The organism is uncultured Methanobrevibacter sp. (assembly GCF_900314695.1).
Lineage (GTDB): Archaea > Methanobacteriota > Methanobacteria > Methanobacteriales > Methanobacteriaceae > Methanocatella.
On the sequence record NZ_OMWD01000003.1, the window covers coordinates 57,672 to 115,342 of the forward strand.

The window sequence follows — 57,671 nt, forward strand, 5'->3', positions numbered from 1 at the left end:
CATTCTGGTTGAAATATTTGAAAAACTTGATTATCAATTTGTCGATGAGCTTTTGGCGAAAAAAGAGTTCAAGAGTTTGATTTAATAACTGATTTTCTAAAATGCTTATTCAAATGTCTTGAATTCATACTTTTTTTTTTAAAAAATTAATCCTTTTATAAAGCAATATTTCATCTTAAAAACAACATAATTGATTTCTCCTTTAAATTGTGGGAATCTTCAAATATTACGATGATTGTTTTATAATGGCCTATTGGCTATATTTGAGTTTGTTTATTGTGGGAAAAATAGTCTTGGAGTGTAAATTCAAAAATGTTGTCATTAGCTTTGATTTAGGGGAAGATAGTTCGGTGAAAATTATCCTTATGGAATTTAAATAAGGAAGTAAAAAAAATAGAGAAATGAGTCAAAAAATTATTTAAAAAGAAATTTTTGCTAAAAAAATAAATTTAAAAAAGATTAAGCTTCTTTTCTTAATCTTTTTACAACAAAGTCCTTATCCAAGCTTAATAAAAATGAGGCAGCTCTTGGACCTTGTTTTTGACCGAGAATCATTTTATAAATTGCCTGGAAACCTTTTTGAGGTTTTAATCCTTGACCTTCAAGGATTTCATACATCGCATCGTGCAATTCGGCTGCATCACTGAATTCAGTATTTTCCATCAAATCAGCCAGTTCAGCCAGGAATTTGTCCTGTTCTTCGGTCAATGGCAATTTAGGCACGCTTTTTTCCTGAACCTGGAATTTCACGAATTTAGGTGCGTAATTGTCCAGCCAGTATATTACATTGTCGACCCTTTCCCTGTACTGGGCCATTTCTGTTTCGGTCAAATCACCAAATTCCTTATCTTCAAAGCTTTTGGTCAGTTGGGAGTTCCTTTTAAGGATCTCAAATATCTTTTCAAGGTTATCTCCTGCAATCTGATAAGCGTTAACAAGGAATCTGAACGGCGGTCTGAAAGGCAAAGGCGCATCAGGATTCATCTGAACTATTTCATAGATTTCCTTGAATTTTCTTTCCTCTTTTTCGGATGGAGCTTCCACTTCATCGTAGAACACTTTTTCAACTGTATCGAAACTGTCAATGAAGTCTAAAAACGGCATTTTAGGTGAGAAATCCTTTGCTTTCATAGGTTTTGACCTGAAGAGATAATAGTGAAGACTTTCTGCAGGTCCTATTTTCAGCCATTCCTCAGGTGCAAAGAAAACACCGTGTGATTTACTCATAGCTTCTCCGTCAAGGGTAATCCATTCGTATGGCACTGGATATGGTGCAGGATAGTCGAAAATTTCTTCTGAAATGACGCTGCTTACATCATATGACCCTCCGCTTGCGGCATGGTCTTTTCCAAAGGGCTCGCAGGTAACTCCCAATATTTTCCATCTTGCAGCCCATTCGACTCTCCATGTTAACTTTCCGTTTCCGGATTTGATGTCCATTTCACCGTCATGGCCGCATTCACATCTGTATTTTACAATGTCTCCATCAAAATCATAAGCTTCTGTGGTATTGACCCTTCCGCACTCTTCACAGATTGGATTATAAGGAAGCCAGTCATCAGCTAAAGGTTCCCTTCTGTATTCGTTGAATATCTCCTTGATTCTTTCCACATTTTCAAAGGCGGTTCTTATATAATCGTTATAGACTCCTGACTGATACATTTCAAAACCTGATTTCGCTTCCATTTCTATTCCATAATCATCTATTACTGAAAGCAAAGGTTTTTCGAAGTGCTCTACAAAGTTTGCACAGCATCCGTCAGGACATGGAATGGTTGAGTATGGCATTCCAAGGTATTTGTCATAATCTTCAGGCAATGGATAAGGGACTTTTCTGAGCGGATCGTGGTCATCAGCAATCCAGATGGTTTTAGCTTTCTTTCCTTTTTCCCTTAATTTTTTTCCAATTCCGTTAGCTATAAAAATGTCGCAAGAGTTTCCAATATGTATTGAACCTGAAATTGAGGTTCCACTTGCAATTACATGTTCTTCTACGTCTCTTTTAGCCAGTTCATCGGCTATGTTTTCAATCCAATGTGTCATATATTCACCGTAAATAAAAAAATTATCATTAAAATAAGTATACTAATAAGTCTTTGTTATTATTAATATAAAAAGATTAGTTTAATAAACCTTACCTAATAACATGTTAGGTAATTTTGATGAAGCATTGCCTTACCTTGATAAGGCAGCACAGATAGATGGAATAATTTGAGTTTAAAAAAAATAAAATCCTTAATAGAAGATGAACGGATGATTAGGATTATAAAAAAATGTTATTTAATGTCTTATTGTAGAAATAAATCCCTACAATATTCTCGCAGACATTAAATTCATTATATCCCTAGAGGTTTACTTGAAAGTAACTCTCTTGTTTTAATAATTTATGGAATGTCATATATAAATTTAATCTTATTTGAAAATGGCAATTAAACAGTGGTCATCTAAGGGAAAAACCTTCAAGAAAACAATAACATGTTTTCAAAAGACTATCATCGATAATTTTGATAATATTTAATTGCCTAAAGTAGAGGTGAAATGTGAGTCATTATCTTCAATCAACATTGAAAACATTAATATCTTTAATTATTGAAAAAATATTAAAACTATATGTTCCAATCATGAAAATAATTATCTCCATTAGTTTCACCTCCTTGGGATATAATGGGGGAACACCATAACAGATGCGAGAAAAAACTGTTACAATAAGAAAATAAATATTTGTTAATAATCATTAACATCATACTTATCTACCTCCCTAACATTAATTGAAGGCTTTTTAACTAGATATATATTGTTAAATAAATAATTTAAATCTTGTTGAACTCATTTAGTAAAATTGCAGTGATTATAACAATATATATGAAGTTTTCGGCAATATAAATCAAAATAATATTTGAAAATCAATATGATGAGGCCATTTAACAAAATTGTTCTAAATGTGAGAAATTGCTTGATGGTTAAAAAAATAAAAAAAGAAGTAAAATAGATATGATTATCTATTTAATGAGGTCGGAATCGGATTGGTCCAACCATTCGTTAACGATTTTTACTGCACAGAAGTTACCGCACATGGTACAGGTGTCTTCTTCTTCAGGAGGTCTTTGATCTCTTTTTGCACGTGCAGCTTCAGGGAACATTGCACAAGCATATTGTGCTTCCCAATCGAGAGTTTTTCTCGCTTCAGCCATTGCTAAATCCTGTGAACCGTCGATTTGGCCGGTTGCTAAGTCTCCAGCGTAAGCTCCGATTTTGGTAGCTATTACACCTTCCCTTACGTCATCTGGGTTAGGAAGAGCAAGGTGTTCTGCAGGAGTTACGTAACAGATGAAGTCTGCTCCGGCTTTTGCGGAAGATGCTGCACCGATTGCAGATACGATGTGGTCGTAACCTGGTGCTACATCACATACGATAGGACCTAACATGTAGAAAGGAGCGTTGGAACACATTTTCTTTTGAATCATTACATTTGTTGGAATTTCATTGATTGGAATGTGTCCTGGTCCTTCAATCATACATTGTACTCCGGCTTCACGGGATCTGTCGATTAATTCTCCTAAAATGATCAATTCTTGGATTTGAGCCCTGTCTGTTGAATCAGCAATGGATCCTGCTCTCATACCGTTAGCGAGTGAAAGAACAACGTCATGTTCTTTTGCGATTTCTAAAACGTAATCGAAGTTTTCGTATAATGGGTTTTCTTTTTCATTTTCAACAATCCATCCGGACATGAATGATCCTCCACGGGATACGAGTCCGGTTACACGGCCTTGCCTTTTGAGTCTGGTCAAGGTTTCAATATTGATACTACTGTGGATTGCCATAAAGTCAATACCATCTTTTGCTTGCTTTTCGATGGTGTTGAACAAATCATCTTCAGTCATGTAAACTACTGAGCCATCTCTTCTGATGCTTTCGATAGCTGCCTGATAAACCGGTACGGATCCTACAGGTAATGGGGACATGTCCAATACTCTGTTTCTTATTACATCCAAGTCTCCGCCGATACTTAATTCCATTAAACAGTCTGCACCGTTGTCGATTGCAATTTGTGCCTTTTCAACTTCTTCATCAAAGTTAACGATATCGGTTGAAGTACCTACGGTTGCATTTACTTTTGTTCTGAGTCCTGCACCGATACCTGCTGCATCTATATCTCTGTTTACGTTTCCTGGAATTACAATGGTTCCGTTAGCAACGGACCTTAAAATAAAATCTTCTGAAACACCTTCAATTTTTGCTACATGTTTCATTTCATCGGTTAATATACCTTTCTTTGCGTCACTGATTTGTGTCATTTAATCATCCCTCAATTAAGATTTATAACAGTCAAATTTAATTTAAAATATTCTCATACTAAGTTGATAGTCACTATTTTTAATTTAATACTATTTAAATTAATAGGATAATTCCTTAATTCTATTTGATTTGACTAATATAAAGTTTTTTTTAAAAAATAAGTTAAGTTTATTTTCTATACTGAAATTAAAGAATTATTGATAATAATAAAGTTCACTTTAAAAAAAGTAAAAGAATAGATTCAGTAAAATCCATTCATTCTTTCAAATGCATCATCGAAGCTAGGCATGTTGGTTTGACATCCTTGTTGCTCTACAATAAATGATGATACGGAAGATGCAAATTTGGCTGATTCTTCGAGTGATTCTCCATTCAAGAATCTTGATAAGAATCCTGCCCTATAGGAATCTCCAGCTCCAGTTGGGTCGACTGCTTCTCTGGTTATTGCATCAACTTTGATTTTATCTTCATTGGAGTAAATTTCACTGCCATTTGCTCCGCAGGTTTTAACGACGATTTTTGGACCTAATTGTCTGAGTCCATCGAGATCGGTTTCAAGAGCTTCCAAAATCCTTTCGATTTCATGATGATTTCCGAAAAGGATGGTGGTATTTTCAATTACATCTTTTAGTTTTTTGGTATCGTACATTCCCAAATCCTGTCCGGGGTCAAATGAAACAAGCAAATCTTCATTTTTTGCTTCTTCAGAACATTTCCAGTTGAAATCAGGGTCGCCTGTTGCAAGGTGTACTGCTTCAGCATTTTTTATTGCGGCAGTTGGTGCTTTGCTTTCTGCGAATTCACGTGCAGCCCCCCAATAGAAATAACTGATTTGATCTTCATTGTCGTCTGTTAGGACAAATGCGGTTGGGGTCGCTTCGCCAGGCACTATGATTAATGATTCTGTATCAATATCAAGGTTTTGCATATGCTCATAGTATTCGGTTTTTTTAAAGTCTCCGCCAACTGCAGATACTAATGATGTTTTTAATCCTAAGTTTGCTCCAACGCAAGCCACATTAGCAGCAGCCCCACCATTAAATGTTTTCATATTTGTTATGGGTGCTGAAAAGTTTGCTTTTGGAAATTCAGGTACTCTAATTATATAATCATGAGCAGAGTGACCAATTGCTAGTAAATCTCTGTTTTTCGCCATAATATCGCCTTTTAAATTTTCAATTTAATATTGGTTTTTATCATTATTTAATGTTTTGAAATATCACATATGCACATACATGATATTTCATAGGGTCATATGAGTGTACAATATTCTTTATTATAATATTATTATATTAGTTGTCTGTGAGCATGTGAAAAGTAATAATCATATTAATGTGAAACCCTGATTTTCAATGGCCTCTTGACCGTCATTAAGTATATATTCAATATATTCGTCTACTTCAGGTTTATCTTCGTTAACTTTGATTAAACTAATTACATGTCTTGTATCAAACTTCAAAATGTCATTTCCTTTGAAATAACTTGCATTTAAAAAGCTGTGAAGATTTTCGGAATTTCTAACCAATTTGAATGCATCAAACTGTGAATTGACAGTAGTTTTCAAATCATAGTCTATGTCATAATGCTCCAGACTGTTCCATGCAAGCCTCTGGGCTGAACCTTCCACGTTGATGAATTCAAGGCCTTCAAGATCGTTTATGCTTTTAATTTCCTTGGAATTCGGGCTTGAAATCAAAACAAGGTAATCATAGGCTATTGGTGTAAAATCAATATTCAGTTCATAGGCAAGAAGCGGATCATCAAGTGTCAATATGTCGACAGCACCTCTTTTTGCAAGTTCAAATGCATCTTTGTCGCTGCTGCTGTAGACATTTATATTAAATGGATGTTTGATACTCTCCAAAAGCCCGGAACTGATATGTCCTCCGGCAATGTTGATGTTTGATGTTTTTTCTATTTGGATTTGATATTTTCTGAATTCATTAAGCAGATCGGTTCCTGCTTCGCTCAGCAGTGTGCCGTTTCCAACCTTTTGTGTAATCTTCACACCTAATTTTTCTTCGGCTTTAAGAAGTCGTCTATTGAAGACGGTATGTGATATTTTCAATTCTTTTGCAGATTTTCTCTGGGATTTTGTTCTATTAAGTGATTCTAAACTTTTAAATAGTTTATAATCATATATTTTCCCATCAATTTCAAGATTTATCAATCCTTTGCTTTCAAATTTCATGCAACCCATTCAAATAATTTATAATAATAACTATTATAACATTAATTATTTATAAAATTGTATTCATATAATATAATATAGTTTAACATATTTGGGATTAGATAAAATGGAAATAATGAAAGATTCTATTAAGGCCATATTGGAGAATATTGATTCTGCTCAACAATTTTTAGATGAAGAATCTGTCGATGAATTTGAAAATATAATTATAAATGCCAATAACATTTTTGTTACTGGAGCAGGTAGGTCTGGACTTGCCGCAAAAGCGTTTGCCATGAGATTGATGCATTTGGGTTTAAGTTCATTTGTAGTGGGTGAGACAATATCTCCTGCCATCAATGCTGACGACTGTATAATTGCAATTTCCGGATCCGGTGAAACCAATACTATCGTTTCTGCTGCAAAGATTGCTAAAAATAGAGGTTCAAAAGTATTGGCAGTTACTTCTTATCCTGAATCCACTTTAGGACAATTGGCCGATGGTTATCTTTTCGTTAAAGGAAGAACCAAAAAGGAAGTTGACGATGAAAACTATATGAAACGTCAAATTCATGGAAACTATACTTCCTTGACTCCTTTGGGAACTGCCTTTGAACTGACCACTTTGGTATTTCTTGATGCTGTCGTATCCGAATTGATGGAAAAAATGGAACAGACAGAAAGTGATTTGAAAGCCAGACATACAGTATTGGAATAATTAGAAAATTATTCTATTTTGATTATTATAGACATTGCATCTTTGGCCTCTTAAAAAGCCAACTAATGTAATGTTTCCTTTTTTTGCAATATTATATCCTGAATTTGCAGGTGCTGCATTTGATGCCAGTATGGGAACTCCTGCCCTTGTCATTTTTATTACCATATCTGCAGGCATTCTTCCGCTGTATATAACATATGAGTTGGACAAATCAAAGTCATGCAACAATCCGTAACCGATTACCTTATCAACAGCTACATGGCGGCTTACATCTTCTTTTACAATAAACTGGCCATCATAAACGATTCCTGCAACATGTGTTCCTCCGGTGGCCTGCCAAATTTCGGCATTGTCTTTCAGCTCTTCAATTCTTGAAATCAATTCGCTGGCATTGACTTGAAAATCGGATTCAACAGGATTCACGGTTTTGATTTTGCTTCTCCATCCTCCTGCAGAGTCGGAACAGAGTACGGTTTCATTGGTTTTAAGTAGGGTATCGTCAATTTCAGCATGAATCTGTGTCCCGTCGACATTGATTTTTTTGATTGCATCCATTGAATTTACCATATTCTCATTGAACAGGTATCCTACAGCAAATTCCTTCAGTGAATCTTCGATTGCTGACAGACTGCGGCTTATAGTTCCATTGATTGTTAAAGTGATTGTTTCATCCTTTACAACCTTTTCTTTGGCATTTTTTGCTTTTCCATTCTTGTAGTTTATTGCATCAATTTCTTCAATTTTCATGTTTAAAACCCCTATAATAATATTATATTATGATAAGATATATCTTTCATCAGGTCATTTTTTTGATATTGAAAAAGTGTTGTTATCGTTGCGGTGATGAATTTTCAAAATCAGAATATTTCAATACTGGCAAGGTTATAAAGTTGAATGTTATATTGCATCGAATTTTGTTCGTTTTTCATCGAATTAATTATTTTTGACTGTGTTGTTTTATGTTTGATTAGTTATTTTTGAGTATCTATTTTGGTGTATTTTTACCAACGAATTTTCATTATATATAAATATATGTTATGTAAGATAGTTTAGTTCGTATTTCAAAAAGTTTTATTTCATTTATTTTTATTAAATTATTATTGATTAGATATTATTTTGATTATAATAAATTGATTTAAAGTATTATTTTCATGTAAAAATTAATTAAAAATAGTTTTTTTAAAAAAAAATAATTATTATCGATGTGATATTAATCTATAATGATTTATCATTACAATTTAATATAAATTGATTATACTATTTAAATATTTCTTTTCGATGCAGATAACAAATCCTTTTTATATATTAAGATATATAAATAATATTCATAATACTTTGAACTTTTTAGTGTGATTCATTAGTATTATAAAAAATTATAAAAAAAGGGATAAAGAGGTTGATAATATGAGTTCATCTTTTAAAAGCCCAGTAGAAACAGCAAAGGCAATTTCTGCAACTGCTGGTGCAAAAAACTCTGCAAATATTGTTAATGTGATTTTGCTTTCTTTTTTAGCAGGAGCATACATCGCATTCGGAGGTTTATTAGCTGAAGTCGCTAATGCTGGTATGGTCGCTGCAGGACTACCAATTGGTTTATCCAAATTTGTATTCGGTGCAGTGTTCCCTGTAGGTTTGATTATTGTTGTACTCGCTGGTTCTGAATTATTTACCGGTAACGTAATGTTCATGACCATCGGTGTATTAGATGGTACCGCTTCTGTAGGCGGTCTCGCTAAAAATTGGGTATTAAGTTGGTTATTCAACTTCGTAGGTGCATTATTCGTTGCATACGTTCTTGCATTTATGGGTGGAATCATCACTTCTGATCCAGCTATCCAAGCAGGAGCAATTAAGGTAGCTACTGGTAAAGTTGGAATGTCATTTGACGTTGCATTTATTAAAGCTATTGGTTGTAACTGGCTTGTATGTCTAGCTGTATGGTTAGCTAACGCATCCGATGATATCATTGGTAAAATCTTTGGTATTTGGTTCCCAATTATGGCTTTCGTAACCATCGGATTTGAGCACAGTGTTGCAAACATGTTCTTCATACCATTAGGTATGTTCTTAGGTGCTGAAGGTGTAACCTGGAGTACTATTATTGTAAATAACTTAATTCCTGTAACTCTCGGTAACATCGTTGGAGGAGCAATATTCGTCGCTTGTATCTACTGGTTCACATACCTTAAAGAATAAGCTAGTAAATTTCAAATTTGAAGAAGCTTTAAAAGCTTCTTTTTTTTTAATTATTTTAAATAAAAAATAATATATTTTGGAGATTATAAAATGGTTGAAATAAAATATGTTCCAACAATCTGTCCTTACTGTGGTACTGGTTGTGGACTCAACTTCGTTGTAAAAGACGAAAAAATTGTTGGTGTAGAACCTTTAAAAAGACACCCTGTAAACGAGGGTAAAGTATGTCCAAAAGGTAACTTTGGATATCAGTTTATTAATAGGGAAGACAGATTAACTACTCCTTTAATAAAAGAAAATGGTGAATTTAGAGAAGCTTCTTGGGATGAAGCATTAGATTTAGTTGCTAACAAACTCAAAGAAGTATCTGACGAAGATCCAAACAAAGTTGGATTCTACGCATGTGCTCGTTCACCTAACGAAAACATTTACATTACTCAAAAATTAGCAAGAGTAGCTTGTGGTACTCAAAACGTAGACCACTGTGCACGTATTTGTCACGGTCCTACTGTAGCAGGTTTAGCTAACACTTTCGGATCAGGTGCTATGACCAACGGATTCGACAGTATTAAAGAAGCTGACTACATCTTCTGTATTGGATCAAACAACATGGAAGCACACCCATTGTTTGGACGTAAATTAATCCAAGCTAAACAAAACGGTGCTAAATTAGTTGTATTAGACCCAAGATTTACTCCTACTGCTAAAATCGCAGATGAATATGTACAATTTGAAACCGGTACTGACGTAGCTTTAATGAACGCAATGATTAAAGTCATCATTGACAGAGGCTTACAAGATGAAGAATTCATCCACTACAGAACCAAAGGTTTCGAAGAAATGAAAGAAGTTGTTCAAAAATACGACTTAGATATGGCTTCCGAAATTACCGGAATCAAACCTGAAGTAATTGAACACTTAGCTATTGAATACGCATCTGCTGACAAAGCAGCTATCGTATACTCATTAGGTATTACCGAACACTCCCACGGTGCTGACAACGTAATGTCCACTGCAAACCTTGCAATGTTAACTGGTAACATTGGTAGACAAGGTACTGGTGTAAACCCATTAAGAGGACAAAACAACGTACAAGGTGCTTGTGATATGGGTGCATTACCTTCCGATTACGTAGGTTACAGAAAAGTTAAAGACCCAGAAACTACTGCATGGTTCAACGACTACTACAGTGGAGAAGGTTATGAAGTAAACTTACCAACCACTCCTGGATTAACCTTAGTAGAAATGATGAACGCTGCTCACGCTGGTGACTTAAAAGTATTATACATCCACGGGGAAGACCCAGTTCTCTCTGATGCTGACGTACAACACACCAAAGAAGCACTTGAAAACTTAGAAATGTTAATTGTTCAAGAATGTTTCTTAACCGATACCGCACAATGTGCTGACGTTGTATTACCTGCAGCAGGTTGGGGTGAACAAGAAGGTACCTTCACCAGTGGTGAAAGAAGAGTACAATGCTTACACAAAGCACAAGAACCTCCTGAAGGCGCTTGGGTAGACTGGAAAATTATGGAAGAAATCGCAGTCAGAATGGGCGTACCAAGAGCATTATTCCACTACGAATCTGCTGAAGAAATCTTTGATGAAATCAGAGAATGTGCTCCTATCATGGCTGGTATGAACCGTGAAAGATTAGACACTCCTGAAGCACTTCACTGGCCTTGTCCTTCCGAAGACGACCCATGTCAACCATTAATGCACAAAGTAAAATTCGCACACCCTGACGGTTTAGGAATTTTCCAAGCATTAGAACACAAAGGTCCTGTTGAAACCGTAGATGATGAATACCCATTATTATTAACTACTACAAGAATCTTGTTCCACTATCACGCTGCAATGACCAGAAGATGTGAAACATTATCCAACGAAGTTAAAACCGGATTCATCGAAATCAACACTAAAGATGCTGAAGCAAGAGGAATCATTAACGGTGAAGTAGTAAAAGCATTCTCTAGAAGAGGAGAAATCGCAATTCCTGCTCGTGTAACTGACGACATCAAAGAAGGTATTGTAAACATTCCAATGCACTTTGTAGAATGTGCTGCAAATGTATTGACCAACTCCGATTCTTTCGACCCTAAATCCAAAATGGTTGAATTGAAAGCTTGTGCTATTGAAGTAGAAAAACTCGATGATGTTGTCGAAATGAAAGGTGAAGTATACAAAGATGGTACTGACACCGAAATTAAAGCTGAAAACATGGCAACTACCACCGTAAAAGTAGGTAAATAATTGAGGAGTAGATTTAAATGAGCGCAAAAATTAACGATATGTATTACGCATACTCTGCTATCGAAGACATCAAACAAAAAGGTGAATACGGTGGAGTAGTTACTACCATCATGAAATACTTATTAGAAGAAGGTATCGTTGACGGTGTTGTTGGAGTAACCCAAGGTCACGATATTTATGATGGTGTACCAACCCTTATCACTGACCCTGCTGATGTAATCAAAACTGCAGGTTCCATTCACTGTGGTACCTTAAACATTGCTAAATTCGTATCCAAATACTTAGATGGTGCAAGATACATGAAACTCGCTGTTGCATGTAAACCTTGTGATGCAATGACCATCCGTGAATTAATGAAAAAAGGTAAAATCATCGAAGAAAACGTTATTATGATCGGTGTAAACTGTGGTGGAACAATGTCACCTGTTCCAACCATGAACATGATTAGAGATGTATACGATTTAGATCCTAAAGACGTTGTCAAAGAAGAAATCGCTAAAGGTAAACTCATTATGGAAACTGCTGACGGCGAAAAAGCTTTCAAAATCGATGAATTAGAAGAACAAGGTATGGGTAGAAGAGAAAACTGTCAAAGATGTAATCTCAAAATCCCTTCCAACGCTGACTTAGCTTTAGGTAACTGGGGAGTTATCGGTCCTTTAGCTGGAAAAGCTACTTTTGTTGAAGTATTCTCCGAAACTGGTGCAGATGTTTTAGGTAAAGTAATTGACGCAGGTTTAATTGCTACCGAAGAACCAAATCCAAAAGGTGTCAAAATCAGAGAAAACGTTAACAACTTCATGCTAAAAGAATCTCAAGCTAAAAAAGAAATCGATTACGCAGGTACTACCGGAGACATCATCGACGTATTCTATCAATACGAAGACGAATTCTCCAAATGTATGAAATGTTACGGCTGTCGTGAAGCATGTCCATTATGTTTCTGTGAAGACTGCTGTCTTGAAGCTGAAGGTCCTGAATGGGTACCTGGTGGATACACTCCTGCTGCTCCATTCTTCCACTTAACACGTTTAGTACACATGGTTGACGCATGTACCAACTGTGGTCAATGTTCCGAAGTATGTCCATGTGAAATCCCTGTTGCTAAAGTATGGAGTACTGTAAACAACAAAGTAAGAGAAGTCTACGGATACATCCCAGGTATGGGTAGTGATGACCCACTTCCATTCACTGATCACGTATCCAAAGCTAAAAAATTATAATATTGGTCATCTGACCTTTATTATTTTTTCTTTTTTTTAGGGTGGCTGCCAAAATTAAATTTTGGTTGACTTGTTGATTTTTTTTAAATATTGTCACATCGAGTTTTAATTGGTTTTTAATGGATGTGCTTTTGCAGAAATCTTTTAAATTTGTTTTGTAATTATTGTAGATTCTTTTTATTTTATCTGGTTTTCTGGATTTTTGTGTGATTAACATATTTTGCAAAAAAGTTCATATTCTGATTTTCTAGGCATTTAAATGAAGTTTCCTTTCTTTCCTTTCATAAATCTTGCTTCAATATCATTTATTGGTATTTTTTTATTTTCTGTTTTGGGGCTTTTTTAGGTCATGAATTTTTGTTCAGTATACTTTTTTTATGGATTTTGATAATTGCTTTGAGTTCGTTATTCGAATACTTTTCAAATGCTATCTCTTATTTTTTATATAGGAGTAATTATAAATGAGATATTATTCAATTAAATGTGATTTTAATTGTTGTTTTAAAAAAGAGTAAATGTTTTTTCATTTGGGTAACCAACAGTAAAGGCGTAGCAACATGGTATGTCAAAAAATCCATGGTCAAAAAGCTCAAAGCCGGCAAAAAATACAAATACACAGTAACTACGGAAAAAACAAAGTGACCAAAAAATTAACCATTAAAAAATAGGGATTTCCCAATCTCTATTTTCCTTTTTTCTTTTTTTGAAGGCAGAAACTTGTCTTTTTTTTAACATTTGGGTGTTGCTCATAATTATCTGATTTTTTAATATTTTCCAACTTTAAATCTTGCTTGTACTCCAAGTGCATTAAGGATAATCGTGTTGTCACTGTATTTTATGTTATTAGCCACTTTTTTTAAAACAATATATGTCTTAAATTAATTACAAATCCTATTTTCCAGCTATCTTGTAATATAATTGACATTACGTCTAATTATTTTAGATGCCTTGCCAACAGATGCATTCTAATGATTCATATATTTAAAAATAAGTATGGGAAATTGCTACCTGATTTTAATTTTGATGCTTTTTGAAATGGATTTGTAGTAGCTGTTCCCAACAAAGTTAACTTTAGCTTTATATGTTCCTTTTTTGGTTAATTTTGTGATTTTAAAAATTGCCTTACCTTTGGAATTGGTTTTAGCTTTATATGTTTTGCCTTTAACTTTCAATGTTAATTTGACATTTTTAATGGCTTTTCCTTTGCTGTTTTTTAGGATTGTAGCCAATTTCTTTGTTTTGATTGATTTTTTGAATGCTTTTGATTTGGCAGAAAGTTTTGTCTTTTCTCTAGTGATTGTTATTTTAACGGTTTTTTTGGTTAGTTTGTAATCGGAATCACTGAATTTTATTATCAAATTCCTTTTGCCGTATTTTGCAGCTTTCAGGACTTTTGGTGTTAATGTAAATGTTGCAATGCCCTTGCTTTTGGTGGTGGCTGATCCGATGTATTTTCCATTCAATGTAAATGTTACTTTTTTTCCAGCAAGGGGGGTTCCGCTTATATCCTTGAGTGTAATGCTGTATTTTCCACCATAATTGATGATGTATGATGCACTTTTAGATATTATTTGTGCATTTTTCATTAAATCAATGCTTTTCATGCTTGAATTATAGTTATATGGGCTTGTAAATATTAATGATAATGTTTTGTTTTGAAGAGTAATCCTTGTCATTTTATCAATATCGAATCCGAAATATTTTAAAAATGATTTCATCATGTTGAATGAGATTTCAGGACTTCCATATTCAATGGTCTTATGGTTGCATAAAACTTCATATGTATTTGCTGGGATTCCATTTAGATTGCATGTGTCTTCAATCGCTCCGGCGTATGGTATTCCTGCGGTTTCATATATTTTGATGTCGTATCCTGTTTCATTTGAAACAGCCATTGCAATATCGTAACTTTCTAAGGTTGGAATATATGTGCACATTATGCATGTTATTCCAACATCGCTGTCGCTATGCCTTGTACAGTGAAAATCTCCAAGTCCTGAAGCATTTATCGAGATTGCAAAGTTTACTAAATTGTTTGATACTGTTCCATTGATGTTTGACACTGTGTTCAGATTTGTATAATTGACCATACGTTCATTAATGGCAGTGGATTCTGGAAAAATGAATGGAAATACATATATTGCCCCGTTTATTTCATCGCCGAAGGTGGCAAGCAAATTTATCAGTTTCAATCCAGCTACTTGTGATGCAAGCTCGCATCCGTGGGTTCCAACATTAACAACAATAGTTTTACCGTTTCCGTTTCCAAATTTGATGTATGGACTTCCCTGATTGCATAAGTCAATCAGATTGTCTGTTAGTTCGGTGTGTTCAATCCCGTTCATTAGGGGAATGTTTGCTCTGATGTCTGCTTTTGATCCCCAATCCATCACGCCAATTTCATAGTTGACTTCATTTTGTGTCTGATTGGTAATGTAAAATTCAAATTTGCCGTTTGTATCTACTGGGATTTTGTATTGGTTATTTAACGTTAGTGTTCCTCCAATGACATTTGCTCCTGTATTGTCTTTAACGCTTCCGTTGATTAGGATCTCATTTCCAACGGTGGTGATTTGTGATGTTATTTCTGTATTTTTTGCACCCGTAAATGTGAATGTTTTAGAAAAATTTGAAGGATTGAAGTGTTTTTTGTTGTTTGTGAAAAAGGCAGCAAAGTTAACTGGCTGACCAATAAGATTTCTTGTCGTATTCCATATATACAAAAAGTTCCCGTTTGCATCTACTTTGCACATTCCCATATTTTCACCATCGATATATATGGTCAGGTTTCCTTCGGTCACCTCTTCAAAGTCTTGAAACTCTTCGTATTCCCTATAGTCTGAAACGACATTTCCTGTAAAATACACACAATTGTCATATTTTGTTGCAACAATGTTGTGGCAGGTTGTATTTGCAACAGGAACATATAAAGTCAAGGTTGTTGTTGCATTATTGTATTTGCCTGTTCCGGTATATTTGCATGTAATATTAAAAGTCCCGGTTTCTTTACAAAAAATATAGCGGCCTCCAATACCATTTTCGAGATGTATGGTATGGTCTTCACCAAACACGTCGATTAATGTCACGGTTCCTTCAGTTACACTTTCATTGTTTTCATCATATGCATAAACCAGTATTGGTGTTTCATTATTTCCGTATATTCCTGTAAATTTGTCAGGTTTTATATAAACATCAAGTTTTTCGTTGTCACTAGCTGGGGATTCTCCAGATGTAATGATGGTATTTTGAGTATTATTCTCATCTGCAGCAGATAGCGGTGTAATGAGTAGAAATATGCTTATTATTCCTATCAGAATCAAATATTTTTTAATGATATCACCTAATCTTTATGTGTTAAACGGTTCTCGTTTGTCTATGCCTCTTATAAAAATTTCTTCCAGTTTTTCTTCGCTTTCTCCATTTCTTATATGTGAAATCAATTCAACAAGATTATCGTTTCTAAGCAAACACGGTTTGATTTTACCGTCAGGTGTGATTCTTAACCTGGAGCAATTTGCACAAAATTTGGAGTTATCGACAGGTCTTACTATTTCAATTTCACCATCGTTAATGTAATATTTTTTACGGCCCTGCATAAATTTTCGTTCTCTTACGTCATCAGCCATATCAGATAGCTTATTTTCAATGCTGTCTAATGGATAGTGGTATTCAGCATTGAATTTATCCTCATCACAGTTCTCGCTTTCAATAAGTTCAATCAGTTGAAGCACCATATTATTTTCCCTGCAGAATTCAAACATGTCCTTTACTTCATTTTGATTGATGTCCTTCATTATGACCATGTTGATTTTAACAGGGTATAATCCAACTTCAACGGCATTTAATATACCTGTTTTTGCTTCATTTAAATAATCCATTTTTGTAACGAATTTATAGGTATCCGGATTCAATGTGTCCAGACTTACATTTATTCTGTCAAGTCCTGCATCTTTCAGGTCCTTGGCATATTTTTCAAGCAGCACTCCATTGGTTGTAAGGGAGATGTCTTTGAAATCCAGACTGGCAATCTTTTCAACGATTTCGACAATATCTTTTCTGACCAGTGGATCTCCGCCTGAAAGCCTGATTTTTCGAACTCCAATTTTTTTGGCTATTTTGCAGATTTTATATATTTCATCAGGAGTCATTTCGTCCTTGGAGGAAACCATTCCGTCATGATGGCAGTAAATGCAGTTTTCGTTACATCTGTTTGTAATTGTGATTCTTAGTGAAAGAATTGGTCTTTCATATTTGTCCTTTACAACGTCATCCAGCATATTATCGTTCTTCCACTTCAATTTTTATATCTTTAATTTCTGTGTCAATTTTGAGAGTATTGATGATTGCAAATATTGTTTCTTTTAGAATGCCTTGGGTAAAGTCATTTATTTCAACATCATGATTGTTTGTCTTAAGTGTAATATCTGCAGTTCTCAAATCATTGCTGTTGATATTTTTGATTTCAACATATATTAGCTTTACATCTTCTTCAGTTTTAATGGCATTTACCATTCCCTTAATCGAATTTGAAACGATGTTTTTGGTAAATCCGTTTATTTCAAGATTATCGTTATTTATCAGAATGCTGCATTCGCAGTCAATCGCATTTTTAGCTGCACTTTCATTTGGAATTACAAGCTCAATTTTACCTATATCCTCAACATCGTATTCATCAAGGTTTAATGTATTGATTATGCCGGTGATGCTTTGCTTGAAATAATCGCTAACGAATCTATTCAGTCCGACAACTTTTCCGTCAATTGATAGGTATGAATGTATTTTATCCAAATCGTCAACACTTAAGTTTCCCTGGCGAATTTCACGGGCAATAACCTCTCCATTGTTGAATCCACAGTTGTTGGCAAATAATGTATCAATAATATCGTGGCCTCTCTCTTCGATGAGGTCTGCAAGTTGGCTGACACCCTCTTCATCTATTGTAAATGAATCGACTTCCTTGATTGTATAGTCATCTTTAACGTCAGGGGATGTAATGATTTTAGGGTAGTTGTATCTTTTATATCCTTCAATAACTACAAAGTCGAAGTCGTCAAAATGTTTCAGCATATATAGTATTCTATTAAGATCATGCTCTTTTTTAACATTGAAAAATGTAGTTGAACCAACACCCACAACCAAGTTGGCACCGGCCTGCTTATGTTTCCAAGTGTCTGTATTTTCCTTGTCCATTTCTATTGAATGGTGTGAGTGCTTTATGGATGCAACATTATAGCCTCTTTTGGTCAGCTCTTCAATAACTTTCACGGTTAGTGATGTTTTTCCGGTATTTTTTTTACCTACAATAGATACTATCTTCATTATTTTTTCCCCTTAATAATATATTATATGTTATTCTTCGTATTAATTAAAAATTTCTAAATGATTATATGTGTAGTAACTACACATTTTAGGCAAACCTAAACTTTTTTACATATTTTCGCCATTTTTATAATACTTTTTACATATATTAGTATTACAAATTTTGACTGATTTTTATAGTTTTTCATAGGTTAAAGAATAACAAATTATTATTTGGTGTTAAATTGAATTATTTGAAGTATTTGACTTAAAATAATATATTTTAAAGGTTTTTGTTTGATTTAAAGTATTTTGAAAAATTTTTAAAAAAATTTTTGTGTACTATTACCACAGTAATATTTAAAGCTTTCTACTTTAATCTAGTAGGCAACTATATTTATATAAGAAAACATATGTGTTATCATTACACATGGTGGTTCAAATGCCAAAGCATATTGCATCTGGTCTAAAATATTTGGCTGCGGTCAAGTTGAAGGATGCTGGTGAAAGTCACCAGGCAATTGCTGAGGAGTTGGGTGTCGATAGATCTACTATTTCCCATTATTTGAATGGTCGAAATTTATCCTGGAACTCAATTGATGTTGCAAGGACTATTGTGGACTTATCTCCCAGGGATTTCTTGAAAATGACTGAGGCTATATTTGATGAACCAGAACAGAGTCGAAAAATTGTGAATATTTGCCGAGAAAGAAATTTCGAGGTGAGTATAGGAGATTCGTGTATTGGTTGCGGCTTATGTGTAAATGCATGTACAATGAAAGCTATTGAGTTAGAATCATTAAAGGCACATGCAGACTCCATACAATGTTGTGGTTGTCAGCTATGTAGCGATGAATGCCCAACTAATTCTATAAAAATTTTGGAGATTTAATATGATTAGAAATTTAAAAGAGGTTAAAGACAACAACTTTGACATCACAAGATCTGCTGAAGAAGTTAGAAACTTGTCTTTCAACGACCATGTATGTTTAGGTTGTGGGATTTGTGAATCTACTTGTCCTGTCGAAGCAATTACATTAAATGCAATTGCTGTTGACGCACGTCACAGAATCTCAAACGACGTTTATTTCAGTGGTCATGAAAAGATTGCTCAAAACTTCAAAGACGAATTTGATGTTCAAAGAGTAAGCATTGACGAAAGTAAATGTGTATTATGTGGTATGTGCAGCGGATTATGTCCTGTTGATGCATTAGTATTAACTATTGATGGCGTACCAATCAAAGAAATTGAAGCATATCCTCATTATAACGCTTTCTCAGAAATTGATGATGATGAATGTATTTACTGTAAAAGATGTGAAATCGCATGTCCTCGTGATGCAATTGTCATTGAAAGAGTTTTACCAGACCGTGCTGACTTAGTAACTGGTGAAATTGATGTAGATGATGAAGAATGTATCTACTGTGGTGTATGTGAAGAATTATGTCCTGCAGAAGCAATCGTCGTTGATAAAGAAACTGGAAGAGAATCTATTGTCATTGACAAAGATAAATGTGTATACTGTTTAGTATGTAAAAAATCCTGTCCTACCAATGCTATTAAAGCAATCTGTAGAGCATGTAACTACGGTGAATATGATTTAGACCCTGCAAAAGCTGCTGTTAAAGGAAACTCAGTCATTGACTCAGAACTCTGTGTATTCTGCGGATGGTGTGAAGGAGTATGTCCAACCGATGCTGCTAAACACAAAAAACCATTCGAAGGTTCTATTGAAATTGATGATGATAAATGTCAAGCTTGTGGAGCTTGTGTAGATATTTGCGGATGTAACGCATTAGCATTCCCAGTATCCTCAGGTCCTGGTTCTAGAATGGAACATGTAATTGCTAACAATGATTACTGTGTAAAATGTAAAGCATGTGCAAAAGCATGTCCTAACGGTGCAATTACTGTAAAAAGAACTGAAATTGACCACACACCTATTAGCTCAACTACTTGGAAAGATGCTTTAGATGCAATTAAAGACTAGGTGATTATATGGAACTTAAAGTAGAACAAGATAATTGTTTAGGATGTGGGATTTGTGTAATCGCTTGTCCTGTAAATGCTGCTATCAGCCCAGAAAACGCTGGTGGTAATGGTGCTAAGACTGAAGAAGTTATTATGATGGTAGAAAACGGATTCATCAAACTCTTTAGTCCTGAAAAATGTGAAAAGTGTGGAACATGTCAAATGTTTTGCCCAGTAAATGCTATATGGTTAGAATAGGGGGATTATTATATGCATTATGCTAATACTTATTTAGAAAAACCTGTAGTACCTGATGTAAAAATTACTGGTGAAGGAACAACTGATGTTTTAAAATGTATGTTAAACACCGGTTCTGACATCTACCAAGGTGCTTGTAAAAAAAGAGGATCCACCTTAAAAGAAGAATACAAAAACGCTTCCGGTACCTGTTACATGGATCCTAGAGATATGGCAAAATTAGGTGTAAACAACTGGGATACTGTACTTGTTAAAACCGATTTCGGTGAAGTAGTTGTAAACTGTGCAGTTTCAAGAGATGCACCTCACGAAGGAACTGTATTCATTTGTAAAGGACCATGGGCTAACACTATTGTAAGTCACGACACTTACTGCTGTTCTGACCCAACTTACAAAGGAATCAGATGTACTGTCGAAAAAACCGACAGAAAAGTATTACTCATGGCAGACTTAATGAGATGGGTATACAAAAAATACGTTGATGAAGAAGATGACGATGTTGTAGAAAACATGGACTCTTTAGGTGAATTACCTGTTTATCACGGACGTAAATGGGAGGAGTTGATTGACCATGACTTATGAACCACCTGTAACTGATTATGATCACATTGTTGAAAATTGTACTTGTGCATTCTGTGGTTGTAACTGTGACGACCTCGACTACTTAGTCAAAGACGGTCACGTAGTTGCTGTAAGACACGCATGCAGATTAGGAGCAAGTAAAATTATGGAAGATATGGATCAAAGATTACTTGTTCCAATGATTAGGGATGAAAACGGAGAACTCAAAGAAGTAGATTGGGATACTGCTTTAGACAAAGCTGCTGAATACATTGCTAATTCCATCAGACCAGTATTTTACGGTTGGTCTGAAACTTCTACTGAATGTATGAAAGAAGGAGTAGCATTAGGTGAATACATCGGTGCTGTATTAGATAACCAAGCTACTATCTGTCACGGTCCTTCTCTCCAAGCTGTACAAAATGCAGGTTACCCTATTCAAACTTTAGGAGAAGTTCAAAACAGAGCAGATATGATTGCTTACTCTGGAAGTAACGCAATGAACTCTCACCCAAGACACATGGCAAGATATGCTGTGTTCTGTAGAGGATACTTCAGACAAAGAGGAAGATTCGACAGAACTGTTGTTACCATGGATCCAAAATTCTCCGATACTGCAAAATGTTCAGACAAATGGATTGGATTCGAACAAAACGGAGATTACGGTTTCTACAATGCTATTAGAGCAGTTCTCAGAGGAAAAGAATTATACCAAGACGTAATTTCTGGAATTCCTAAAGAAGACATTTACGAATTAGCAGAAGAAATGAAAAACGCTGAATTCGGTGTTCTCTTCTTCGGTTTAGGTTTAACCCACACTTTATCAAAACAAAGAAACATTGATATTGCAATTAAAATGGTACAAGACTTAAACAAATACAGTAAATGGGGTCTTACTCCAATGAGAGGTCACTTTAACGTAAACGGATTCAACATTTTCATGGCATTCGAATGTGGATTTGCTTTCGGTGTTGACTACTGTAGAGGTTACCCAAGATATATGATGGGTGAAACCAACACTATCGATTTATTAGTAAGAAAAGAACCAGATTGTTTCATGGTTATTGCAGCTGACCCAGGTGCTCACTTCCCTAATGGAGCAAACCAACACTTAGCTAACATTCCTGTTATTCAAATCGATATTCACTGGGGTCCATCAACTGAACTCGCTGATGTAGTATTGCCAGGTTCATTCATTGCTGTAGAATGTGCTGGTACCAGTTATCGTATGGATGGAGTTCCTATCTACATGAAGAAAGCTATCGACAAACCAGAAACCTGTCGTGATGACGAATGGATTGTCCGTGAATTGAAAGAAAGAGTAATGAAACTCAGAGAAGAGCCAAACGTAGCTCCAAAATATGTGCCAAATCCAAACGCACTATAAAGGTGATATAATGGAATATATTCTTAAAAATGGTATTGTCTATGACCCTGCTAATGAAGTAAATGGGGAAAAGATGGACGTTATGTTCAAAGATGGTGTTATTGTAGACAATGTTTCTGCAGATGCTGAAGTCTTAGACGTTACCGATAAAATAGTCATGCCAGCAGGTATTGACCCTCACGCACACGTTGCAGGTCCTAAATTAGTAGTAGGAAGATTATACAGGCCTGAAGATTCCAGAAGAGGTGTTACTCAAAAAACTAGTGTAATTAGATCAGAATCTGGTTTCTCCATTCCAAGTTGTCCTGCAACTGGTTACAGATACTCAAGATTAGGTTACGGTACTGTTGTAGAAGCAGCTATGCCTCCTCTTGAAGCAAAACACACTCACGAAGAAATTGCAACTATTCCTCAAATCGATATTCCAGCTATGCCATTATTCGGTAACAACTGGTTTGTAATGGAATATGCAAAAGATAATAATATTGAAGACATCGCAGCATTTGTATCTGCATGGTTAAAAATCTCCAAAGGTTACGGAATTAAAATCGTAAACCCATGTGGAAGTGAAGCATGGGGTTGGGGTATGAACGTACACGGTGTAAACGATAAAGCACCTTACTTCGACGTAACTTCCAAAGAAGTTATCATTGCTTTAGCAAAAGCTAACGAAATGTTAAACTTACCTCACTCTATTCACATTCACCCTAACGACTTAGGACACCCTGGTAACGTACCAACTACTATCGAAACCATGGATGCTGTCAAAGACGTTAAAAAAGGTTCCAAAGCTGCTGAAGTAAGAGACCAAGTTATGCACTTATGTCACTTACAATTCCACTCTTACACTGGTAACAGCTGGAAAGACGCAGGTTCCGGTGCTGAAGAAATTGCTAAATACATCAACAGCCACGATCACATAACCTGTGATGTAGGTCAAGTAACTTTAGACGAAACCACAACCATGACTGCAGATGCTCCTATGGAATACGACTTATTCAAATTATCCGGTCTTAAATGGACCAACAAAGATATTGAATGTGAAACCGCAGCTGGTATTATTCCATGTATTTACTCAGGTAAAAACCCAGTTAACACTTTACAATGGGCTATTGGTCTAGAATTATTCTTGCACATTGATGACCCATGGAAAGTTTGTTTAACTACTGACCACCCTAACGCAGGACCATTCACAAGATACCCAAGAATCATCTCCTGGTTAATGAGTAATTACAGAAGAATGGAAATGATTGAAAACAGAGAAGTCCACAAATGGGCAGAAAAAAGAACTACTCTTGCAACTCTTGACAGAGAATACGATTTCTACGATATTGCAACTATTTCCAGAGCTGCTCCAGCTAGAATCTACGGATTCACCGACAGAGGTGCACTCACCCCTGGTTACAGAGCAGACATTGCAGTATATGACATTAATCCTAATGATATTGACCCATCCAGACAATATGCTGAAATCGAAAAAGGTTTCAATGTAGCTGACTACACTATTAAAGATGGTCAAATCTTAGTAAAAGACAAAGAAATTGTAAAAGTTAAAGAAAGTCAAAACATTTGGGTTAACGTAAAAGGATGGGAACAAAACGAGCAAAAAGTTATCGACAACATTATGCCGTTCTTCACCCAATACTACTCAGTTAAATGGGAAAACTATCCAGTACACGACCACTATGTATCTAACCCAATAGTTGTAGATGTTGATGGTAAATAGGGGTGTTTAATTTGAAAACAATTACATTTGATCAAATAAAAACTTCTTCAATCGCTTTAGAATTTGATGAATTAATTCCTGATGAAATTTATTCATGGACTGAAGCTGATTTCGCAAAATATCAAGTACCTATTGGAAACTCAAGATTCCCAATCACTGACTTCTTCGATATCACTGTTGAAGGAGAAGCAGATGGTGCTGATGATGTTAAAATGATTCTCAACGGTGATTTAAACAGAGTAAAATACATCGGTTGTAAAATGAGTGGTGGAGACATCGTATGTAACAGCAGTGTAGATTTACACGTTGGTGCTGAAATGAGCGGTGGATCCATTCTTGTTAAAGGTAATGCAGCAGCTCACGCTGGAAGAGAAATGTCCGGTGGATACCTTGAAATTGAAGGAAACACTAAAGAATTTACTGGTGCTTCTTACATTGGTGAATGGAGAGGTATGACTGGAGGACAAATTGTTGTCGGCGGAAACGCTGGTAAACAATGTGGTGAATGTTTAACCGGTGGTAGAATCCACGTTAAAGGTGACTGTGATATCTTAGCTGGTATTCACATGACCAAAGGTATCATTGAAATCGACGGTAACGTTAACCGTTGGCCTGGTGGACAAATGAAAAACGGTAACATTGTTATCCACGGATTCCTTGGAAGATTACTCGAAGGATTCGTTCTCGACGGTGTTGTTGTAGACCCTGAAGTTGACGGAGTCACTTTCGAAGGTAAATATATTAAATATACTGGAGATATTGGTCTTAACGGTAAAGGTAACCTTTACTTAGATGCTGAAGCTAACAAAGAAAAATTAGCTACTTACGGCGAATTAGACGACGAATATACTTCAATCAGAGAATACAGGAATTTATAATTCCTCTCTCTTTTTCTTTTTTTTAAAATAATTAAAGGCGATATAATGATTAAAGAAGTTGAAATGACCTTTGATGAAGCAGTAGAATATATCAGGAATAACGTTCATGTTAGAGATACTTTGGAAGTGTCTTATAATCGTATTTTTGCTCCTGGTGAAGTTTTAGGAATAACTGAAGAAGATGAAGTAACTGGTGAAGGTCTTAGAGTTGCAATGCAATTAAACGGTGAAATCTTAAACCAATCTATTGAAATTGATTTTAAAGAAATTGCGGATGATTTAATAGAAATGCGCCATATTCATGATGATGAAGAGTTGATTATCGAGATTCTTTAAATCTCCAGTAATCGATTTTTTTATCAAAATTTTTTTTGTTCGTTAACATACAAACATTTATATATAATTAAAAATAACTATTTTTAATCACAGGAGTTGTGTAACATGAAAGAATTAGAGTTAACAACAAAAGAAGCTGTAGCATATTTAAAAGAAAATGTGAAAATTCATGATGTTTTAGAAATTTCATACAATAGAATTTATGCAGCGGGTGAAGTTTTAAATGTTGATTTTTCCGAATACTTTGGAAAACCTGGGTTTAAACTGTTGGTTTCCCTTGATGAAAGTGAACTGGGTGCCACAGTTGAAATAGATGTTTATGAAGTTGAAGAAGATCTCATAGAATTTGTTCATAAACCTAAGGATGGTGAAGTTGTGGATGTTTCTGTAATATGATTACAGTCTATCCATACTTTCAAAAGGAATCAGTTTTTCAATTGCCTTTATTTCAATATCTATTCCCTTTTCTTTAATTGCACCTATTGAATTCAAACCACCGCCAGCTATCACGCCAAAATTGTAGTTGTCTACTTTTGCATTGTATACCAGTTCTCTTGGCTTGCCGATTTTATAAATGGAAAATCCTATATTGTTTAAAATTTCCAATAAATGAACTGCATAGTCTCTTGATATGTTAGGAATTTCTTTTATGCTGGCCAATATTTTGGTAGTGCCGTTATTGCCTGTTATGGATGTCATATTTTTTGACAAAAATATGTTGTGCGGGTCGATTGTTGTTCCGTTATAGGATATTAATTCGATTAAAAGCGGAGGCTCTGTTAACTCAAGCAATCCACCATATTTTGGAGTGCTCATTATTCCGTTGTTTATCATTAATCCATCAATACTCAAACTGCAAATTGTAGCTATTCCAATTTTTTCGCTGTCTGTTGGATGATCAATGAGCTTATAATACGGATTTATGAATTTTGGATTGTTGTTGTATGTTTCATCCATAATGTCCAATGCTTTGTCCAGCTGATTTTTGTCAAGGTATGAAACGTTTGAGATTATATTTCCTTTTCTTTTTTCAACATCAAAATTGACCTGTTGAATTAGATTCCATGATTTAGATAGTAAAAATGGTATTTTTAGTTGTTTGTGTTCTGTTGCAGGCATTAGACTATGTTTTATTGTTGGTGTGATTGGTTTTAATTCATCAAAATTCTTTATCTCTTCAGCTATCTTAATGTCAATCTCTTTTCCCTGTTCTTTAAGTGCACAAAATGGAGTCACGCCTCCGATGATACAAATTCCTACCATTCCATCAGGAACAGGTACTCCTAAAATATCATTTCCCTCTTCAGAAATGGATATTACTCCACCAATTCCTATTTTATTTAGTTTGTTTAATATTTCAATTGTTTGATCTCGACAAACTCCAGGAATTAGTCTGAAATTGGCAGGCAATGTTCCACTGCCTTCGGTAATCACATTCAAAACTGATGTTAAATTGGAATTTGTGAATGCGTCTAGGGGTGTGACTGATGTTTTTTTGTAAGAAATCAGGTTTGTGAATTTGGTTGGTCTTGAATCTTCAATTTTTAAAAGTCCGCCGTATTGAAGTTGTGATGCGATTCCTTCACTTAAAAGTATTCCATCAATTGTTGTACCGCAAAGGGTTGTTACTTCAATTCCACCATCATTTCCAACCTTATTTATATTAACGTAAGGGCTAACAGAAAGACCACTTTCAAAAATTTCTTTAAGTATATTGATTGATTCTTCATTATAAACAGTTGATGTGTTTACAACTACATTACCGCTTTGTGTGATATAGTTAAAGTCAGTTAAATATATTATTTCTTCAAATTTTGAATGGGTGAAATCAACCTGGTCGTAAATCAGTCCCTTTTCTAATTTTTCACGACCCAAATCTGTAATTTGCCTTCCGGAATATCCCATTCTTTCGGTATATCCTTTTTCATCCAAAATCTGCATATGGTATCTGACAGCACGTTCGCCCAAATTAAAACCCTTGTTCTTTAGCTCATCGGCAATGAATTTGGAACCAGTGGGTTTGTCCTGTACACTCAATATCCTTAAAATTTCAATCATTCGGTGTTCTGATTCTGACATTAAAAAGCCTACTTCATGGTTATTTTTAAAATTAAAAAATAATATTTAGATTTAAATATCTAAATATTTTCTTTGTTCGTATCCGAATACTTGGACACGATATTCGTCCCATTCTTGATATTTGAGCTCTAGGAATTTTTCGCTGACATGAGGTCCGAGCGCATTGAGTATTAATGGGTCTTCTTCTAAAGAGTGGTATGCTTCCCATAAACTTGTTGGCAGAACTTTAATGCCTCTTGCATCTCTTTCTTCCTCACTCATTCTGTAAATGTCATCTTCAACAGGTTCTCCTGGGTCAATCTTATTGACGATTCCGTCAATACCTGCTTCAAGCATTACTGTGAATGCAAGGTATGGGTTACATGCTGGGTCTGGAGACCTATATTCAATACGTGTAGCTTTTCCACGGGCTGCAGGCACTCTGATTAATGCGGATCTGTTTCTAAGACCATATGCTCTGTATACTGGAGCTTCAAAACCTGGAACTAAACGTTTGTATGAGTTGACAATTGGGTTTGTAATTGCTGTTATTGCAGGGGCGTGTTTGAGAAGACCTCCCATGAAATAGAGGGCATCTTTGGAAAGGCCATTTTCTGAATCAGGGTCTGAAAAGAGGTTTTTATCACCTTTAAATACGGATTGGTGACAGTGCATACCACTTCCGCTCACGCCGAAGAAAGGTTTTGGCATGAATGTGACTCTGTAATCCAGTTGGTCAAATGTAGCCATATTGTCTACAATAGCCTTAATAGCTTGTTTGAATGTAATTACTGCATCAGCTGTTTTGAGAGCGTCCTTAAATTTAAATGCAATTTCGTTTTGACCCGGTGCCACTTCGTGGTGTGAAGCTTCAACTTCAAAGTCAAGGTCTTCTAAATTCAAGGTCAATTCTCTTCTGAAATCAGGGCCTTTGTCCAAAGGTTCAACATCGAAGTATCCTGCATTATCGTAAGGCATAGGATATCCATTTTCATCAATGTCAACAATAAAGAATTCAGGTTCGGGACCTATGTTGTATTGCAAGCCCATATTTGCAATGTGTGCCAATGATTTTTTCAAGACTCCCCTTGGGTCTCCTATAAACGGCTTTCTGTCAGCGGTCCAGATGTCACAAATGAATCTGCATGTTGCGGATTCTTCAGGTCTCCATGAAAGTCTTGAATAAGTGTCAATATCAGGTTTTAATACTAAATCACTATCATTAACTCCGACAAATCCTGCAATTGATGAACCGTCAAATAACATTCCTTCATTAAATAATTCACTCATATCTTCCCCATTGAATGGGATTACAATGTTTTTGACAGTACCATTAATGTCTACGAATTGTAATCTGATAAATTTAATATTATCTTCTTTCATTTTTTCTTTTATACGTTCTATTTTTTCTTCTGGAATATCACTCATCTAAATCAAGCTCCAAATCCTTGTGGGTTTGAATTTTTATAGTCGGAAATATATTTCCTATTAAGGTTATATCTATTATTCATTACTATATAAAGATTTTGAAAAAAAATAATTATATGGCGAGATTATCTGATATTAATGTATAAAATTAATTTAATTTTATAAATTATATTTAGATATTTTATTAATTTGTAAATATCTGTTCAATTTACAATAAAAAAGAGTAAAAAAAGTGAGCCATTGTTAAAGTTCTTCTATTTCAAATGACTCGAAATTCAATAAATCAAAGGTCAAAATTTTTGGTGCAACAGTAACTTTGCCGACACCTGTTATGATTTTAAAGGCTTCTGTAGCTTCAAGACAACCAATCAAGTTTGGGGCAGGTCCAAGAGCCGGCGGGGTTCCTGAAGAAATGCCTTTCAATTCACCGAGTGTTTCATCATTTAACTCTTTTCCGAGTGATGGCAGGTTGAACATTTCCTCATAACTTTTGGTATTTGATAAAAATACGGTGACTTGACCCAATGTTCCATGGATGGCTCCATGAATGAACGGTATTTTATATTCTCTGGCCTTTCTTGAAACTATTACTCTAGTTGTGATGTTGTCAAGAGCATCTATGACAATGTCTGAGTTTCCAATGAGTTCGTCAACGTTTGTCAAATCAACATGCTTTGTAAAATTGATTACTTTCACATAAGGATTTATCGATTCAACTTTCTGTTTTGCAACCTCGCTTTTTTCCAGGCCGATGTCATTTACGGTTGCAAAGGTCTGTCTGTTTAAATTTGTCCAGTCAAAGACATCTTCATCAACCAAAACCAGTTCGCCAACGCCCATCCTTGCAAGCATTTCAATGGTTTGGCCACCAATTCCGCCACATCCGATAACTGTAATCCTTGAATTTTTGAATTTTTCCTGTTCGCTTTTTTCAACAATATCCATTTGGCGGGTCATAATTTCCCAATACTTGTTGTCAGTTGTCATATTATCACTAAAAGTGGTCAAATTCGCTTCCAAAGTATTCATGAACCTTAACCAATTCTTCTGGAATGTCCAGCATTTGAGTACAAAATGGGATGCATTCCATACATTGCACACAACTGTCTGCTCTTGAATCATCATCTATAAGGCTAAAATACTGCATTGCACTTGCTTTTGGATCATTCAGCATGTGTGCAATGTTATATTCAGTCAAACAGTTTATGATGTCCACCCCATGAGGACAAGGCATGCAATATCCGCATCTGGTACAGTTGTTTCCTAAAAATGTCCTGTATGTTCTTGCAACTTCTCGGATTAATTCCTGATCATTTTCACTGATTTCATCAATCTTATTTGCAATTTCAATATTTTCCTTAACCTGGTTGGGTGATGTCATTCCACTTAAAACGCAATCGACATCATCCCTGTTCCATAAATATTGCAAAGCCCATTCAACAGGTGTTCTTTTGACATCAGCACTATCCCATAATGTTTGAACTTCCTTAGGAATGTTTTGAACTAACCTTCCACCCCTTAAAGGTTCCATTATCATACTTCCAATATTGGTCTCTTTCAGATAATCCAATCCCATAACACCTGACTGGTAATATTCGTCCAGATAGTTCATTTGGGTCATGACGACTTCCCATTTTGGATATTCATCTATGATTTCAATCAGATAATCTACTTCTATATGTGAAGAAAATCCAACATGCTTTACCTTGCCTGTTGTTAAACAGTCATCAAGAAAATCAAGAACATCCAAGCCTTTTACCTTTTCCCAATCCGGAACGGTAAGGGAGTGGAGCAGATAAATGTCAATATAATCGGTTTGAAGTTTTTTAAGCTGTTCATCAAGATAAAAATCAAAATCTTCTTTTTTTTCAATAGCCCATGAGGGGGACTTTGTCGAAAGTAAAATATCTTCTCTGTAATTATTTTCTTTTAAAAACTCTCCAACAAAGGTTTCGCTTTCCCCACTGCCGTCTAAAGTTTTGCTGTGGTATGGATATGCGGTATCGATGATGTTAATTCCATTTTCAATTCCGTATGTTAACATCTCGCTGGCTTCACTTTCGATGATTTCATCGTTAGAACCAGTTGTTGGAAGTCTCATTGTTCCAAAACCCAGTCTTGAAACTTCTAAATTGGTTTTACCAAGTTTATTATATAACATTTTCAAATCCTCAATAACTTAACAATGATAGTTTAATTGATTAAAATATAAAATTGTTATGATTTGAAAAAAATTCTTTAAAAAAATAGTTAAGATGGAAAATTCCTGGGATTTAGGATGCCGGGGGCGGGATTCGAACCCGCGATCTCACGGTATCCCAGGAATAAGTCAGAGCACTGCTTTATTACCCTATGAGCCGTGCGCTCTAACCAGCTGAGCCACCCCGGCATCTAACAAATATATATATTTTTATCATTACATTTAAAGTTTTTGTTTTTATAGCTTTTTTTTAAAATTTCATTAAAAAACATTAAATTTAATAACTCATAAAAAAATATAATTTATTATAATGATTTTTATCGTGATATTATGAGTAAAGTTAAAGATATGTCATTAGCACCAGAAGGTGTACGTAAAATTGAATGGGTTCAAAAACACATGCCTGTTTTGGAACACATCAAAGCTGAATATGAAGAAACCCAACCTTTCAAAGGAATCACTATCGGGTCATGTTTACATTTAGAACCTAAAACAATCAATTTAGGTTTAACTCTAATGGCTGGTGGAGCTGAAGTTGCAATGACTGGTTGTAACCCATTATCCACTCATGACGATGCAGTTGCAGGAGCAGCTGATCTTGGTTTAAACGTTTACGGTTGGAGAGAACAGGACGATGAAGAATACTACCAAACCATTAACATGGTGCTCGACCACAAACCGGACATCATCATCGATGATGGAGCAGACATGATCATGGTACTCCACAACGAAAGAACCGATGTATTAAAACACATCAAAGGCGCATGTGAAGAAACCACAACTGGTGTACATAGGCTTCAAGCAATGCATGCAGACGGAGCATTAAAATTCCCAGTTATTGCAGTAAACGACGCATACACCAAATACTTATTTGACAACAGATACGGAACCGGTCAATCAAGCTTCGATGCAATCATGGGAACAACCAACATGGTCATCGCAGGAAAAACTGTAGTCGTATGTGGATACGGATGGTGTGGAAGAGGACTTGCACTCAGAGCAGCAGGTCTCGGAGCAGATGTAATCGTAACAGAAGTAGATCCAATCAGAGCACTTGAAGCTAGAATGGATGGTTACAGGGTAATGACCATCAGAGAAGCTGTAAAACAAGCGGACTTAATCATAACCGTAACCGGAAATGCAGATATTATCTGCGGCGATGACTTCAAATACATGAAAGACGGATGTATGCTTGCAAACTCCGGACACTTCAATGTAGAAATCAACAGACAAGACCTTGAAGCAATATCAACTCAAGTAAAAGAAGTACGTGAAAGTATTGAAGAATTCACTACAAAAGATGGACGTAAAATCTATCTTTTAGCTGACGGTCGTTTAGTAAACTTATCCGCTGCACGTGGACAAGGACACCCTGCTGAAATCATGGACATGAGTTTTGCTGTACAGGCATTATCTGCAAAACACATCCTCGAAAACGATTTACCTGTTGGTGTAACCAAAGCACCTGATGAAATCGACTACACCGTAGCAAGTATGAAACTCAAAGCTATGGGAATTGAAATAGATTCATTAACCGACAGTCAAAAAGCTTACATGTCAAACTGGCAAGAAGGAACATAAGTTTTCTTCTTTTTTTTTATTTTTATGTCTTATTTTAGATACATTGACAACGGTGAAGGTCCAACCAAGTTATTCATTGGTGGAGTTCATGGTAATGAAGGTGTAACTTCTTTAAAATTCATTAAGCGAATTGATGAGGAAGATTTATCTCCTGGACAATTCTATTTTTATAATTTCGATAAAACTAAGTACATCTCAACAATCAAAAAGGAGTACTATGAATCAGAGTTGGGCTTGAAAATTCTGGATTTAATCAATTACTTCGAACCGGATTTTTACACGGAGCTTCACTGCTACAATCTCAAAAACTATGATAAACTGACTTCAATGGAAAGATACAATCGTACAGGTATTCCTCCATTGATTAAATTGGGAAATCATGTTCTGGTATCATCTGTATCACCGCTTATCAGAATGACTTATTTTTCAACTGATACAGTTTGCAAAACCCTGGAATTCCCCTGCATTGAAAAATTAACTCCTGATGTTGTAAAAGAGTTTGGATTTGATAAGAAATTAGCTGTTGAATCCTATGAAAATTTGCTCAAATTAATACTAAAATCTCCTTCAAGACAGTATTTTGAAAGGGAAATGTTAGTGTGGTATAAAGATCAGGTTGATTTGGCAGTCCAATATGCCCAAATGGTATTCGGTGACGATTTTCCTCCGTACTGATTTTTTAAACAAATATAATGTTGCATATGACAGTATATCTAAAGGTTCAACGTGATTATATTGATGATATCAATATTTGCGAACATACTTTTTAAAAATTAGTGTGATGTTATTTAATGTCAATGATTCCTGTCTAAGGGTGGTGAGGAATCATCAACAATGATTCAAATAATAAGGTGTTAATAGCTTTCACCGTTCCCTTAACAGCTGCCATTAACGTGTTTATTTTTCTACAATGTGTTTGTGGTGGTATTGTAGAACATTACTTGAATCATTTAAATATTGGTTTGTTTTGTTATATAATCTTTTGTAAATGTAATTAAAACCATGCATCAAGACTTCCTTGTGCTGAATTGAGATTCTTAAGTTTGTCGGATGCTTTTATTACACGGTCTTCGGAAAATCCATGTTCATAACATAAAAATTCTATTATTTTGTCCTGTTTTGGTTTTTCCCATTTGATTTTGTAGTCCGTATTGACATTATGGTTTAGGAAAATGTCACGAACTTCATCCAAATCATGGGTAGATTCTTTTTGAAGTTCAGCTATTTTTTCTTTTAATTGTCCTTTTTTAGCTAATTTCAAGGCAGTTTTTGCACCTACTCCTTTTAAACCATCACAAAAATCAGTTCCTATTAATATTCCCATGTCCACTAATTCTTCACGGGTAATGTCAAGTTCCCTAAGAACCCGGTCCAGTTCGTAGAATTCCAAGTTCCCTAAATTGGAATTGATGGCAAGGTTTCGAACAACTCTTTTGGCTCCAAATAAAAGACAATCATAATCCTGAGAAGCAACTGCATATGCATCCCCATTTGCTACAAGGTATGCTGCCTGCGCTTCACCCTCTCCTTTGGCTTCAATGTATGGTATCCCCATTAATGTCAATAATTTTTTTGAGGATTCAATGATTTCCGGAGACAATTTTGATGATCTCATTGCAAATTTACGTGCTTTTTCAGTATCTCCTTCAGCTAATGCCTGCTTATATATTTTTTCTGATTCTTCTCTTATTTCTCTTCTTTTAGCTTGAGTTTCACTTTTAAGTTCAGGCGCTTTTCCATCAAAAACATAAATTGGCTTGATATCCTTTTCAATCATTGAGGAGTTTCTATACAGTATTCCACTTAGGTGTGATGTTATGTTCCCGTTTTCATCAGTCAGTGGCCTTCCATCTCTTTGACGGATTGTTGATAAAAATTGATAAAGAGTGTTAAACGCATCTATAGATACACTTCTACCTTCCAAATCCTTAAAACTAATATTTTTTGGTTCTACAATATCTTTTAATTTAACACCCATTTTAACACCTCATTAGTCTCTAAAATAACTTATAGGATATTTTTCTTCAGTCCATATTACTGGCTTTTTCCCATGTACCATGACATATCTGCGTGCAATCATGACTTCACTGGTGTGGAAGAGTTCCTGCAATATGGGGTTTGGCTTTTCAATGAAAATTTCATTAATTTTTCTCATGGTTTCAATATTGTTTTTTGCCATGATGCTTCCGGTTGTGAGACGTTTTTCAGATAGGTCTTTAAGAACGGCATCGCTGCATCTTGCTGTTGGGATGTATGAGCGTGCATAAATTAATGGACGGCCATTTTTATGCACGATTACTTCTCTGGAATCTATTTCATCTCCAATCTCAACATCAAGTAAATCAACAATAGTTTCATCAGCTTCCATAAGATGTTGATCTAGCACAAATAAATTGACAGTACCATATAAAACATCCAATATTGGTGTAACTGGTCCTTTTAGAGATAGTAGAATTTTTTGTGTAGTTGATAGAGTTATATTATGTTCATTTTCTAGTTCTGCTATTTTTTCCCGTGTTTCGTTTATTAGTTGGTTTCCTTCATAAATCATTTAAATCACCGTTTTAAATTTCTTTAAAATATGAAATTGGGAATATTTCCTTAATCCACATGAGTATTTCATTGTTGCTTATAATAACATAATCACGAGCCAACATTTCTTCGTCAGTATCAAATATCTCTTTTAATTTATCGCTGGCTTTTTCAATATAAATATTGTTTATTTCTCTTCTGGATTCTATTCGGTAATTTTTTAAGATTCTTCCAATTGGTATATCTGCTCTAATCAAATCTGAGCATATTTCTTCACTACATCGGTACAATGGGATGTGTGATATTGCGTATATTAAAGGTTGTTCGTCTTTATGCATTATAACTTCTCTAAAGTTAATTTCTGTACCGACATCAACATTAACCAATTTTGCATGCTCTTCATCTGCATCTTCAAAATGCTGGTCAATGGTGGTCAAAGTGATTTTGCCATACAGCACATCTAAAATGGCTGTTATTGATCCGTCAGTAGTCAACAGTATTTTTTGTGTATTTGAGAAGTTTTTGTTGTTTTCTTGTTCGAGAGTGTTGATTTTTTCGATTAAACGTTTATTGGCTTCGTTTTTTGATTTTTCCATTTTGATCACTTATAAATCTTTTGGATTGGTAATTACTCCAGTAATTGCTGAAGCAGCTACTACTTTAGAATTTGATAAGTATACTGAGGATTTAGGGTCCCCCATTCTTCCTTTGAAGTTCCTGTTTGTTGTTGATATGCAGACTTCTCCTTCAGATAACACGCCCATATGTCCACCTAAACATGGTCCGCATCCAGGATTGCAAATGATTGCTCCGGCGTCAATGAATGTTTCAATATATCCTTCATGCATTGCCTGTTTGTAGATTTCACGGGAAGCAGGAAGTATCAACAACCTTACATCATCATTAATCTTTTTATTTTCAAGTATCTCACATGCATCTTTCAAATCGGATAATCTGCCGTTGGTACATGAACCTATTAAGCACTGGTCAATATGTGTTCCTTCAATCTGTGATATTCCTTTAACGTTGTCAACATCATTTGGACATGCAATCTGAGGCTCCATATCATCAATATCAAAGTGCATTTCCTTTTTATAATTGCAATCCTTATCTGATTTTACAATATTCAATTCAGATTCACGTTTGCCGGTTCTTTGGCAAATGTAATCAATGACTTCACGGTTTGGTTCCATTATTCCATTTTTGGCACCCATTTCAATGGCCATGTTGCACATGGTTGCTCTTCCTTCAACGCCCATATTTTCAATGCTTTCTCCACAGAATTCGGCGGTCTGATATGTTGCGCCTGCGATTCCAACCTCTCCAATGATATTTAAGATGATATCTTTTGGTGCAATATATTCATTCAATTCTCCTGTGATTTCCATTTTAATGGCTTCAGGCACCATAAACCATGTTTTTCCTGTAGCCCAAACCATTGCAAGGTCAGTTGCTCCCATACCTGTTGAAAATGCTCCAAATGCACCATAAGTGCAGGTATGTGAATCGGCACCTACAATAACTTTTCCAGGTTCCACCAAACCCATTTCTGGAACTACCTGGTGGCAGATTCCTTCACCGTGAATAAAATTTTTAGTAATATTTTGACTTTTAATAAAATCACGACAAACCTTTTGAAACTCAGCTGAACCTATTGTATTAGCTGGAATGTTGTGATCAAAAATAATGGCTATTTTATCACTGTCCCAAACTTTATCAGCCACTTTTTCAAAAGTTTTTATGGCAGGGGGAGAAGTTCCGTCATGTGACATCGCAAGATCAACTGGAATTTCGATTATTTCGCCGGGACTTACTTCATGGCCTGCTTTTTTTGATAAAATTTTTTCAGTAATATTCATGCTGTTACCTTATTTTTTTGTATTTTTGACAATTTCTTTGAAAACGCTGTCGTTGATGTATTTTCCTTCTTCTCTTTGCTTTTTGACTTGTCTTACAATTTCAATAAGCTCATCATCACTGACATCAAGTTCACATTCACTTAATTTTGCCCTTACCGCTCTGCATCCAGAGTGTTTTCCTAAAACGAGCTGTCTTTTTTGACCAACTAATTCAGGAACATATGGTTCATAGCATAACGGTTCTTCAATTACAGCATCAACATGAATTCCGGATTCGTGTCTGAATACATTATTTCCAACGACAGGTTTATTATATGGGATTGGAAGACCGCTGGCATTTGATACGAGGTCGGATAACTCCTTGATATATTTGGTTTTGAATCCTAAATCTTTTCCATAAAGAATTTTCAAGGCCATGATGAGTTCTTCAAGGGAAGCATTACCTGCCCTCTCACCAATACCGTTCACTGTTGTGGATATACCTTTGGCACCTGCAAGAACTCCTGTAATTGAATTGATGACGGCAAGACCGAAATCGTTGTGGCAGTGAAGAGCTATATTTACATCAATGTCCTTTACAAGCTCTCTGACCATATAATCAATACCTTGTGGAGTAATTGCACCTGTAGTGTCTGCTATATGGACTCTGTCAGCTCCACAGTCCTGAGCTTTCAAGTAAATTCTTTTCAAAAATTCGATATCGGTTCTTGTAGCATCTTCTGCTGAAAATGCAACATATAAACCATGATCTTTAGCATAATCAACCGCAGTTTCACACAGGTTTATTGCATCCTGACGGGTAATGTGCATTTTATGGTCTAAATGAATATCTGAAGTTCCTACAAAGGTAATGATTCCATCCACATCACAGTCAAGTGCAGCATCAATATCTTCAGGTTTTGTCCTTGTCAATGCTAATATATCAGCATCAAAGCCTTCATTGGCTATTGTTTTAACAGATTCTCTTTCTCTTTGAGATACGATTGGAAAACCTGCTTCAATTTGATGAATTTTAAATTGATCAAGCTTTCTAGCTATTTCAAGCTTGTCATTAAGGCTAAAACAAACTCCTGGGGTTTGTTCACCATCTCTTAAAGTTGTATCATAAATAATAAAATCTTTTGGAAAGGCTATTTCACTTTCCTTATTATAATGACTTATAAAATATTGCAAATTATCACTTCTTAAATTTAGTATATATAATATTTATATTACTTTGTCATATTATTATAGGTTTTCTAAAAGTTCAAGATATGATGTTCTTTCAAAACCTTCTGTGATGCCTAATTTTTCAAATAATTCAAAAATGCTTTTTTGAGCATCATCATAGTCATTGCCGTCTTCAAGAGAAATTTCTATTTCCATATAATGATTTAATCCTTCAACATCATCCAATGAAATTTCAAAATTTTCATAAGTGTAATATTGGCGGTTTTTTCTGACGGTTCTGACTTCCTTAAATCCTATTTCTTCAAAAATATCTTTTGCTTTGCCGGCACTTTCAATGCTCATCTCGACTTCTTTTCTAGTTTTGGCATCTTTGTTAAGTTTCGGACCTTTGTAAGTGATGAAAATATTATTGTTTGTTGTTCTAATCCTTAAAGCTTCATCTGTTTGCGCAAAATCCACAATTGGACTTGCAAAATAGATGTCTTCTTGGAATTCCTTTTTACTTTTGATCGCACCTAGATTTTCTAGTCTTTTTTCCATTTCCTCAAAGCTATCGATTTTAGCTTTCACTTCAACTTCTATCATTTTTATCAACTAATTATTTTTTTTGTTTTGTCGATTGTTATATATTACTGAATTTTTCAAATTGCGTTAAAGTTAATATTTTTATTAAATTATGGGGGTGAATTATTAAATTTATTTGGGTCTTTTTGTAGGTTATCCATTTATTTCTCCATCGTTTTTTTGAAAGTAATTTCAAAATTCAAAAGTTATTTTTCTTAATTGAATAATCAATTTTTAAAAAATTAATCCAAACTTAATGATTTTATAAATGACCCATTAAAATGTAGCAACATTTATAAATAAGTAGGTTCTATATACTGTTTTAATTTTATATATAATTAAAATACTTATTTTCAAAATTTAAAATTTTTAACTTTTTTTGCAATTTTCAATATATACTTTAAATAAACATACATTTATATACTATTTAAATTAAATATTTTATTAGTAAAAATTTAACTGATTTTTTGTTTTCTTAAATTTTACTTACTTATTTTAAAAACACAATTGGAGGTTTTAAATTGACCGATGTTGACATAAAAATTGAAAACATTGTTGCTTCTGCAAGCATTGGTAAAGACATAGTTCTTACTGAAGTGTCTCAAGCTTTGGAAGGGGTTAATTTTAATCGTGAACAGTTTCCGGGATTAGTTTTTAAACTTAAAGATCCTAAAACAGCAGCATTAATTTTTAGCTCTGGTAAGCTTGTATGTACTGGAGCAAAGTCTATAGATGATTCCAAATTGGCAATCAAAAAAACTGTGGACTTAATGAGGACTGTCGACACCGACATTCCTGAAGAATTTGAAATTAAAATTCAAAATATTGTGGCTTCTGCAAACTTAGAATCCACATTAAACCTAGAAGCAGTAGCTTTAGAACTTGAAGATACTGAATACGAACCGGAACAATTCCCTGGTTTAGTATATAGGTTATCCGACCCTAAAGTGGTCTTATTATTATTTGGTTCTGGTAAAGTTGTATGTACTGGAGCTAAAACAAAAAGCGATGCCAAACTTGGTGTCGAAAGAGCTTACGACAGATTAAGTGAGCTAGATTTAATATAATTGGTGGTATTATTGATTAAACTTGTAGTATTTGACTTAGATAACGTTATTATTGATGGTGAAGCGATAGATGAGATAGGAAAATTAGCAAATGTTGAAGATGAAATAGCTGAAATTACTGAAAAGGCTATGCAAGGTGAAATAGACTTTGAAACTTCTATTAAAGACAGAGTTAAACTTCTTGAAGGAACTTCTATTGAAGAAATAGAAAAAGTTGCTGATGAACTTCCATTAATGCCTGGAGCTGAAGAAACCATCAATGCTTTAAAAGAAAAAGATTTAGATGTAGCTATTATTAGTGGTAGTTTTGATGTAGTGGCTGAAAAAGTTAAAGATAAACTTGGAGTTGACGCAGTTTATACTAATAGTTTCTCAGTCGAAGATGGTAAATTAACTGGTGAAGTGACTGGTCCTTTAGTATCCGGATCTAAATTAGATGTATTAAAAGACCATGTTGAAAAAGCAGAAATTACATTAGATGATGTAGTTGCTGTTGGAGATGGCGCTAATGACATTTCCATGATTGAATCAGCAGGTTGCGGAATTGCATTCAATGCTAAAGATTCTGTAAAAGAAATTGCTGATATTGTAGTAGAAGAAAAAGACTTAACAAAAGTCTTAGATGAAATTGTTAATCAATTAACCACTGATGATGCTGAAACTGAAACTGTAGAAGAAGAAGCTCAAGAAGCTGAAGAAGAAGTAGTTGAGGAAGCTGCTGAAGAAGAAGCTCAAGAAGCTGAAGAAGAAGTAGTTGAAGATGCTGCTGAAGAAGAAGCTCAAGAAGCTGAAGAAGAAGTAGTTGAGGAAGCTGCTGAAGAAGAAGCTCAAGAAGAAAAACCTAAAAAAGCTGATAAAGGTCTTCCTAAATCTGATTTTGTTCTCGCTGACACTATGGAAGGTGTAAGAAAACAAAAAGATGAAAAAGAAGCTGAAATCTCCAAAGTTGCTGAAGAAAGGGAAGAATATAACAAAATAGCTAAAGAACAACGTAAAATTAGGGATGAATTAAACGCATCTTTAAAAGAAAACTTAAATAAAGCTATTGAGTACAGAAACGAGCGTAATGAAATCAACAAAGCTGTTGAAGCTGCTAAAAAAGCTCGTAACGATGCTAATAATAAAATTAAAAATCTTGAATGGTCTTCCGGTAAACGTGACAAAATCAAAATAGAAAACGAAATCAAAAAAATCGATAAAATTATTGAAACTCGCGTTTTAGACATCAAGAAAGAAAATCAGCTTGTTAAAAATGCTAATGATTTAAGAAAACAGTTAATGGATATTCACGAAGATGAATCCGTTAAATCTGAAGCTCAAGAGCTCAAAAAATTATCTGAAGAAGAGCATGAAAAAGTTATTGAACTTTCCGAAAAAGCTCAAACAGCTCACGAAGAAATGCTTAAATACTTCAGAAAAACTGATGACATTAGAACTGCAGCTGACGAAGCTCACAAAAAATTCATTGAAGCTCGTAAAAATGCTTCAGCTAAACATGAAGAATTCAAAGCTATCTTAAGCGATATTCACGTCATTAACAAAAAATTAGGTTCCAACAAACCTAGACGTAGAAAATCTGAAAATAAAAGTTCTTCTGGCGGTAACAAAAACCGTGAAGAAAAAGAAAGAGCTGAAGAAATCTTTGAAAAATTCAAACAAGGTGGAAAAGTCTCTACTGAAGAGATTTTACTCTTACAAAAATACAACATAGGTTAATTACATTAACCTCTTTTTTTTACTTTTTTTAGGGTTTTACAATGTCTGAAGAAAAAATCGAAACTTGTTTTATCTGTGGCAAAAAATTTGATATGAATAAGGCAGACCTTGCATATTATAGAAATGGCCAATTTCCAATATGTGATTTTTGTGCTGACTTCTATCGTTTTTATAATGAAGACTTAACTTCTAAAAATGAATAATTGCTTATTTTTTTATATTTAAAATTTTTTCTGGTTTTTTGGATATTCTTTTTCTGTTAATGCAATTTTTTTTTAAACTTTTCAATAGTAATATTTTTATATTAAAAATTTCATTAAAATAATTTATAAAAAATTGAGGTAGGAAGAGTATCATGCATGAAGTAATAATTTGCGAAAAACCAAATTCTGCTGAAAAAATTGCTAAAGCACTGTCACCCAGTGCCAAAAAGAAAGTTTATAACAAGAAAGTTAAATATTGGGAACTTAAAAAGGATTCTAAAGATATTACCGTTGTTTCTGCAGTGGGACATCTTTATTCATTAACTCCTAATAATCCTAAAGACAAGGTTTATTTTGATCTCCGCTGGGCTCCTGCTTATGAGGTCAACAAGAGAGGAAGCGGTTTTACCAAGGATTATGTTCGAGCCATTAAAAAACTTGGAAAAAATGCAGATTCCTATGTTCATGCATGCGATTACGATACTGAAGGAACTCTGATTGGATATAATGCTTTAAAATATGCCTGCGGACAAAATAATCTTAGTAAAATTTCCCGTATGAAGTTTTCAACATTAACTAAAAAGGATTTGCTTGAAGCATACGACAACAGAATTGATTTGGACATGAATCAGGTGGATACTGGTATTGCAAGGCATGTTTTGGATTATTATTTCGGTGTTAACATTTCCAAAGCTTTGATGAAATCCGTAAGCAATGCAAAGCACAGATTTTTAAAATTATCTGCCGGAAGGGTTCAAACTCCAACTTTGTCCATTTTGGTAGATCGTGAAAAAGAAATCAAAGAATTTGTTCCTGAACCTTATTGGTTGATTAGGGCCATTTTAGATGGAAACATTGAGGTTAATCATGTTGACGGTAAAATATTTGATCGTGAAAGGGCTGAAGATATTTTATCTAAATGTGATGGTGCTGATGCGGTTGTTGACAAAATCAAATTGTCAAAATCCACAACCAAACCGCCTGTTCCATTTAATTTAGGAGGTCTTCAAACAGAAGCCTATAATGTATTCGGATTTTCTCCTAAAAAAACTCAGGTCATTGCTCAAAATCTTTATACTGCGGGTTATACTTCTTATCCACGTACTTCTTCTCAAAAATTGCCTGAAAGCCTCGATTTCAAATCAATTTTCAATCAATTAAAAAATAATCCTGAATTCGGTAAGCACATTGACAAGTTACCTTCCAAGTTAAAGCCAAATGAAGGTAAAAAAGAGGATGCTGCTCACCCTGCAATCCATCCAACAGGAATATTGCCTTCAGGACTGTCCAAGGATGACTTTAAAATCTACAATCTGATTGTGTATAGGTTCATTTCAGTTTTCTTCGAAGCTGCCAAATTTGAATCAATGACTACAACAGTAGATATTGAAGGTGAAAAATTCAAATTTGGTCGCAGACGAGTTATTCATAAAGGATGGATGGAACATTATCCATACAGAAAAATCGATGATGACGAGTTTCCGGATATCAGTGAAGGAGATTTGATTAAAGTTTTAGAAATCATTTCCGATGAAAAGGAAACCAAGCCTCCAGCAAGGTATAATCAGGCTTCATTGATAAGGGAGCTTGAAAAAAGAGAACTTGGAACTAAAGCAACCCGTGCAGATATCATTGATAAATTGTATGACAGAAAATACATCACCGGAGATAAGCAAATTGAAGTCAATCAACTCGGAGAGAACATGATTGATACTTTAAGCACTTACTGTAATGACATTACTTCTGAAGAACTCACTCGTGACTTTGAAAATAAATTGGAAGGTATAGATAAGAATACTTCAACAAGACAGGAAGTTATTAAACAGGGTGAAAAGGAAGTAAATGTAATTTTAGGTGATATTAATAAGAATTCCAAGGAAATTGGTTCCAAGCTTTATGAATCTTACCAGGAGAGTAATGTTGTTGGAACTTGTCCTACTTGCGGTGCCAATCTTGTAAAAAGATATTCTCCAAAAACAAAAAGTTCCTTTGTTGGATGTTCAGCTTATCCTGATTGTACAACAATATATTCAATTCCAAAGGGAACAAATTTCTTAAAGAAAAAATGTGAGAAATGTGGTCTTCCAATAATTTCTTTTGGAAAGCCACGTCAAAGGGCTTGCCTTGATCCAAACTGTGGCAAGGATAAGACCAAACCGCATGATCCTAAAGTTGTGGGCAAATGTCCTGACTGCGGTAAGGATTTGTTAAAACGTTCCGGACGTTATGGTGAATTTATCGGATGCAGTGGATTTCCTAAATGCAGGTTCACTTGCTCTGTAGATGAACTAGAAAATAAATTAAAATAAAATTTATCTTTTCTTCTTTTTTGTTTAATCCACAATATTTAATAATGGTGAATTAAATATATACTACTCAATAAAAATATTTTTTCATATCATGTTTTAATATTTTTATTTGTTTCTTAATTATTTTAATTAAATTTACTGGAAATTCTATATCTTTATGGAATTTTTATAGAATGAGATGAATAGAGGATTTATATGAATAAACAAACAATATTAACAGTAGGTAAATCAATACTTATTATTTTGATTTTGTTAGCTGTTGTTTTTGCATTGAGGGCTCCTGCAGCCGATTTGCCATCAATGGATAACGAACTCAAAGCACAATATGTTGATTCATCCGGTCTTCCTTATTTCAGTGAAATGGATTCATATTATAACTTAAGGTTGACACAAGATTATGCAGATCACGGTTTTGTGGGAGACGAAATTATAAATGGTAGCGAATGGGATATGCATCGGTACGCGCCCGACGGGAATCAGATTAATTATGAGCTGGGTATCGTATATCTCACAAACTGGTTACATGACGTAGCTAACAGTTTCTTTGGCGGAAACTATTCAATTAAGGAAATTGCGTTTTGGACTGGTCCAATCATATCTTCATTAGCTGTGATTCCGGCATTTATATTCGCTAGAAGAATATCTAACGATTGGGGAGCGATTGTTGCAACATTAATTATTGTTCTTGCTCCGAATTATTTCTCACACACATTCGCAGGATTTTTCGATACAGATATGTTCTATTACATATTTTCGCTGTTATTCGTATTTTTCTTTGTTGAATGTATACGGACGGACAATATTATTCTTAAAATAATTTATGCAATAATATCCATCGTTTCAATAGGATTATTCTCACAATCTTGGACTGGTTATATCTTTTACATAGGTTTGATGGGAATATTTTCCATTGTATATCTAATTGTATGTTATGTCTTCGACGTTGACAACAATAAAAGCGAATATTCGAGTAAAGTGTCTTGGTTTATCCATCAGGATGCGCTATTGTCACTTGTGATTCTTGGTGTAATTGGATTTGCCGGACTCGCTGTTTTCAAAGGAGTCGATGGAGTATTTGGAATATTTGGAAATTTAACTGGATTATTAAGCTTGCAATCTGCATCTAGGGTTGTAGGTGGATTCCCTAACGTACTTGTTTCTGTTGCAGAGATGCAACAACCATCCATGCTTGGTGCTGGAATGAATTCAATGTTCTTAGCTAGTACCAATGGTTTCATTAACGGTATCGGTGGTATAGCAGTATTTTTCGCAGCTTTAATTGTAGCTTATATTTTAGTTTCCAGATCTTGGAAATTCAGATCTGCAGGAAAAACAGTTCAAGTATCCGGAAAACCACAAAAAGGAGAAAGAGTTTCTGCTGCTGAAAAATTAGATGACGACCGTAAATTTAAGTTCTCATTTACGGATTTAAAATTCGGTGGTTCCAATGAGATATTGGCTAGTAAAAAATTAACAGTACTTTACGCAACATTATTTGTTGTATGGATTGCAGTTACTGCTCTTGCTGTAACTAGAGGTTCAAGGTTCATTACAACAATCGTATTGCCATTCGGATTATTGGCTGGTGTATTTGTAAGTTATGCTAGTGATTATATTAAAACTAGATTAAATAATGATAAATGGTTAGTTGTTATTGTGGCATTCTGTGGATTTTTAGCTGCAGTCCCATTAGCAACTATTAACACAATGTATGGAATAGCAATCTTTGCAGTTATATTTGCTATTGGTTTAGTTGCAATTTATGGAATGAAACCTAACGCATCCGTTAAAGTTCCGCTCAAGAAATATGTTGTTATTGCAGCTATAATTATTGCTCTTGTAACACCAACACTTTGTGGTGCTTTCCAAGTTTCTACAAATGTTTACCCAGGTACCAGCGATCCAATGTGGAATTCAATGGAATGGATTAAAGAAACTCAATCCAATGATACCGTAATTACATCCTGGTGGGACTTCGGTTACCTCTTCGAAATTGCTGCAGATAGACAAGCAACTTTCGACGGAGGTTCTCAGACAGGAAGCCGTGCTTTCTGGCTGGGTCAAGCTATGGGTACGGACAACCTGGATTTGTCGGTAGGTATATTTAGAATGCTGGATACAACCGGTGAGAGGGCAACTCAAAAGCTGGTGGATATTACTGGAGATTCCGGTCAATCAGTAGGCATATTACTTGATATTTTACCAAAATCATCTAGTGATGCACAAAAAACTTTAATGGATAAATATCATTTGAATTCAACAGCCGCTTCGGATATTGTTAATTTAACACACCCTGCAAATCCACGGCCTGTTATTTTCGTAGCATCTTCAGATATGCTTTCTAAAGCTGGTTGGTGGAGTTACTTCGGACATTGGAACTTTGAAAACCAAACCTCTGAAAACTACAACTACTTGGTACCGACAAGCACTATACAAGTAGCTCCTGGTCAAACCGCTAATTATACTTTAATGCAAGATTCAGGAATGACTGTAAATACAGTTATTGAAAGAGGAACAGGTAACAATACAACTACAGCACATGTTGAGTCTGTTTATACTGAAAATGGTCAAAAAATCATGATTAATGATACTGAATATAACCCATATAATGCTTCAAACATTATCGTGATTGAAAATAACCAAATCATGAAAAACGAGTCAATTAAAGGTGCTGAGAATGGTAACTTTACTATTTTCTTAGTTGGTAATAATAATGAATACACTCCATTCTTGATTAGTAATGAACTGGTTAACTCAATGTTCACTAGACTTTACCTTATGGGTGGAGCCGGTCAAAATCAGTTCACTTTAGTACATTCCGAACCGGGTGTAATGTTATTTAAAGTCAACTTTGATGGTAGTAGTAATTCAACAGCTAGTGGAAATTCAACATCTAGCAATTAGATTAGGATTTTCCTAATCTTTCTTTTTTTTATTTTTTTTATGGTGATTTAATGGGAATAGAAGAGAAAATAAAGGATATTGAAGAAGAAATTCAAAAAACACCATACAATAAAGCTACTTCACACCACATTGGTAAATTAAAAGCAAAACTATCAAAACTTAAAGAAGAATCTTTACAAAGAAGCAGTGGTGGTACTAAAGGACAAGGTTTCCATGTTAAAAAATCAGGGGATGCTACTGTTGTTCTTGTAGGATTTCCTTCAGTTGGTAAATCTACTCTCTTGAATAATATTACAAATGCAGAAAGTAAAGTTGGTGCTTATCAGTTCACAACTTTAGATATTGTTCCAGGTGTCATGGAGCATAAAAATGCTAAAATCCAAGTTTTTGATATTCCTGGAATTATTACCGGTGCAAGTAGTGGTAAAGGAAGAGGAAAAGAAATTCTATCTGTTGCAAGAACTGCTGATTTGATATTGGTTGTATTGGATACTTTAAATCCACAGCATATTGATGTTATTGTAAAAGAACTAAGAGCTATTGGAATCAGACCAAATGAACAGCCACCAGACGTTACAGTTAAGAGGAAAAAGCTTGGTGGTGTAAAGGTATCATCCACCTGTCCGTTGTCTCATTTGGATGAAAAAACAATCCGTTCTATCCTTAATGAATACGGTTATATTAATGCTGACGTTCTCTTCAGGGATGACGTTACAATGGATCAGTTCATCGATGTGCTTGATAGAAACAAATCCTATGTTCCGATGTTGGTTTTATTAAATAAGGTTGACCTTGTTGATGAGGCATACATTAAAGAGCTTAAGAAATACATTCCAGAATTTATTCCGATTTCCGCTGATAAAAATACAAATATTGATGAGCTAAAAGATATCATATTTGATAATTTGGACCTTGTCAGAGTATATTTAAAACCACAAGGCAGAAAAGCGGACATGGAAGATCCATTGGTTATCAAAAAGGGTTCTACTGTAATTGACGCATGCAGAAAACTGCATAGAGAATTCGTTAAGAATTTCCGTCATGCTAAAGTTTGGGGAACTTCTGTCAAATTCCCTGGTCAAAAGGTAGGTCCTGACCACGTATTGGATGATGAAGATGTTTTAAGAATTATTTTAAAAAAATAATTCCTTTTTTTGATTTTTATGCGTAAAACTATTTTTATAACTGGTACTCCCGGTACTGGAAAAACTACTGTTAGTGAAGTTTTAGCTTCTAAATTAAATTGCAGATTGATTAAAATTAACGATTTGGCAATTGAAAATGATTTTATTTTAGGAATTGACGAGGATAAAGGCTATAAGGTCATCGATATTCCTGCACTCAATGAAAAAGTTTCTGAGATAATTAACGACAGTGACGAGCTGATTATTTTTGAAGGGCATTTGGCTCATTTGTGTGATGGGGCTGACAAAGTAATTGTTTTAAGAGTCAGACCTGAAATTTTGCAATCCAGACTTGAAGCCCGTAATTATTCCGAATCTAAAATCCATGAAAACCTTGAAGCTGAAGCAATGGGAGTCTGTACAGCGGAAGCATATGGTATTTATGGTGAGAATATCTCAGAGATTGATGTGAGTGATTTAACTGTAGATGAAATTGTTGATGTGATTTCCAGTATCATTTCAGGTAGTAATGATTATCCTGTTGGTGAAATTGATTTTATGGATTGGTTGATTTCAAATTCTTAATTATTATTTGATAGCAATTTTTCATTCTAAAAGCAATTTTCCTAAATCTTCATAATTTTTCTTTTTTAGGTCAATTTTTAACTTATTTTTATCTATTTTCATAATATGCAATTGTGCACTCTTGTAGTTCGAAAATATTTATATATGTTCGAGTTCAATATTAACATGATTGTTCTAGCTAGTTCAAACACAATGCAAAAGCGGTTAAAATTAATTCTTTGTGATTTTAATTTAAAATTATGTTCAAAGGTTGAAAGAAAGTGGATTGATACAATGTTAAATATAAATTTAAAAGATAATGTGGTTGAAAAGGTTAATATAATGTCTAAATTAACTAATAAAACTCCAGAAGAGGTTGTTAATGAAACTCTTTGGGATAATCTTAAAAAAATTGAAGATGTTCCGGATGAACTTGATTACGAAAAAATTTGGGGCATGTTGGAGCATGATAATCCTGAAGGAGATGATATTTTGGATAATCTCATACGCCTTGGTAAAGAAGGTTGGGATTAATCATTAATCAAACACCACGAGGAATTTTGATGATTTTTTTAGACACCACTTATGTTAATGGTTTGATAATTAAAAAAGATCCCTATAAGAAATCTTCAGAAAATATCAAACCATTTTTGGACAAAGAAGCAAAAGCAACCAACATCACAGTTCTAGTTGAGGTATTAAATAGTCTAAAGAGAAATAATTTTAATGGAAATGTCAAGGACATTGTTAATCAATTGTTTAATGTTCATATTTTTGATTTTTTGTCAAAAGAAGATTATAAAAAAGCTATGGAACTGTTTAGATTTTACAATCATGCCATTAATTTTGCAGATTGTACTATATTAGTATCTATGCAAAAACATGGAATTACCAGAATTGCAACATTTGATTCTGATTTTGACAAAATCCATTGGATTAATAGAATATGTGGGTTTTTTTAACTCATTTTAATTATTGTGAAATGATTCATCTTATTTAATCAATTAATTTCGTGTTATTGATGCAACTATTGTTTCGATGCTTTTGACAGATTTGATTATAAAATATTTTTTTCTTATTACTTCTATTTTTTAGAGAATTTCCAAATAATCCACAACCTTTATAAATAGTGATAAACATATTTATTCTTAATATTCATATTAACCTAAGGTTATCTTAACTATGGTTTTTGTTTTAATTTGCGCAAATCATTTTAATTCAATTTTGAATATTATATCCTACAAAAGGAGGATATTTTTGAGTAGAGGAAAACGACCAAAGTGGATGATTGAAATAGCGATTGAAAGAATGAATATTCTTTTTGAGCGTGCAGAGATGGAATTCATCACCCATCCTGAAAGATCCAATCGTTATGTTGAACTTGCTTTAAAGCTATCCACCAAATACAATACCAAAATTCCCGAAAAATGGCAAAGGAGGTATTGTAAGAAATGTAAGAAATTCCTTTACCCGGGTCATAATTGCACCGTCCGGCTAATTAACTCAGAAGTTAATATTTTTTGTGGTGAATGTGGCCATGTCATGAAAATTCCTTATCATAAGGAAAAGAAACTTAAAAGGAGAGCTAAATATGAGTCAATCAAAAAAAGAAATGATGAATAGAGCTCTTTCCGCGATGACAATTAATATTGGTAAGGCTGGTGTTAATGATAATGTTATTGAAGAAATCAAACGCCAACTTGAAGCTAATGAAATTGTTAAACTTAAATTTGCAAAAAATATCGCTAGAGATAAAGATGATTACATCGACGAAATTGTCACTAAAACCAGAGCGAAGCTCATTGACGTTAGGGGACATGTTGCTGTAATCTATAAGAAAAAGCCTTAAACATTATAAATTTAGAGTTACAGGCCCTATTTTTTTAGGTCTTAAATTTACAGTGGATTAAGCTACAATTATTTAATAAAATATTGGAGAATTAATATGACTACTGTATTTGATGTACCTGCAGATTTATTAATTGAAAAAGTCGCAGACGAATTAAAAAATAATGATAAAATCAATTCCCCTGCATGGTCCAATTTTGTCAAAACTGGTGTTCACAAAGAAAGAAAACCAGAAAATGCTGATTGGTGGTATGTAAGAGCTGCTTCTATCATCAGAAGAGTTTACATGGATGGTCCTGTAGGAGTTATGAGTTTAAGAACTTTCTACGGTGGTAAAAAAGACCGTGGTGTACGTCCTGAAGTATTTAGGAAAGGTAGCGGATCTATCATCAGACACGCACTTCACCAATTAGAAGATGCGGGATATGTAGAAAAAGTTGAAGGTGGAAGAGTTATCAGTCCAGCAGGAAGATCATTCTTAGATAAAATTTCTGCTGAAATCATTAAAGATATTCCTGAACTTGAAAAATACTAATTATAATTCGGAGAGTTTGATATGAGCGATTTAGATGAAATTCGTCAAAAAAGAATGGCTGAATTACAAGCTCAACAAGCTGCTATGCAGAATCAACAAATGCAGCAACAACAAGCTGCTGCACAGGCACAACAGCAAGAAGCACAAAGGCAACAGTTCGAAGCTCAGAAAAAACAAATTTTGAGTCAAATTTTGACTCCTGAAGCTCGTACTAGATTAGGCAATCTCAGATTAACAAAACCCGAACTTGTTGAACAAATTGAACTTCAATTAATTCAATCAGCTCAAGCTGGAAGTTTAAGAGGTAAAGTTACAGATGAGCAGTTAAAAGTCTTATTAAGACAAATATCTGGTCAGAAAAGAGAAATTAAAATTACAAGGAAATAATATCAATGAAAGCTGGTGTATTATATAGTGGTGGCAAAGATTCATCTTTCATGGCCGTGATGCTTAAGAGATTAGGTCTTGATGTAGAATTGTGCACTGCTAATTTTGGTGTTTATAAATCATATATTCCAGCATCTAAATCAGCAAAATCTTTAGGCTTTAATCACAGAGTTATTGATTTGGACATTGGTCTGTTGGATAAGACCTGTGATATGATTATGAATGACGGATTTCCGAATGATGGGATTAAATTCATTCATGAAAATGTTGTAGAGAATGTTGCTGAAGAATATGATATTATTGCTGATGGGACAAGACGTGATGACAGGACTCCAAAACTCAATATCAATCAAATAAAAAGTCTTGAAGACAGAAAAAACGTTCAATATATAAATTTGGACAGTTTCGGTCACAAATCTGTGAAATTAATAACATCCAATTTGTTTGAAATTTCCCATGAAAAGTCAAATAAGGATAACAGCTCAGATTATGAGGTTGAAATAAGAACTTTGATTGATGAGAAAGGAGGAAATTCATTGGACATATTCCCTGAACATTATCAAACTCGTGTTATTGGATATAAAAAATAATTATTATTACAGGTGATAAAATGAGTAGAAATAAACCATTAGCTAAAAAATTAAGGATGGCAAAAGCAAACAAACAAAATAGGAGAATTCCAATCTGGGCTTATGCTAAAACTAACCGTAAACTTAGATACAGACCAAAACCTAGACATTGGAGAAGAAACAGTCTTAAATTATAATGAGGGGTTATTATGGAAAGAGTTTACACAATTCCACTTAGAAATGTGAAAAATGTTAAAAGGACTATCAGAGCTCCTAGAGCTATTAGAGAAGTTAAAAACTTTTTAACTAAACACATGAAAGCTGAAGATGTTAAAATTGATGAATCTATCAATCATGCTATTTGGGAAAGAGGTATTCAAAAAATACCTTCTAAAATTACTGTAAAAGCGGTTAAAGATGATGATGGTATTGTAACAGCTACTTTAGCAGAATAGCTATAGTACCTTTTACCATGCTATTGAGTAATGTGAGGTGACAATATGTTAAATAGAGTTGATATTGTAGGAAATCCGAATGTAGGAGTATTTATCATTGCAACCGATGATGTAGCTATTGTTCCTTATTCTCTTTTAGATGAAAAAGCGGAAATTATTAAGGAAACATTAGACGTCGATGTTGTTAAAGCTTCTATATCTGGTAGCAGTCTCATTGGATCTTTAGCTGTAGCTAATTCTAATGGTATCGTTGTTTCCCCACATGTGTTAGATAGAGAAATTGAACAATTTAAAAAGCTTGGTTTGAATGTAGATACCCTTCCAGGTCAATACACTGCAGTTGGTAATATTATTGCAGCAAATGACAAAGGTGCTATTGCAAGTCCGTTTTTAGAACCAGACGCTATTCAAGTAATTGAAGAAACTTTAGATGTTGATGTAAAATCTTCTTCTATCGTTGGAAGTGATATTATTGGTTCTTTAGTTAGCGTAACTAATAAAGGATTTTTAATGAGTAATCAGGCTATGAATAGTGAAATCAATTTTGCTCAAGAAGTATTTGGTGTAGAAGGAGACATAGGTACTGTTGGAAAAGGTATTCCATTAGTTGGTGCATGCATCATTTCCAATTCAAATGGTGCTATTGTTGCTAAAGACAGTACTGGTCCTGAAATGGCTAGAGTTGAAGAGGCATTAGGCTTTTTAGATGATTTTTAATTAATATATCATGAGGGATTTAATATGATAACAAAAATTTACAGAGTTAAAGGTACTTTTGTAATGGGCGATGAATATCATAAGTTTACCAAAGAATACAAAGCTACTTGTGAAGATGATGTAGAACAAAAAATTTATCAACGTTTCGGAAGTAAACATGGTATTAACAGGAACCAAATTTCTATTAAAGAAATCGAAGAAATTGCTCCTGAAGATGTTTTAGACCCAATCGTAAAAGAAATTTTATAAATACATTTAAGGTGTAATCATGGAAGATCAGCAAAGATTAAATAATCTTCTTAATGAAATTAATGCATACAGACAACAAGCAGACTTAATTCAACAACAAATTGAATTAATTCAAGCTTCCATTGCTGAAGTCGATGCATTATCCAACACTTTAGATGACATTGAAGGAAAAGATTCTATTGAAGCTTTCGTTCCTGTAGGTGCTGGTTCTTTCATTAAAGGGGAACTTAAAAGTACTGATGAAATTATTGTAAGTATTGGTTCAGGTATTGCTGTTAAAAAAGATGCAGACGGCGCTCGTGAAATCATTGCTGGACAAAAAGAAGATTTAAAAGACAGTTTAGATAAGATGTTAGCTAACTTACAGCAAGTCACTGACATTGTTGGAAATCTTCAAGCTCAAGCAGAACAATTAGCTGCTGCTGCTCAAGGCAATATGACTCAAATGGGTTAAATACTTTTACAATTTTTTCTTTTTCTATTTTTTTTAAATTTTACTATACTTTTTTTCAAAACACTTTTATATTAATGATGTAATATATTTTTAGTGGAGGTTAACTCTTGAAATTTAATAGAACATTAATTGTTGGTTTAGCAATTTTAATGGTTTTACTTAGTGGATGTCTGGTTTTTGCAGAAGATACTAATGGGACTGATGATGGCCTTCTTGATAATGAAACTGATGTTGACGATGATCCAGAAGACAACGGTACTGAAGTGGATGACATTGGAGTTGTTAACGGTACTTTGCCGCCAGAACCTGATAATTCTACTGTCGATATATCTTATGCAATATCTAGTGAACCTACACAATCAGATAATGGCACTGAAGATGCCACTAAAAATGCCACTACCGTTTCAGATAATCATGCAACAGGTAATCCATTAGTGGTATTATTATTTGCAGCGGTAGGTATTGGTGTTGCTTCATTAAGACGTAGGAAATAATTTTTAAAGATTTTTTTTAAAAATCTTCTCTTTTTTATTTTTTTAACTAATTTTTTCATAATTTATATAATATAAAAAATATAAATACACATAATTAAATTTTTAACTAACTTTTAAGGTTGGGTTATTTTTGTTTGAATCATTAAAAAAGAAATTTTCACGTACAAGTGAAAAATTAGAAGAAGAGCTTATAGAAGAAGCTGAAAAAGAAGATAATCTTCAAGAGGAATCTGGTAAAAGATTTTCATTTTTCTCATTTGGTCGTAAAAAAGAAGAAAAGAAAGAAGAAGAGGATGAATCCAATTTAATTCCTGAAACTACTGAAGAAACTGAAGCTGAATCAACTGAAGAGACAAAAGAATCTGATGATGGCGTTAAGGAAGAGAAAAAATCTCGCTTCTGGAGCAGCTCTAAGGATGAGTCTGACGATGAAGAGGATGTTGATGAATCCGACAAAGATGCAGATGATACAGAAGATGAACCTGATGTAGGGGAAGTTGATGAACCTGAAGAAGAGGTTAAAGAGGAGAAGAAATCTCGCTTCTGGAGCAGGTCTAAGGATGAGTCTGACGATGAAGAGGATGTTGATGAACCTGAAGAAGAGGTTAAAGAGGAGAAAAAGTCCCATTTCTGGAGCAGGTCTAAAGATAAGTCTGATGATGAAGATTCCGAAGACAAAGAAAAAGATGATTCTTCTGAAGAGAAAAAGTCTCATTTCTGGAGCAGGTCTAAAGATAAGTCTGATAAGGAAGACATTTCTGCAGATGGTGAAGCTACTGGAGGTTTATTCTCATTTGTCCGCGAAAAAACTATTTCTGAAAAACACGTTGAAGATATTTTATGGGAGCTTGAAATGGAGCTCTTGCAGGGTGATGTAGCTATGGAAGTTGCAACAGAAGTGGTTGACAGTGTTAAAAACGATTTGGTCGGTAAAAAAATAAAAAGAAGCAATGACATTACTGAATACACTTTCATTGCTTTGAGAAATGCTGTATCTGATATAATCGACATTCCTGGAAAATCAATGACAGAGATGATTGAAGAGAAAAAAGCTCAAGGGGAACCTCTTGTAGTGATGTTTGTTGGAATTAATGGTACTGGTAAAACTACAACAATCGGTAAATTGGCTAATTATTATCTTAAAAAGGGTTACACTCCAGTAATTGCGGCTTCAGATACATTTAGAGCAGGAGCTATTGAACAAGTTACTTATCATGCTGATAATGTAGGTGTTAAAATCATTAAACACAAAAAAGGTTCAGATCCAGCAGCTGTAGCATTTGATGCAGTTGAACATGCAAAAGCACAAGGAAAAGAATTAGTTTTAATTGATACTGCCGGTAGAATGCAAACTAATGTTAACCTTATGGATGAAATGAAAAAGATTAAAAGAGTTGCTAATCCTGATTTGGTTATCTTTGTAGGTGATGCATTAACAGGTAATGATGCAACAGAACAGGCAATCAAATTTAATGATGCAATTGACATTGATGGAGTTATTTTAACAAAAGCGGATGCAGACAGTAAGGGTGGAGCATCACTTTCAATCGGTTATGTAATACAGAAACCTATAATGTTTTTAGGCGTAGGTCAAGGATACGATGATATTAAGGAATATGATGCTGAATGGATGCTAGACCAATTATTTAGCGAAAGTGAAGAGGCAGAAGTCTTAGAGGAATAAAATGGATTCTCGAAAAATATTATTCGTTGCGCTTATAGTTCTGATATTATTTGCTATTGGATTCAACCTATTCGGTTTTGAACATAATAATCCTTTGGCGGAATCATTGAAGGCACATGAATCTAAGGAAGATGTATCTATGGCGGTAACTGGAGACATTATGCTAGGACGTAATGTTGCAGGTGCAATAGGCTCTGATTCACTTCCACTTGCTGGAATAAGCAATGTAACTTCAAATGTTGATTTGTTGCTCATAAACTTGGAAAATGCCGCAACCACATCTGAAAATGCAGTTAAGGGAGACATTCCACTTAAATGCAATCCGAGTGATGTGGTGCTTGCTAAGGGAAACAACAATACTATAGCTGCTCTTGCAAATAATCACGTTTGTGATTATGGCATTGGTGGAATGAATGATACTATCAAAACAGTTAAGGATGTTGGAATTACTCCAATCGGTGCGGGTAGTGATGAAAATCAGGCTCATGCTCCTGCTGTTGAAGAGATTGGCGGAAGGAACATTACCATATTCAACTATATGGATTCAAATAACTTCGCCGAATATGATTATCAGACAATGCCTTATGCTAATGGTTCAGCGCCAGGATACTCTGCATATAATTCTCAAGTAGCTCAAAAACAAATTTCTGATGCTCGAGGTAATGGATCAGACTTTGTTGTTGCTTATTTACACTTTGGAAACGAATATTCAACATCTCCTAATGAGGATCAAGTCAAAATCGCTCATGAATTGATTGATTATGGGGCAGATGTTGTTATAGGCTCACATCCTCACGTTACTCAAGGTGTGGATATGTATAAGGGAAAACCTATATTCTACAGTTTAGGAAACTGTGTATTTGACATGTCAGGCAATGGTGTGGAAAATGCATATATTCTTAAAATAGATTTGGTAAATAACACGGGTAAGTGTACAGTATATCCAGTATACATTTCAGGTTATCTGCCACACTTTATGGATAAGGATTCTGGCAATTCTCTTTTAAATGGCCTTACTCCTAAGTGCAATGAGTTTAAGGTTGACAATGGTGTAGGTACATTGGAATTTAATTTAACTGAAGAAAAATAGAATTTGATTTAAATTCTTTATTTTCTTTTTTATTTCTTTTATTTTATTGATTTTTTTATTTTTGCTTTTAATTTATCTTATTTTATTTATAATCAGTATAAATCTTATTATTTTTACTGCAATAAGCCAATATATTTATATTTTATTCATGGTTCTATCATTATTTTTCTAAAATTAATTCATATTGTTTGAGCTTATTGCATAGTATTTAAAGAATATTATTCTTTTATTTTCTATTTATACATATGTTATATCTTTTTTTATCAATTTAATTTATTTTCATTCGTTTTTTTAAATTTAAAGTTTTAAAAACATTTATATATGTATGATTAATATATTTTATGTTACAAGATATTTTTTTTAAAAATACATTGGACGGTGAAAAAATTTCGATAAAACGTAAATCATTGTTTATTGCATTTGCATTATTGATTTTCCTTTTTATTGGATGTGTAAGTGCAAGTGAAGATGGTAATGTTTCAGTAATTGAAAAAACAAATGGTAATTCTGAATTATTATCTTCAAATATTAATTTAAATGAGAAAGTTGAATTAGAAAAAGATTTAAATGAAAATTCAGTTGTTAAAGAGGATAACTCTCAGGAGGTTATTGGCAATGGTTCCCCATCTGCT

57 protein-coding genes and 1 tRNA gene (2 of these 58 cut by a window edge) are annotated in these 57,671 nt (G+C 34.3%); 39 read left to right on the forward strand and 19 right to left on the reverse strand.

Annotation, left to right across the window (positions count from 1 at the left end; translation table 11 throughout):
• Positions 1-85: the final stretch of a GNAT family N-acetyltransferase gene (locus QZN45_RS01190; protein WP_296801997.1), read on the forward strand. Its footprint begins 293 nt before the window's first position; the window shows 85 of its 378 coding nt (coding positions 294-378); the start codon falls outside the window, past its left edge; the stop codon is at positions 83-85.
• A gap of 374 nt (positions 86-459) precedes the next feature.
• On the opposite strand, the gene lysS is transcribed toward QZN45_RS01190, so the two are convergent.
• From lysS to QZN45_RS01210, 4 genes are all read right to left on the reverse strand, one after another.
• Positions 460-2,043: a lysine--tRNA ligase gene (gene lysS / locus QZN45_RS01195; RefSeq protein WP_296810593.1), complete on the reverse strand. Its 1,584-nt coding sequence runs from the start codon at positions 2,041-2,043 to the stop codon at positions 460-462.
• A gap of 956 nt (positions 2,044-2,999) precedes the next feature.
• Complete coding sequence (gene thiC, locus QZN45_RS01200; protein WP_296810595.1) at positions 3,000-4,298, reverse strand: phosphomethylpyrimidine synthase; 1,299 nt, start codon at positions 4,296-4,298, stop codon at positions 3,000-3,002.
• Positions 4,299-4,540: 242 nt separating this feature from the next.
• Entirely contained in the window at positions 4,541-5,455 is a 915-nt protein-coding gene (locus QZN45_RS01205) for a carbohydrate kinase family protein (protein ID WP_292607008.1), read from the reverse strand.
• A gap of 168 nt (positions 5,456-5,623) precedes the next feature.
• The gene (locus tag QZN45_RS01210; protein ID WP_296810597.1) at positions 5,624-6,490 is read right to left on the reverse strand and encodes a LysR family transcriptional regulator; all 867 of its coding nucleotides are present in this window, start codon (positions 6,488-6,490) and stop codon (positions 5,624-5,626) included.
• A gap of 106 nt (positions 6,491-6,596) precedes the next feature.
• On the opposite strand from QZN45_RS01210, the gene hxlB reads away from it, so the two are divergent.
• Positions 6,597-7,187 (forward strand): 6-phospho-3-hexuloisomerase, encoded by a 591-nt coding sequence (gene hxlB, locus QZN45_RS01215; protein ID WP_292607013.1) that lies wholly within the window; start codon positions 6,597-6,599, stop codon positions 7,185-7,187.
• Here hxlB and fdhD read toward each other — a convergent pair whose 3' ends face one another.
• Positions 7,188-7,934 carry a formate dehydrogenase accessory sulfurtransferase FdhD gene (gene fdhD, locus QZN45_RS01220; protein WP_292880957.1) on the reverse strand — a complete coding sequence of 249 codons (747 nt, stop codon included), beginning with the start codon at positions 7,932-7,934 and terminating at the stop codon, positions 7,188-7,190. It lies immediately after the preceding gene.
• 657 nt (positions 7,935-8,591) lie between these two features.
• Here fdhD and QZN45_RS01225 point away from each other — a divergent pair.
• From QZN45_RS01225 to QZN45_RS01235, 3 genes are all read left to right on the forward strand, one after another.
• On the forward strand, positions 8,592-9,383 hold the full coding sequence (locus QZN45_RS01225) for a formate/nitrite transporter family protein (RefSeq protein WP_292607451.1): 792 nt from the start codon (positions 8,592-8,594) through the stop codon (positions 9,381-9,383).
• A gap of 90 nt (positions 9,384-9,473) precedes the next feature.
• A complete protein-coding gene (gene fdhF / locus QZN45_RS01230; RefSeq protein WP_296810600.1) occupies positions 9,474-11,639 on the forward strand; it encodes a formate dehydrogenase subunit alpha in 2,166 nt (721 codons plus the stop codon).
• Positions 11,640-11,656: 17 nt separating this feature from the next.
• On the forward strand, positions 11,657-12,862 hold the full coding sequence (locus QZN45_RS01235) for a Coenzyme F420 hydrogenase/dehydrogenase, beta subunit C-terminal domain (protein ID WP_292607454.1): 1,206 nt from the start codon (positions 11,657-11,659) through the stop codon (positions 12,860-12,862).
• Positions 12,863-13,866: 1,004 nt separating this feature from the next.
• Here the strand turns inward: QZN45_RS01235 and QZN45_RS01240 are convergent.
• The 3 genes from QZN45_RS01240 to mobB are packed head-to-tail and all read right to left on the reverse strand — an operon-like array spanning position 13,867 to position 18,181.
• The gene (locus tag QZN45_RS01240) at positions 13,867-16,182 is read right to left on the reverse strand and encodes a hypothetical protein (RefSeq protein WP_296810604.1); all 2,316 of its coding nucleotides are present in this window, start codon (positions 16,180-16,182) and stop codon (positions 13,867-13,869) included.
• Positions 16,183-16,209: 27 nt separating this feature from the next.
• Positions 16,210-17,139 carry a GTP 3',8-cyclase MoaA gene (gene moaA / locus QZN45_RS01245; RefSeq protein ID WP_296810607.1) on the reverse strand — a complete coding sequence of 310 codons (930 nt, stop codon included), beginning with the start codon at positions 17,137-17,139 and terminating at the stop codon, positions 16,210-16,212.
• Between the two features lies 1 nt (position 17,140).
• Positions 17,141-18,181: a molybdopterin-guanine dinucleotide biosynthesis protein B gene (gene mobB / locus QZN45_RS01250; protein ID WP_296810609.1), complete on the reverse strand. Its 1,041-nt coding sequence runs from the start codon at positions 18,179-18,181 to the stop codon at positions 17,141-17,143.
• Positions 18,182-18,590: 409 nt separating this feature from the next.
• Here mobB and QZN45_RS01255 point away from each other — a divergent pair, with 409 nt between their 5' ends.
• From QZN45_RS01255 to QZN45_RS01295, 9 genes are all read left to right on the forward strand, one after another.
• Complete coding sequence (locus QZN45_RS01255; protein ID WP_292607470.1) at positions 18,591-19,052, forward strand: 4Fe-4S binding protein; 462 nt, start codon at positions 18,591-18,593, stop codon at positions 19,050-19,052.
• Position 19,053: 1 nt separating this feature from the next.
• Entirely contained in the window at positions 19,054-20,151 is a 1,098-nt protein-coding gene (fwdF, locus tag QZN45_RS01260) for a tungsten-dependent formylmethanofuran dehydrogenase subunit FwdF (RefSeq protein ID WP_292607474.1), read from the forward strand.
• 8 nt (positions 20,152-20,159) lie between these two features.
• Complete coding sequence (locus QZN45_RS01265; RefSeq protein ID WP_296802190.1) at positions 20,160-20,390, forward strand: 4Fe-4S binding protein; 231 nt, start codon at positions 20,160-20,162, stop codon at positions 20,388-20,390.
• A gap of 12 nt (positions 20,391-20,402) precedes the next feature.
• Positions 20,403-20,972: a molybdopterin dinucleotide binding domain-containing protein gene (locus tag QZN45_RS01270; protein ID WP_292607480.1), complete on the forward strand. Its 570-nt coding sequence runs from the start codon at positions 20,403-20,405 to the stop codon at positions 20,970-20,972.
• Positions 20,962-22,338: a formylmethanofuran dehydrogenase subunit B gene (locus tag QZN45_RS01275; RefSeq protein ID WP_292607483.1), complete on the forward strand. Its 1,377-nt coding sequence runs from the start codon at positions 20,962-20,964 to the stop codon at positions 22,336-22,338. Before QZN45_RS01270 ends, QZN45_RS01275 begins: the two co-directional genes overlap by 11 nt.
• A 7-nt stretch (positions 22,339-22,345) precedes the next feature.
• Positions 22,346-24,064: a formylmethanofuran dehydrogenase subunit A gene (locus QZN45_RS01280; RefSeq protein ID WP_292607504.1), complete on the forward strand. Its 1,719-nt coding sequence runs from the start codon at positions 22,346-22,348 to the stop codon at positions 24,062-24,064.
• A 2-nt stretch (positions 24,065-24,066) separates the two neighbouring features.
• The gene (locus tag QZN45_RS01285) at positions 24,067-24,942 is read left to right on the forward strand and encodes a formylmethanofuran dehydrogenase subunit C (protein ID WP_292607486.1); all 876 of its coding nucleotides are present in this window, start codon (positions 24,067-24,069) and stop codon (positions 24,940-24,942) included.
• Positions 24,943-24,987: 45 nt separating this feature from the next.
• Complete coding sequence (locus QZN45_RS01290; RefSeq protein WP_292607489.1) at positions 24,988-25,278, forward strand: DUF2097 domain-containing protein; 291 nt, start codon at positions 24,988-24,990, stop codon at positions 25,276-25,278.
• A 105-nt stretch (positions 25,279-25,383) separates the two neighbouring features.
• Positions 25,384-25,674, forward strand: coding sequence for a DUF2097 domain-containing protein (locus QZN45_RS01295; protein ID WP_292607491.1), 291 nt, complete (start codon positions 25,384-25,386; stop codon positions 25,672-25,674).
• Here QZN45_RS01295 and QZN45_RS01300 read toward each other — a convergent pair whose 3' ends face one another.
• The 5 genes from QZN45_RS01300 to QZN45_RS01320 form a co-directional block, all read right to left on the reverse strand.
• Positions 25,675-27,357 carry a DUF128 domain-containing protein gene (locus tag QZN45_RS01300; RefSeq protein WP_292607493.1) on the reverse strand — a complete coding sequence of 561 codons (1,683 nt, stop codon included), beginning with the start codon at positions 27,355-27,357 and terminating at the stop codon, positions 25,675-25,677.
• A gap of 51 nt (positions 27,358-27,408) precedes the next feature.
• Positions 27,409-28,764 (reverse strand): type I glutamate--ammonia ligase, encoded by a 1,356-nt coding sequence (glnA, locus tag QZN45_RS01305; protein ID WP_292607496.1) that lies wholly within the window; start codon positions 28,762-28,764, stop codon positions 27,409-27,411.
• A gap of 243 nt (positions 28,765-29,007) precedes the next feature.
• Positions 29,008-29,793 carry a HesA/MoeB/ThiF family protein gene (locus QZN45_RS01310; protein ID WP_292607499.1) on the reverse strand — a complete coding sequence of 262 codons (786 nt, stop codon included), beginning with the start codon at positions 29,791-29,793 and terminating at the stop codon, positions 29,008-29,010.
• Positions 29,759-30,925 (reverse strand): aldo/keto reductase, encoded by a 1,167-nt coding sequence (locus tag QZN45_RS01315; RefSeq protein WP_296810616.1) that lies wholly within the window; start codon positions 30,923-30,925, stop codon positions 29,759-29,761. Before QZN45_RS01315 ends, QZN45_RS01310 begins: the two co-directional genes overlap by 35 nt.
• A gap of 118 nt (positions 30,926-31,043) precedes the next feature.
• Positions 31,044-31,153, reverse strand: a tRNA-Met gene (locus QZN45_RS01320).
• 141 nt (positions 31,154-31,294) lie between these two features.
• Between QZN45_RS01320 and QZN45_RS01325 the strand changes: the two genes are divergently transcribed.
• Both QZN45_RS01325 and QZN45_RS01330 read left to right on the forward strand, forming a co-directional pair.
• A complete protein-coding gene (locus tag QZN45_RS01325) occupies positions 31,295-32,545 on the forward strand; it encodes an adenosylhomocysteinase (RefSeq protein ID WP_292881445.1) in 1,251 nt (416 codons plus the stop codon).
• Between the two features lie 24 nt (positions 32,546-32,569).
• The gene (locus QZN45_RS01330; RefSeq protein WP_292605711.1) at positions 32,570-33,220 is read left to right on the forward strand and encodes a DUF2119 family protein; all 651 of its coding nucleotides are present in this window, start codon (positions 32,570-32,572) and stop codon (positions 33,218-33,220) included.
• A 319-nt stretch (positions 33,221-33,539) separates the two neighbouring features.
• Here the strand turns inward: QZN45_RS01330 and fen are convergent, their stop codons facing one another.
• The 6 genes from fen to cyaB are packed head-to-tail and all read right to left on the reverse strand — an operon-like array spanning position 33,540 to position 38,691.
• Positions 33,540-34,523 carry a flap endonuclease-1 gene (gene fen, locus QZN45_RS01335; RefSeq protein WP_292605713.1) on the reverse strand — a complete coding sequence of 328 codons (984 nt, stop codon included), beginning with the start codon at positions 34,521-34,523 and terminating at the stop codon, positions 33,540-33,542.
• 12 nt (positions 34,524-34,535) lie between these two features.
• The gene (locus QZN45_RS01340) at positions 34,536-35,096 is read right to left on the reverse strand and encodes a chorismate lyase (protein ID WP_292605715.1); all 561 of its coding nucleotides are present in this window, start codon (positions 35,094-35,096) and stop codon (positions 34,536-34,538) included.
• Positions 35,097-35,109: 13 nt separating this feature from the next.
• Entirely contained in the window at positions 35,110-35,673 is a 564-nt protein-coding gene (locus QZN45_RS01345; protein ID WP_292605717.1) for a chorismate lyase, read from the reverse strand.
• 9 nt (positions 35,674-35,682) lie between these two features.
• Positions 35,683-36,936 carry a homoaconitase large subunit gene (gene hacA / locus QZN45_RS01350; protein ID WP_292881449.1) on the reverse strand — a complete coding sequence of 418 codons (1,254 nt, stop codon included), beginning with the start codon at positions 36,934-36,936 and terminating at the stop codon, positions 35,683-35,685.
• Positions 36,937-36,945: 9 nt separating this feature from the next.
• The gene (locus QZN45_RS01355) at positions 36,946-38,109 is read right to left on the reverse strand and encodes a homocitrate synthase family protein (RefSeq protein ID WP_292605721.1); all 1,164 of its coding nucleotides are present in this window, start codon (positions 38,107-38,109) and stop codon (positions 36,946-36,948) included.
• A 54-nt stretch (positions 38,110-38,163) separates the two neighbouring features.
• Complete coding sequence (cyaB, locus tag QZN45_RS01360; protein WP_296810619.1) at positions 38,164-38,691, reverse strand: class IV adenylate cyclase; 528 nt, start codon at positions 38,689-38,691, stop codon at positions 38,164-38,166.
• A gap of 500 nt (positions 38,692-39,191) precedes the next feature.
• Between cyaB and QZN45_RS01365 the strand changes: the two genes are divergently transcribed.
• The 23 genes from QZN45_RS01365 to QZN45_RS01475 all read left to right on the forward strand — a co-directional run.
• Positions 39,192-39,737, forward strand: a complete 546-nt coding sequence (locus QZN45_RS01365) for a TATA-box-binding protein (protein ID WP_292605725.1) — start codon at positions 39,192-39,194, stop codon at positions 39,735-39,737.
• Between the two features lie 12 nt (positions 39,738-39,749).
• Positions 39,750-41,453 carry a phosphoserine phosphatase SerB gene (gene serB / locus QZN45_RS01370; RefSeq protein ID WP_296810622.1) on the forward strand — a complete coding sequence of 568 codons (1,704 nt, stop codon included), beginning with the start codon at positions 39,750-39,752 and terminating at the stop codon, positions 41,451-41,453.
• Positions 41,454-41,494: 41 nt separating this feature from the next.
• Positions 41,495-41,656, forward strand: a complete 162-nt coding sequence (locus QZN45_RS01375) for a hypothetical protein (protein ID WP_292881453.1) — start codon at positions 41,495-41,497, stop codon at positions 41,654-41,656.
• Between the two features lie 152 nt (positions 41,657-41,808).
• Entirely contained in the window at positions 41,809-43,965 is a 2,157-nt protein-coding gene (topA, locus tag QZN45_RS01380) for a DNA topoisomerase I (RefSeq protein ID WP_296810625.1), read from the forward strand.
• Positions 43,966-44,160: 195 nt separating this feature from the next.
• Entirely contained in the window at positions 44,161-46,869 is a 2,709-nt protein-coding gene (locus QZN45_RS01385; protein WP_296810628.1) for an STT3 domain-containing protein, read from the forward strand.
• 50 nt (positions 46,870-46,919) lie between these two features.
• Complete coding sequence (locus QZN45_RS01390; RefSeq protein WP_292605735.1) at positions 46,920-48,014, forward strand: GTP-binding protein; 1,095 nt, start codon at positions 46,920-46,922, stop codon at positions 48,012-48,014.
• 18 nt (positions 48,015-48,032) lie between these two features.
• Positions 48,033-48,578 carry an adenylate kinase family protein gene (locus QZN45_RS01395; RefSeq protein WP_292605737.1) on the forward strand — a complete coding sequence of 182 codons (546 nt, stop codon included), beginning with the start codon at positions 48,033-48,035 and terminating at the stop codon, positions 48,576-48,578.
• Between the two features lie 273 nt (positions 48,579-48,851).
• A complete protein-coding gene (locus tag QZN45_RS01400; RefSeq protein ID WP_292605739.1) occupies positions 48,852-49,091 on the forward strand; it encodes a hypothetical protein in 240 nt (79 codons plus the stop codon).
• A 29-nt stretch (positions 49,092-49,120) separates the two neighbouring features.
• Positions 49,121-49,519 carry a type II toxin-antitoxin system VapC family toxin gene (locus QZN45_RS01405; RefSeq protein ID WP_292605741.1) on the forward strand — a complete coding sequence of 133 codons (399 nt, stop codon included), beginning with the start codon at positions 49,121-49,123 and terminating at the stop codon, positions 49,517-49,519.
• A 295-nt stretch (positions 49,520-49,814) separates the two neighbouring features.
• A complete protein-coding gene (locus QZN45_RS01410) occupies positions 49,815-50,180 on the forward strand; it encodes a ribonuclease P protein component 4 (protein ID WP_292605743.1) in 366 nt (121 codons plus the stop codon).
• Positions 50,149-50,406 (forward strand): YhbY family RNA-binding protein, encoded by a 258-nt coding sequence (locus tag QZN45_RS01415; RefSeq protein ID WP_292605745.1) that lies wholly within the window; start codon positions 50,149-50,151, stop codon positions 50,404-50,406. The genes QZN45_RS01410 and QZN45_RS01415 overlap by 32 nt, the downstream gene beginning before the upstream one ends.
• 96 nt (positions 50,407-50,502) lie before the next feature.
• Positions 50,503-50,940, forward strand: coding sequence for a 30S ribosomal protein S19e (locus QZN45_RS01420; protein WP_292605747.1), 438 nt, complete (start codon positions 50,503-50,505; stop codon positions 50,938-50,940).
• A 21-nt stretch (positions 50,941-50,961) separates the two neighbouring features.
• A complete protein-coding gene (locus QZN45_RS01425; RefSeq protein ID WP_292605749.1) occupies positions 50,962-51,327 on the forward strand; it encodes a DNA-binding protein in 366 nt (121 codons plus the stop codon).
• Between the two features lie 5 nt (positions 51,328-51,332).
• The gene (locus tag QZN45_RS01430) at positions 51,333-51,917 is read left to right on the forward strand and encodes a hypothetical protein (protein ID WP_292605751.1); all 585 of its coding nucleotides are present in this window, start codon (positions 51,333-51,335) and stop codon (positions 51,915-51,917) included.
• A 20-nt stretch (positions 51,918-51,937) separates the two neighbouring features.
• Positions 51,938-52,093, forward strand: coding sequence for a 50S ribosomal protein L39e (locus tag QZN45_RS01435; RefSeq protein WP_004032463.1), 156 nt, complete (start codon positions 51,938-51,940; stop codon positions 52,091-52,093).
• Positions 52,094-52,105: 12 nt separating this feature from the next.
• Entirely contained in the window at positions 52,106-52,351 is a 246-nt protein-coding gene (locus QZN45_RS01440) for a 50S ribosomal protein L31e (RefSeq protein ID WP_292605753.1), read from the forward strand.
• A gap of 45 nt (positions 52,352-52,396) precedes the next feature.
• The gene (locus QZN45_RS01445) at positions 52,397-53,068 is read left to right on the forward strand and encodes a translation initiation factor IF-6 (RefSeq protein ID WP_292605755.1); all 672 of its coding nucleotides are present in this window, start codon (positions 52,397-52,399) and stop codon (positions 53,066-53,068) included.
• Between the two features lie 24 nt (positions 53,069-53,092).
• The gene (rpl18a, locus tag QZN45_RS01450; protein ID WP_292605756.1) at positions 53,093-53,317 is read left to right on the forward strand and encodes a 50S ribosomal protein L18Ae; all 225 of its coding nucleotides are present in this window, start codon (positions 53,093-53,095) and stop codon (positions 53,315-53,317) included.
• 19 nt (positions 53,318-53,336) lie between these two features.
• A complete protein-coding gene (gene pfdA, locus QZN45_RS01455; RefSeq protein WP_292605758.1) occupies positions 53,337-53,771 on the forward strand; it encodes a prefoldin subunit alpha in 435 nt (144 codons plus the stop codon).
• A gap of 107 nt (positions 53,772-53,878) precedes the next feature.
• Positions 53,879-54,265: a hypothetical protein gene (locus QZN45_RS01460; protein ID WP_296810633.1), complete on the forward strand. Its 387-nt coding sequence runs from the start codon at positions 53,879-53,881 to the stop codon at positions 54,263-54,265.
• Positions 54,266-54,395: 130 nt separating this feature from the next.
• A complete protein-coding gene (gene ftsY, locus QZN45_RS01465; RefSeq protein ID WP_394346747.1) occupies positions 54,396-55,949 on the forward strand; it encodes a signal recognition particle-docking protein FtsY in 1,554 nt (517 codons plus the stop codon).
• A 1-nt stretch (position 55,950) separates the two neighbouring features.
• Complete coding sequence (locus tag QZN45_RS01470; RefSeq protein ID WP_296810636.1) at positions 55,951-57,039, forward strand: CapA family protein; 1,089 nt, start codon at positions 55,951-55,953, stop codon at positions 57,037-57,039.
• Between the two features lie 341 nt (positions 57,040-57,380).
• Positions 57,381-57,671, forward strand: the 5' end (the start) of a protein-coding gene (locus QZN45_RS01475) for a putative glycoside hydrolase (protein WP_296810638.1). Its footprint extends 1,626 nt past the window's final position; the window shows 291 of its 1,917 coding nt (coding positions 1-291); it begins with the start codon at positions 57,381-57,383; its stop codon lies beyond the right edge, outside the window.

Coding starts and splice junctions, on each gene's coding strand:
- lysS (WP_296810593.1), bottom strand. CDS start 2,043: ATGACACATTGGATTGAAAACATAGCCGATGAACTGGCTAAAAGAGAC.
- thiC (WP_296810595.1), bottom strand. CDS start 4,298: ATGACACAAATCAGTGACGCAAAGAAAGGTATATTAACCGATGAAATG.
- QZN45_RS01205 (WP_292607008.1), bottom strand. CDS start 5,455: ATGGCGAAAAACAGAGATTTACTAGCAATTGGTCACTCTGCTCATGAT.
- QZN45_RS01210 (WP_296810597.1), bottom strand. CDS start 6,490: ATGAAATTTGAAAGCAAAGGATTGATAAATCTTGAAATTGATGGGAAA.
- hxlB (WP_292607013.1), top strand. CDS start 6,597: ATGGAAATAATGAAAGATTCTATTAAGGCCATATTGGAGAATATTGAT.
- fdhD (WP_292880957.1), bottom strand. CDS start 7,934: ATGAAAATTGAAGAAATTGATGCAATAAACTACAAGAATGGAAAAGCA.
- QZN45_RS01225 (WP_292607451.1), top strand. CDS start 8,592: ATGAGTTCATCTTTTAAAAGCCCAGTAGAAACAGCAAAGGCAATTTCT.
- fdhF (WP_296810600.1), top strand. CDS start 9,474: ATGGTTGAAATAAAATATGTTCCAACAATCTGTCCTTACTGTGGTACT.
- QZN45_RS01235 (WP_292607454.1), top strand. CDS start 11,657: ATGAGCGCAAAAATTAACGATATGTATTACGCATACTCTGCTATCGAA.
- moaA (WP_296810607.1), bottom strand. CDS start 17,139: ATGCTGGATGACGTTGTAAAGGACAAATATGAAAGACCAATTCTTTCA.
- mobB (WP_296810609.1), bottom strand. CDS start 18,181: ATGAAGATAGTATCTATTGTAGGTAAAAAAAATACCGGAAAAACATCA.
- QZN45_RS01255 (WP_292607470.1), top strand. CDS start 18,591: ATGGTGGTTCAAATGCCAAAGCATATTGCATCTGGTCTAAAATATTTG.
- fwdF (WP_292607474.1), top strand. CDS start 19,054: ATGATTAGAAATTTAAAAGAGGTTAAAGACAACAACTTTGACATCACA.
- QZN45_RS01265 (WP_296802190.1), top strand. CDS start 20,160: ATGGAACTTAAAGTAGAACAAGATAATTGTTTAGGATGTGGGATTTGT.
- QZN45_RS01270 (WP_292607480.1), top strand. CDS start 20,403: ATGCATTATGCTAATACTTATTTAGAAAAACCTGTAGTACCTGATGTA.
- QZN45_RS01275 (WP_292607483.1), top strand. CDS start 20,962: ATGACTTATGAACCACCTGTAACTGATTATGATCACATTGTTGAAAAT.
- QZN45_RS01290 (WP_292607489.1), top strand. CDS start 24,988: ATGATTAAAGAAGTTGAAATGACCTTTGATGAAGCAGTAGAATATATC.
- QZN45_RS01295 (WP_292607491.1), top strand. CDS start 25,384: ATGAAAGAATTAGAGTTAACAACAAAAGAAGCTGTAGCATATTTAAAA.
- QZN45_RS01300 (WP_292607493.1), bottom strand. CDS start 27,357: ATGTCAGAATCAGAACACCGAATGATTGAAATTTTAAGGATATTGAGT.
- glnA (WP_292607496.1), bottom strand. CDS start 28,764: ATGAGTGATATTCCAGAAGAAAAAATAGAACGTATAAAAGAAAAAATG.
- QZN45_RS01310 (WP_292607499.1), bottom strand. CDS start 29,793: ATGAATACTTTGGAAGCGAATTTGACCACTTTTAGTGATAATATGACA.
- QZN45_RS01315 (WP_296810616.1), bottom strand. CDS start 30,925: ATGTTATATAATAAACTTGGTAAAACCAATTTAGAAGTTTCAAGACTG.
- QZN45_RS01325 (WP_292881445.1), top strand. CDS start 31,295: ATGAGTAAAGTTAAAGATATGTCATTAGCACCAGAAGGTGTACGTAAA.
- QZN45_RS01330 (WP_292605711.1), top strand. CDS start 32,570: ATGTCTTATTTTAGATACATTGACAACGGTGAAGGTCCAACCAAGTTA.
- fen (WP_292605713.1), bottom strand. CDS start 34,523: ATGGGTGTTAAATTAAAAGATATTGTAGAACCAAAAAATATTAGTTTT.
- QZN45_RS01340 (WP_292605715.1), bottom strand. CDS start 35,096: ATGATTTATGAAGGAAACCAACTAATAAACGAAACACGGGAAAAAATA.
- QZN45_RS01345 (WP_292605717.1), bottom strand. CDS start 35,673: ATGGAAAAATCAAAAAACGAAGCCAATAAACGTTTAATCGAAAAAATC.
- hacA (WP_292881449.1), bottom strand. CDS start 36,936: ATGAATATTACTGAAAAAATTTTATCAAAAAAAGCAGGCCATGAAGTA.
- cyaB (WP_296810619.1), bottom strand. CDS start 38,691: ATGATAGAAGTTGAAGTGAAAGCTAAAATCGATAGCTTTGAGGAAATG.
- QZN45_RS01375 (WP_292881453.1), top strand. CDS start 41,495: ATGTCTGAAGAAAAAATCGAAACTTGTTTTATCTGTGGCAAAAAATTT.
- topA (WP_296810625.1), top strand. CDS start 41,809: ATGCATGAAGTAATAATTTGCGAAAAACCAAATTCTGCTGAAAAAATT.
- QZN45_RS01385 (WP_296810628.1), top strand. CDS start 44,161: ATGAATAAACAAACAATATTAACAGTAGGTAAATCAATACTTATTATT.
- QZN45_RS01390 (WP_292605735.1), top strand. CDS start 46,920: ATGGGAATAGAAGAGAAAATAAAGGATATTGAAGAAGAAATTCAAAAA.
- QZN45_RS01395 (WP_292605737.1), top strand. CDS start 48,033: ATGCGTAAAACTATTTTTATAACTGGTACTCCCGGTACTGGAAAAACT.
- QZN45_RS01400 (WP_292605739.1), top strand. CDS start 48,852: ATGTTAAATATAAATTTAAAAGATAATGTGGTTGAAAAGGTTAATATA.
- QZN45_RS01405 (WP_292605741.1), top strand. CDS start 49,121: ATGATTTTTTTAGACACCACTTATGTTAATGGTTTGATAATTAAAAAA.
- QZN45_RS01415 (WP_292605745.1), top strand. CDS start 50,149: ATGAGTCAATCAAAAAAAGAAATGATGAATAGAGCTCTTTCCGCGATG.
- QZN45_RS01420 (WP_292605747.1), top strand. CDS start 50,503: ATGACTACTGTATTTGATGTACCTGCAGATTTATTAATTGAAAAAGTC.
- QZN45_RS01425 (WP_292605749.1), top strand. CDS start 50,962: ATGAGCGATTTAGATGAAATTCGTCAAAAAAGAATGGCTGAATTACAA.
- QZN45_RS01430 (WP_292605751.1), top strand. CDS start 51,333: ATGAAAGCTGGTGTATTATATAGTGGTGGCAAAGATTCATCTTTCATG.
- QZN45_RS01435 (WP_004032463.1), top strand. CDS start 51,938: ATGAGTAGAAATAAACCATTAGCTAAAAAATTAAGGATGGCAAAAGCA.
- QZN45_RS01440 (WP_292605753.1), top strand. CDS start 52,106: ATGGAAAGAGTTTACACAATTCCACTTAGAAATGTGAAAAATGTTAAA.
- QZN45_RS01445 (WP_292605755.1), top strand. CDS start 52,397: ATGTTAAATAGAGTTGATATTGTAGGAAATCCGAATGTAGGAGTATTT.
- rpl18a (WP_292605756.1), top strand. CDS start 53,093: ATGATAACAAAAATTTACAGAGTTAAAGGTACTTTTGTAATGGGCGAT.
- pfdA (WP_292605758.1), top strand. CDS start 53,337: ATGGAAGATCAGCAAAGATTAAATAATCTTCTTAATGAAATTAATGCA.
- QZN45_RS01470 (WP_296810636.1), top strand. CDS start 55,951: ATGGATTCTCGAAAAATATTATTCGTTGCGCTTATAGTTCTGATATTA.